This is a genomic window from Pseudomonas sp. 05N36 (assembly GCF_056397385.1).
This window is the reverse complement of sequence record NZ_JBFTNH010000010.1, coordinates 1-56475: the sequence shown is the minus strand read 5'-3', so window position 1 is coordinate 56475 and position 56475 is coordinate 1. Positions and strand designations below refer to the sequence as shown.

General features: G+C 60.7%; 51 protein-coding genes and 3 pseudogenes (1 of these 54 only partly in view). 22 read left to right on the top strand and 32 right to left on the bottom strand.

Going from position 1 to position 56475, the window contains the following annotated elements; genetic code table 11:
• Together AC1DIH_RS14560 and AC1DIH_RS14555 are read right to left on the bottom strand one after the other, a co-directional pair.
• Positions 1-586, bottom strand: partial view of a multidrug efflux RND transporter permease subunit gene (locus AC1DIH_RS14560; RefSeq protein WP_477772198.1) — the start only. Its footprint begins 2531 nt before the window's first position; 586 of the gene's 3117 nt are visible here — the first part of the coding sequence; the start codon lies at positions 584-586; its stop codon lies beyond the left edge, outside the window.
• Positions 587-602: 16 nt separating this feature from the next.
• On the bottom strand, positions 603-1760 hold the full coding sequence (locus AC1DIH_RS14555; protein ID WP_477772197.1) for an efflux RND transporter periplasmic adaptor subunit: 1158 nt from the start codon (positions 1758-1760) through the stop codon (positions 603-605).
• Positions 1761-2055: 295 nt separating this feature from the next.
• On the opposite strand from AC1DIH_RS14555, the gene AC1DIH_RS14550 reads away from it, so the two are divergent.
• Positions 2056-2757, top strand: a complete 702-nt coding sequence (locus tag AC1DIH_RS14550) for a response regulator (protein WP_071550451.1) — start codon at positions 2056-2058, stop codon at positions 2755-2757.
• A gap of 2 nt (positions 2758-2759) precedes the next feature.
• Positions 2760-4061 carry an ATP-binding protein gene (locus AC1DIH_RS14545; protein WP_477772196.1) on the top strand — a complete coding sequence of 434 codons (1302 nt, stop codon included), beginning with the start codon at positions 2760-2762 and terminating at the stop codon, positions 4059-4061.
• Positions 4062-4256: 195 nt separating this feature from the next.
• Here the strand turns inward: AC1DIH_RS14545 and AC1DIH_RS14540 are convergent.
• The 3 genes and pseudogenes from AC1DIH_RS14540 to AC1DIH_RS14530 all read right to left on the bottom strand — a co-directional run.
• A pseudogene (locus tag AC1DIH_RS14540) lies at positions 4257-4526 on the bottom strand (isochorismatase family protein); the annotation flags it as partial.
• A 1-nt stretch (position 4527) separates the two neighbouring features.
• The gene (locus AC1DIH_RS14535) at positions 4528-5922 is read right to left on the bottom strand and encodes a sensor histidine kinase (protein WP_477772195.1); all 1395 of its coding nucleotides are present in this window, start codon (positions 5920-5922) and stop codon (positions 4528-4530) included.
• On the bottom strand, positions 5900-6583 hold the full coding sequence (locus AC1DIH_RS14530) for a response regulator transcription factor (protein ID WP_477768979.1): 684 nt from the start codon (positions 6581-6583) through the stop codon (positions 5900-5902). Before AC1DIH_RS14530 ends, AC1DIH_RS14535 begins: the two co-directional genes overlap by 23 nt.
• 315 nt (positions 6584-6898) lie before the next feature.
• Between AC1DIH_RS14530 and hcnA the strand changes: the two genes are divergently transcribed.
• From hcnA to hcnC, 3 genes are read left to right on the top strand one after another with little or no spacing between them, the layout of a single operon-like run.
• A complete protein-coding gene (hcnA, locus tag AC1DIH_RS14525) occupies positions 6899-7213 on the top strand; it encodes a cyanide-forming glycine dehydrogenase subunit HcnA (RefSeq protein WP_477772194.1) in 315 nt (104 codons plus the stop codon).
• Positions 7210-8619, top strand: a complete 1410-nt coding sequence (gene hcnB / locus AC1DIH_RS14520) for a cyanide-forming glycine dehydrogenase subunit HcnB (protein ID WP_477772193.1) — start codon at positions 7210-7212, stop codon at positions 8617-8619. The genes hcnA and hcnB overlap by 4 nt, the downstream gene beginning before the upstream one ends.
• Positions 8612-9871 (top strand): cyanide-forming glycine dehydrogenase subunit HcnC, encoded by a 1260-nt coding sequence (gene hcnC / locus AC1DIH_RS14515; RefSeq protein ID WP_477772192.1) that lies wholly within the window; start codon positions 8612-8614, stop codon positions 9869-9871. The genes hcnB and hcnC overlap by 8 nt, the downstream gene beginning before the upstream one ends.
• Here hcnC and AC1DIH_RS14510 read toward each other — a convergent pair.
• On the bottom strand, positions 9849-10712 hold the full coding sequence (locus tag AC1DIH_RS14510) for an NAD-dependent protein deacetylase (protein ID WP_477772191.1): 864 nt from the start codon (positions 10710-10712) through the stop codon (positions 9849-9851). The two genes, hcnC and AC1DIH_RS14510, sit on opposite strands and share 23 nt — an antisense overlap.
• A gap of 166 nt (positions 10713-10878) precedes the next feature.
• Here AC1DIH_RS14510 and glsB point away from each other — a divergent pair, with 166 nt between their 5' ends.
• Positions 10879-11787, top strand: a complete 909-nt coding sequence (gene glsB / locus AC1DIH_RS14505; RefSeq protein ID WP_477772190.1) for a glutaminase B — start codon at positions 10879-10881, stop codon at positions 11785-11787.
• 176 nt (positions 11788-11963) lie between these two features.
• Here the strand turns inward: glsB and AC1DIH_RS14500 are convergent, their stop codons facing one another.
• The 7 genes from AC1DIH_RS14500 to AC1DIH_RS14470 all read right to left on the bottom strand — a co-directional run bounded on the left by AC1DIH_RS14500 (position 11964) and on the right by AC1DIH_RS14470 (position 21307).
• Complete coding sequence (locus tag AC1DIH_RS14500) at positions 11964-12329, bottom strand: DUF6124 family protein (RefSeq protein ID WP_477772189.1); 366 nt, start codon at positions 12327-12329, stop codon at positions 11964-11966.
• A gap of 662 nt (positions 12330-12991) precedes the next feature.
• On the bottom strand, positions 12992-14935 hold the full coding sequence (locus AC1DIH_RS14495; protein ID WP_477772188.1) for a DNA topoisomerase III: 1944 nt from the start codon (positions 14933-14935) through the stop codon (positions 12992-12994).
• 96 nt (positions 14936-15031) lie between these two features.
• The gene (locus AC1DIH_RS14490; RefSeq protein ID WP_477772187.1) at positions 15032-15385 is read right to left on the bottom strand and encodes a DUF2493 domain-containing protein; all 354 of its coding nucleotides are present in this window, start codon (positions 15383-15385) and stop codon (positions 15032-15034) included.
• Positions 15373-17067 carry a Na/Pi cotransporter family protein gene (locus tag AC1DIH_RS14485; protein ID WP_477772186.1) on the bottom strand — a complete coding sequence of 565 codons (1695 nt, stop codon included), beginning with the start codon at positions 17065-17067 and terminating at the stop codon, positions 15373-15375. The genes AC1DIH_RS14490 and AC1DIH_RS14485 overlap by 13 nt, the downstream gene beginning before the upstream one ends.
• 205 nt (positions 17068-17272) lie before the next feature.
• Complete coding sequence (mgtA, locus tag AC1DIH_RS14480; RefSeq protein ID WP_477772185.1) at positions 17273-19987, bottom strand: magnesium-translocating P-type ATPase; 2715 nt, start codon at positions 19985-19987, stop codon at positions 17273-17275.
• 285 nt (positions 19988-20272) lie between these two features.
• Positions 20273-20563 (bottom strand): hypothetical protein, encoded by a 291-nt coding sequence (locus tag AC1DIH_RS14475; protein ID WP_054597684.1) that lies wholly within the window; start codon positions 20561-20563, stop codon positions 20273-20275.
• A 390-nt stretch (positions 20564-20953) separates the two neighbouring features.
• A complete protein-coding gene (locus tag AC1DIH_RS14470; RefSeq protein ID WP_054598352.1) occupies positions 20954-21307 on the bottom strand; it encodes a hypothetical protein in 354 nt (117 codons plus the stop codon).
• Between the two features lie 280 nt (positions 21308-21587).
• Between AC1DIH_RS14470 and AC1DIH_RS14465 the strand changes: the two genes are divergently transcribed.
• A complete protein-coding gene (locus tag AC1DIH_RS14465; RefSeq protein WP_477772184.1) occupies positions 21588-23021 on the top strand; it encodes a serralysin family metalloprotease in 1434 nt (477 codons plus the stop codon).
• A gap of 82 nt (positions 23022-23103) precedes the next feature.
• On the opposite strand, the gene AC1DIH_RS14460 is transcribed toward AC1DIH_RS14465, so the two are convergent.
• Positions 23104-24726 carry an MFS transporter gene (locus tag AC1DIH_RS14460; protein WP_477772183.1) on the bottom strand — a complete coding sequence of 541 codons (1623 nt, stop codon included), beginning with the start codon at positions 24724-24726 and terminating at the stop codon, positions 23104-23106.
• A gap of 136 nt (positions 24727-24862) precedes the next feature.
• Positions 24863-26524: a GMC family oxidoreductase gene (locus AC1DIH_RS14455; RefSeq protein WP_477772182.1), complete on the bottom strand. Its 1662-nt coding sequence runs from the start codon at positions 26522-26524 to the stop codon at positions 24863-24865.
• A 134-nt stretch (positions 26525-26658) separates the two neighbouring features.
• Between AC1DIH_RS14455 and AC1DIH_RS14450 the strand changes: the two genes are divergently transcribed.
• Positions 26659-27558, top strand: coding sequence for a LysR family transcriptional regulator (locus tag AC1DIH_RS14450; protein WP_477772181.1), 900 nt, complete (start codon positions 26659-26661; stop codon positions 27556-27558).
• Positions 27559-27820: 262 nt separating this feature from the next.
• Here the strand turns inward: AC1DIH_RS14450 and AC1DIH_RS14445 are convergent, their stop codons facing one another.
• Complete coding sequence (locus tag AC1DIH_RS14445; protein WP_477772180.1) at positions 27821-28924, bottom strand: DNA alkylation repair protein; 1104 nt, start codon at positions 28922-28924, stop codon at positions 27821-27823.
• 79 nt (positions 28925-29003) lie between these two features.
• Positions 29004-30812 (bottom strand): monovalent cation:proton antiporter-2 (CPA2) family protein, encoded by a 1809-nt coding sequence (locus AC1DIH_RS14440; RefSeq protein WP_054597678.1) that lies wholly within the window; start codon positions 30810-30812, stop codon positions 29004-29006.
• 195 nt (positions 30813-31007) lie between these two features.
• Here AC1DIH_RS14440 and AC1DIH_RS14435 point away from each other — a divergent pair, with 195 nt between their 5' ends.
• Complete coding sequence (locus AC1DIH_RS14435) at positions 31008-31916, top strand: LysR family transcriptional regulator (RefSeq protein ID WP_477772179.1); 909 nt, start codon at positions 31008-31010, stop codon at positions 31914-31916.
• 23 nt (positions 31917-31939) lie between these two features.
• Here AC1DIH_RS14435 and AC1DIH_RS14430 read toward each other — a convergent pair whose 3' ends face one another.
• Positions 31940-32716, bottom strand: coding sequence for a substrate-binding domain-containing protein (locus AC1DIH_RS14430; protein ID WP_477772178.1), 777 nt, complete (start codon positions 32714-32716; stop codon positions 31940-31942).
• A gap of 22 nt (positions 32717-32738) precedes the next feature.
• Positions 32739-34043, bottom strand: coding sequence for a tricarballylate/proton symporter TcuC (tcuC, locus tag AC1DIH_RS14425; RefSeq protein WP_477772177.1), 1305 nt, complete (start codon positions 34041-34043; stop codon positions 32739-32741).
• A gap of 241 nt (positions 34044-34284) precedes the next feature.
• On the opposite strand from tcuC, the gene AC1DIH_RS14420 reads away from it, so the two are divergent.
• From AC1DIH_RS14420 to dmeF, 4 genes are all read left to right on the top strand, one after another.
• The gene (locus tag AC1DIH_RS14420) at positions 34285-34593 is read left to right on the top strand and encodes an RcnB family protein (RefSeq protein WP_477772176.1); all 309 of its coding nucleotides are present in this window, start codon (positions 34285-34287) and stop codon (positions 34591-34593) included.
• Between the two features lie 100 nt (positions 34594-34693).
• Positions 34694-35032 carry an FKBP-type peptidyl-prolyl cis-trans isomerase gene (locus tag AC1DIH_RS14415; RefSeq protein ID WP_477772175.1) on the top strand — a complete coding sequence of 113 codons (339 nt, stop codon included), beginning with the start codon at positions 34694-34696 and terminating at the stop codon, positions 35030-35032.
• Between the two features lie 251 nt (positions 35033-35283).
• Complete coding sequence (locus tag AC1DIH_RS14410; RefSeq protein WP_054598351.1) at positions 35284-35559, top strand: metal/formaldehyde-sensitive transcriptional repressor; 276 nt, start codon at positions 35284-35286, stop codon at positions 35557-35559.
• A 14-nt stretch (positions 35560-35573) separates the two neighbouring features.
• Positions 35574-36542, top strand: a complete 969-nt coding sequence (dmeF, locus tag AC1DIH_RS14405) for a CDF family Co(II)/Ni(II) efflux transporter DmeF (protein ID WP_477772174.1) — start codon at positions 35574-35576, stop codon at positions 36540-36542.
• Between the two features lie 33 nt (positions 36543-36575).
• Here the strand turns inward: dmeF and AC1DIH_RS14400 are convergent, their stop codons facing one another.
• The 3 genes and pseudogenes from AC1DIH_RS14400 to AC1DIH_RS14390 all read right to left on the bottom strand — a co-directional run bounded on the left by AC1DIH_RS14400 (position 36576) and on the right by AC1DIH_RS14390 (position 38359).
• Positions 36576-36911, bottom strand: a complete 336-nt coding sequence (locus AC1DIH_RS14400) for a hypothetical protein (RefSeq protein ID WP_477772173.1) — start codon at positions 36909-36911, stop codon at positions 36576-36578.
• 52 nt (positions 36912-36963) lie between these two features.
• Positions 36964-37098 (bottom strand): annotated as a pseudogene (locus tag AC1DIH_RS14395) (S-type pyocin domain-containing protein); the annotation flags it as partial.
• Positions 37099-37240: 142 nt separating this feature from the next.
• Positions 37241-38359 carry a cytochrome P450 gene (locus AC1DIH_RS14390; RefSeq protein ID WP_477772172.1) on the bottom strand — a complete coding sequence of 373 codons (1119 nt, stop codon included), beginning with the start codon at positions 38357-38359 and terminating at the stop codon, positions 37241-37243.
• Positions 38360-38440: 81 nt separating this feature from the next.
• Between AC1DIH_RS14390 and AC1DIH_RS14385 the strand changes: the two genes are divergently transcribed.
• Positions 38441-39211: an ArsR/SmtB family transcription factor gene (locus tag AC1DIH_RS14385; protein ID WP_477772171.1), complete on the top strand. Its 771-nt coding sequence runs from the start codon at positions 38441-38443 to the stop codon at positions 39209-39211.
• 11 nt (positions 39212-39222) lie between these two features.
• Here AC1DIH_RS14385 and AC1DIH_RS14380 read toward each other — a convergent pair whose 3' ends face one another.
• Positions 39223-39831 carry a LysE family translocator gene (locus AC1DIH_RS14380; protein ID WP_477772170.1) on the bottom strand — a complete coding sequence of 203 codons (609 nt, stop codon included), beginning with the start codon at positions 39829-39831 and terminating at the stop codon, positions 39223-39225.
• Positions 39832-39936: 105 nt separating this feature from the next.
• On the opposite strand from AC1DIH_RS14380, the gene AC1DIH_RS14375 reads away from it, so the two are divergent.
• Positions 39937-40830 (top strand): LysR substrate-binding domain-containing protein, encoded by an 894-nt coding sequence (locus AC1DIH_RS14375; RefSeq protein ID WP_477772169.1) that lies wholly within the window; start codon positions 39937-39939, stop codon positions 40828-40830.
• Positions 40831-40886: 56 nt separating this feature from the next.
• Here the strand turns inward: AC1DIH_RS14375 and AC1DIH_RS14370 are convergent, their stop codons facing one another.
• The 5 genes from AC1DIH_RS14370 to AC1DIH_RS14350 all read right to left on the bottom strand — a co-directional run bounded on the left by AC1DIH_RS14370 (position 40887) and on the right by AC1DIH_RS14350 (position 47188).
• The gene (locus tag AC1DIH_RS14370) at positions 40887-41906 is read right to left on the bottom strand and encodes a branched-chain amino acid aminotransferase (protein WP_477772168.1); all 1020 of its coding nucleotides are present in this window, start codon (positions 41904-41906) and stop codon (positions 40887-40889) included.
• Positions 41907-42222: 316 nt separating this feature from the next.
• Positions 42223-43608 (bottom strand): dihydrolipoyl dehydrogenase, encoded by a 1386-nt coding sequence (gene lpdA, locus AC1DIH_RS14365; RefSeq protein ID WP_477772167.1) that lies wholly within the window; start codon positions 43606-43608, stop codon positions 42223-42225.
• Between the two features lie 6 nt (positions 43609-43614).
• Positions 43615-44892 (bottom strand): dihydrolipoamide acetyltransferase family protein, encoded by a 1278-nt coding sequence (locus AC1DIH_RS14360; RefSeq protein WP_477772166.1) that lies wholly within the window; start codon positions 44890-44892, stop codon positions 43615-43617.
• Positions 44893-45951 carry an alpha-ketoacid dehydrogenase subunit beta gene (locus AC1DIH_RS14355; RefSeq protein ID WP_145021622.1) on the bottom strand — a complete coding sequence of 353 codons (1059 nt, stop codon included), beginning with the start codon at positions 45949-45951 and terminating at the stop codon, positions 44893-44895. It abuts the gene before it with no gap.
• A gap of 1 nt (position 45952) precedes the next feature.
• Positions 45953-47188 carry a 3-methyl-2-oxobutanoate dehydrogenase (2-methylpropanoyl-transferring) subunit alpha gene (locus tag AC1DIH_RS14350; protein ID WP_019690098.1) on the bottom strand — a complete coding sequence of 412 codons (1236 nt, stop codon included), beginning with the start codon at positions 47186-47188 and terminating at the stop codon, positions 45953-45955.
• 187 nt (positions 47189-47375) lie between these two features.
• Here AC1DIH_RS14350 and bkdR point away from each other — a divergent pair, with 187 nt between their 5' ends.
• A complete protein-coding gene (bkdR, locus tag AC1DIH_RS14345; protein ID WP_019690099.1) occupies positions 47376-47864 on the top strand; it encodes a Bkd operon transcriptional regulator BkdR in 489 nt (162 codons plus the stop codon).
• Between the two features lie 54 nt (positions 47865-47918).
• On the opposite strand, the gene AC1DIH_RS14340 is transcribed toward bkdR, so the two are convergent.
• Positions 47919-48782: an MBL fold metallo-hydrolase gene (locus AC1DIH_RS14340; protein ID WP_477772165.1), complete on the bottom strand. Its 864-nt coding sequence runs from the start codon at positions 48780-48782 to the stop codon at positions 47919-47921.
• Between the two features lie 103 nt (positions 48783-48885).
• Between AC1DIH_RS14340 and AC1DIH_RS14335 the strand changes: the two genes are divergently transcribed.
• The 5 genes from AC1DIH_RS14335 (at position 48886) to AC1DIH_RS14315 (ending at position 54211) form a co-directional block, all read left to right on the top strand.
• Complete coding sequence (locus AC1DIH_RS14335) at positions 48886-49221, top strand: ArsR/SmtB family transcription factor (RefSeq protein WP_054598349.1); 336 nt, start codon at positions 48886-48888, stop codon at positions 49219-49221.
• A 36-nt stretch (positions 49222-49257) separates the two neighbouring features.
• A complete protein-coding gene (locus tag AC1DIH_RS14330; RefSeq protein WP_477772164.1) occupies positions 49258-50502 on the top strand; it encodes an NAD(P)/FAD-dependent oxidoreductase in 1245 nt (414 codons plus the stop codon).
• Positions 50503-50511: 9 nt separating this feature from the next.
• Positions 50512-51312: a sulfite exporter TauE/SafE family protein gene (locus tag AC1DIH_RS14325; protein ID WP_477772163.1), complete on the top strand. Its 801-nt coding sequence runs from the start codon at positions 50512-50514 to the stop codon at positions 51310-51312.
• An 83-nt stretch (positions 51313-51395) separates the two neighbouring features.
• Entirely contained in the window at positions 51396-53063 is a 1668-nt protein-coding gene (locus AC1DIH_RS14320; RefSeq protein WP_477772162.1) for an MFS transporter, read from the top strand.
• Positions 53060-54211, top strand: coding sequence for an HlyD family secretion protein (locus AC1DIH_RS14315; protein WP_477772161.1), 1152 nt, complete (start codon positions 53060-53062; stop codon positions 54209-54211). The genes AC1DIH_RS14320 and AC1DIH_RS14315 overlap by 4 nt, the downstream gene beginning before the upstream one ends.
• A gap of 30 nt (positions 54212-54241) precedes the next feature.
• Here AC1DIH_RS14315 and copD read toward each other — a convergent pair whose 3' ends face one another.
• Entirely contained in the window at positions 54242-55120 is an 879-nt protein-coding gene (copD, locus tag AC1DIH_RS14310; protein ID WP_477772160.1) for a copper homeostasis membrane protein CopD, read from the bottom strand.
• A 3-nt stretch (positions 55121-55123) separates the two neighbouring features.
• The gene (gene copC, locus AC1DIH_RS14305) at positions 55124-55489 is read right to left on the bottom strand and encodes a copper homeostasis periplasmic binding protein CopC (protein ID WP_477772159.1); all 366 of its coding nucleotides are present in this window, start codon (positions 55487-55489) and stop codon (positions 55124-55126) included.
• 125 nt (positions 55490-55614) lie between these two features.
• Here copC and AC1DIH_RS14300 point away from each other — a divergent pair, with 125 nt between their 5' ends.
• On the top strand, positions 55615-56235 hold the full coding sequence (locus AC1DIH_RS14300) for a TetR/AcrR family transcriptional regulator (protein ID WP_054597654.1): 621 nt from the start codon (positions 55615-55617) through the stop codon (positions 56233-56235).
• Positions 56236-56339: 104 nt separating this feature from the next.
• On the opposite strand, the pseudogene AC1DIH_RS14295 reads toward AC1DIH_RS14300, so the two are convergent.
• Positions 56340-56475 (bottom strand): annotated as a pseudogene (locus AC1DIH_RS14295) (IS110 family transposase); the annotation flags it as partial.

The window sequence follows — 56475 nt, the reverse complement described above, 5'->3', positions numbered from 1 at the left end:
TGAAACCGATCAGCTTCTGCGGGTCGATCCAGATCCGCATGGCCCGTTCGGCGCCATACAGCTGAGCCTTGCCGACGCCGTCCAGACGCTTGATCTCGTTCATCACGTTGCGCGCCAGGTAATCGCTGAGCGCCACGTCATTGAGCTTGCCGTCGCTGGAGGTGAGGGTGATCAGCAGCAGGAAGCCGGCCGAGACTTTCTCGACCTGCAAACCTTGTTGGGTCACCGCTTGCGGCAGGCGCGACTCGATCACCTTGAGCCGGTTTTGCACATCAACCTGGGCCATTTCCGGATCGGTGCCGGGCTGGAAGGTGGCGGTGATGGTCGCGGTGCCAAGACTGCTCTGGGATTCGAAATACAGCAGATGGTCGGCGCCGTTGAGCTCGCCCTCGATCAGGCTGACCACGCTTTCGTCGATGGTTTGCGCTGAGGCGCCCGGGTACACCGCATAGATCTCGACCTTCGGCGGGGCAACGTTGGGGTACTGCGCGACGGGCAGCTGCGGGATAGCCAGCGCGCCGGCCAGCAAGATAAACAGTGCGACCACCCAGGCGAACACGGGGCGGTCGATGAAGAATTGCGGCATAAAGTCTGCGTCCTGCCTACTGCCCGGTGACCTGGGCAAGGGGAAGAGGGGTGTCGTCGATTTCTACTTTCTCGCCGGGACGGGCGTGCTGCAGGCCTTCGATGACAATGCGGTCGCCGGGCTTGAGGCCGCCGGTGACGATCCAGCGATCCTTCTGCACCTGACCGAGCTGCACCGGTTGCTGGCTGACACGGGCGTCGGCGTCGAGCAACAGCACCTGAGCGATGCCGGCGCTGTCACGCAGGATCGCCCGTTGCGGCACGCTGATGCCTTGCTGATTCACCGCTTGCTCCAGGCGCACGCGGATGAAACTGCCTGGCAGCAGGTCGAGGTCCGGGTTGGGGAATTCACTGCGCAGAATGATCTGGCCAGTGCCCGGGTCGACGCTGATGTCGGCGAACAGCAACTTGCCCGGCAACGGATAAAGGCTGCCATCGTCCTGAATCAGCGTGGCCTTGGCCTGGTCCTGGCCGACCTGCTGCAGTTGCCCGGCCCGGAAGGCCCGGCGCAATGCATTGAGTTCACGGGTCGACTGGGTCAGGTCGGCGTGGATCGGGTCCAGTTGCTGGATCAGCGCCAAGGGCGTACTTTCGTTCTGCCCGACCAGCGCGCCTTCGGTGACCAGCGCACGGCCAACCCGCCCGGAAATCGGGGCGGTGACGGTGGCGTAACCCAGGTTCAGTTTCGCCCGTTGCACAGCCGCCTGATTGGCCGCGACTTCGGCGGCGGTCTGCCGGGCAGCGGCGCGAGCGTTGTCGTAATCCTGGCCGCTGATGGCGTTGCCTTCGATCAACTGTGCGTAACGCTGTTCCTGCAAGCGTGCCTGAAAGGCATTGGCCTCGGCTTTGCGCAGCGCCGCCTGGGCGCTGTCCAGATCAGCCTTGAACGGTGCCGGATCGATGCGAAACAGCACATCGCCCTGTTTGACGTCGCTGCCTTCGCGGAAGGTCCGTTGCAGGACCACACCGGCCACCCGGGCGCGGACTTCGGCGATCCGCGGTGCGGCGACCCGCCCACTCAGCTCGCTGCTGATCGACAGCGGCCGGGCTTCGATGGTTTCGATCCGCACCGTGGCCAGCGGCGCTGTTTCTTCGGCAGTGGAGGACTTGTCGCACGCACTCAGCGTCATTGCCAAGGCAATCAGGCTGAGCTTCGCAAACAGGTTCTTTGACATGTAAATACCCCAATAATGACCCCCAGCATCCTACTGGGCGCAGGCGAGGGTAGCGGTGAAGCTTTGTAGGTGCTGTGTGAAATTGTGTAAGGGTTTTACTCAGGCACGCGTGAGGGCGTATATCCTTGGACGCTTGATATCTATTGCGACGGGTAGATTGCTATCGCGAGCAGGCTCGCTCCTACAGTAGGTCGGCGGTGTTCACAGAATCTGTGTCCACACCAGATCCCTTGTGGGAGCGAGCCTGCTCGCGATAGCGGTTTATCGGACGCCACCGTACTTTCTGGAAACACCCATGCCCAACATCCTCCTGGTCGAAGACGATTCCGCACTCTCTGAATTGATTGCCAGCTACCTTGAACGCAATGGCTATCAGGTCAGCGTGATCAGCCGTGGCGACCATGTGCGCGAACGGGCGCGGGTCGATCCGCCGGATCTGGTGATCCTCGACCTGATGCTGCCGGGCCTCGACGGTCTGCAGGTCTGTCGCTTGCTGCGCGCCGATTCGGCGACTCTGCCAATCCTGATGTTGACCGCCCGCGACGACAGTCACGACCAGGTGCTGGGCCTGGAGATGGGCGCCGACGATTACGTCACCAAGCCGTGCGAGCCACGGGTATTGCTGGCGCGGGTGCGTACCTTGCTGCGACGCAGCAGCCTGAACGAGCCGCAGACTGCCAGCGACCGAATCCTGATGGGCAACCTCTGCATCGATCTGTCGGAGCGCACCGTGACCTGGCGCGAGCAGTTGGTCGAACTGTCCAGCGGCGAATACAACTTGCTGGTGGTACTGGCTCGCCACGCCGGTGAAGTGCTCAGCCGCGACCAGATCCTGCAACGCCTGCGCGGCATCGAATTCAACGGCACCGACCGCTCGGTGGACGTGGCGATCTCCAAGCTGCGGCGCAAGTTCGACGACCATGCGGGTGAAGCGCGCAAGATCAAGACCGTATGGGGCAAGGGCTATCTGTTCAGCCGCTCCGAGTGGGAATGCTGAGCATGCTGCGCATTCTGATCCGCCTCTACCTGATCACCATCGTCACCTTCAGCGCGGCGATTTATTTCATCCCGGATCTGGTGATCAAGGCCTTTCATGACCGATTCGTGAACTACAACCTTGATCACTCCCGAGGCTTGCAGAAGCTGATCACTAAACAGTTTCACGGAGTACCGACCGAGCAATGGACCCATCTGGCCGCGCAGCTGGACCAGGACTTCAGCCCGTTACATGTGGCACTGGTGCGCAATGACGACGCGGATTTCACCCCCTACGAACGTGAGCGTCTGGAGCACGGTGAAAACGTCATCCGCATGGGCGACTGGGGCTGGCGCACGCTGGCGGTCTCGCCGCTGGATCAGCAACTGTCGGTGAAACTGGTGGTGCCGCCGGATCCGCTGGACGTGAATTTGTTGTACTGGAGCATCAACGTACTGATCGGCGGCGCGCTGCTGGCGTGCCTGTTGATCTGGCTGCGGCCGCACTGGCGCGATCTGGAACGCCTGAAAAATACCGCCGAGCGCTTTGGCAAGGGCCACTTGAGCGAGCGCACACAGATCCCGCCGAGTTCGAATATTGGCAGCCTGGCCAACGTTTTCGACACCATGGCCGGCGATATCGAAAACCTCCTGAACCAGCAACGTGATTTGCTCAACGCGGTGTCCCACGAACTGCGCACGCCGTTGACCCGACTGGATTTCGGTCTGGCACTGGCATTGTCCGACGACTTGCCAGCCGCCAGCCGCGAACGTTTGCAGGGCCTGGTTGCACACATTCGCGAACTGGACGAGCTGGTGCTGGAATTGCTCTCCTACAGCCGCCTGCAGAATCCGGCACGGGTGCCGGAGCAGGTGGACGTGTCGCTGGATGAGTTTATCGACAGCATTCTGGGCAGTGTCGATGAAGAACTGGAGTCGCCGGACATCGTCATCGACGTCTTGCTGCACGGCCAGCTCGAACGCTTCAGCCTCGACCCGCGCCTGACCGCCCGAGCGATCCAGAACCTGCTGCGCAACGCCATGCGCTACTGCGAAAAACGGATTCAGATCGGCGTGCAGGTCTGCCCGAAAGGCTGTGAAATCTGCGTCGACGATGACGGCATCGGCATTCCGGAAGACGAACGCGAGCGGATCTTCGAACCTTTCTATCGCCTGGACCGCAGCCGCGACCGCGCCACGGGCGGGTTTGGCCTGGGGCTGGCGATCAGCCGCCGGGCCCTGGAAGCCCAGGCCGGCACACTGACGGCCGAAACCTCACCGCTGGGCGGGGCGCGGTTCCGGTTGTGGTTGCCGACCCCGGTTTGATCTCTCTTGGCTTGAAGCCATAACGCGATCCGTAGCAGCTGCCGAGCCCGCGAGGCTGCGTTCAAGCGCGAAGCGGTCGTAAAATTATGCAACATGTTCCTTCAGGTAAACCGCATACGCAGGATTTGCGAGGACTTCGTCCTCGAACGCAGCCTCGCGGGCTCGACAGCTGCTACGGGGTTCGGCAGGTAACGATCAAAGTATGACCTCAGCAGCCGTGATCAACCCCACCCCAGCCCGGTCCATCCGTTCCATGGCCGAAGCCAGCGAGCCGTTCAGGTCGATCGCCCGGCAGGCGTCCAGCACCACCGAGGCATTGAGCCCGGCTGCGCGGGCGTCCAGCGCCGAGAACATCACGCAGAAATCCAGTGCAAGTCCAACCATGAACACCGTATCGATCCCGCGTTCCCTCAGGTACCCGGCCAAGCCGGTGGGGGTGGTGCGGTCTGCTTCCAGAAGCGCGGAATTAGTCGGCGGGCAGTAACCGCTGGCGGCAATCGAGTGTCAGGCGGGCGCCGCCGAGTTCGCTGCTGCCGACGTCCAGGGCGAATCCGTGCAGGTTCACGATGGCCGCGACAATCGATAAACCGAGGCCGAAGCCACCGTTCTTGGCGTTGTCGTCGACGCGATAGAACCGCTGGAACACCGCCGTGCGTTTGTCCGCCGGGATGCCGGGGCCGGAGTCGAGTACTTCAATGCGTGTGCTGCCGGCATTGTCGACTGCCCGCACAATCACTTGACCGCCCACCGGGGTGAACTTGATCGAGTTGCTCAGCAAGTTCGACAGGGCTTCAAACAACAACGCCCGGTCGCCGGTCAGCGCCGGCAAGGTCTGTGGTGTTTGCAGGCTTAAATTCAGTTGACCTTCTTCGGCCAGCGGCAGGTAAAAATCGTACAGCTCCTGCAGCAATGGCAACGGATCGAACACCACAAAGCCCGAACGCCGCTGTTGATCCTCCAGTTCGGAAATCCGCAGCAACCCGCGAAAGCGCGCCATCAGGGTGTCGGTCTCGGCAATCACCTGATCCAGTTGCAACGCCTCGGCAGAACCTTCGACGGCTTGCTGTTGAATGCGGTAAAGCTGCGCGCGTAGCCGGGTGAGCGGGGTGCGCAGGTCGTGGGCGATGTTGTCACAAACCCCCTTGACCTCGTTCACCAGGCGCTCGATGCGTTCGAGCATGGCGTTGACGATGGCTGCGAGCATGTCCAGCTCATCGCGGCGGCTGGACAGCGGCAAACGGTGGTTGAGGTTGCCGGCGACGATGGCTTCGGCGCTCGCCTGCAAGGCGCGAATCCGCCGCAACGGCCGACGACGCAACAAGTGCCAACCGGCGATGCCGGGGATGATGGTCAGCGAGACTCCCCAGAACAGCGCATGCAGGATGATCCGCGTGACCGCAAATAACGAACCGTTATCACGCACCAGGACCAGCCAGCGGCCATCCAGGGTGTGGGTCGCCACCGCGTCGCAACTGTCGGATGGCAGGCTGGCGTCATCCGGGTCGGCGCAGTCGCCCAGTGAATGGATCTTGCCGTCCAGCGGCAGGCCGGCGGGGATCCTGCGAATCAGCCCGTGCAGGGGACGATGCTGTTCGTCAAACAGCCCATAGGCATCGATACCGCGCTGGTCGAAGGTGATACTGGCGATCAGCGCCTCATCCAGCTGATCACCGTGGAAGCGTGAAAATAGGTGCTGGCGCTGCATCAGCGAATGTTTGGCAAGGTTCTCCAGGTAGCTGGAAACCTCGTAATACATCACCCCCATGAGCAGGCCGCTCCAGACCACAAACAGCGCACTGTAGAGCGCCAGCAAGCGGCTGCTGGAGGAGCGCCAGCCTTTAGACGGGTTCAGCAATGACATAACCCGAGCCTCGCACAGTCCGTATCAGCGGCAGTTGGCCCGGTAGGTCGATTTTTTTGCGCAGACGCCCGATGTGCACATCGATCAGGTTGGTGCCGGGGTCGAAGTGATAGCCCCAGACCTCTTCGAAAATCATCATCCGCGAGAGAATCTGTCCGGTATTGCGCAACAGAAACTCCAGCAGTTTGTATTCGGTCGGCAGCAGGCTCAGCAGCTGTCCGCCGCGACTGGCTTCGCGGCTGATCAGGTTGAGCTCAAGGTCAGCCACGCGCAGGGTCGTTGTGTAGTCCTTGACGGTGTTCTGGCGACGCAGCAGGACTTCGACCCGGGCGGCCATTTCGTCGGTGGCAAAGGGTTTGGTCAGGTAATCGTCACCGCCGGCGCGCAAGCCGCGAACACGTTCATCGACGTCGGAGAGGGCGCTGATCATCAGAATCGGCGTCGACACGCCCATGGTTCGCAAGGTGGTGACAATCGCCAGGCCGTCGAGCTCCGGCAGCATGCGGTCAAGGGTGATCAGGTCGTAGTCACCGCTGACCGCCCGCGCCAGGCCTTCTCGACCATTGGCGACCCAGTCCACCTGCAGGCCATGGCTGCTCAGTTCGGCAACGATCTCCCGTGCAGTGACGGCGTCGTCTTCAATGGTCAGGATTCGGGTCATGGGGCTTGCCTGAGAGTAAGTGAAATACACGGGCGACAGTGTGCCAAGAAATGCCGGCGAGGGTTCTGAAAAAACTTTCATGCAGGGTAGATCGCCTTCAGACAGACGCGACGTTCCATAGGTGTGACAGAAGTCGGCGCGGCGCAGTTCACTGGCCTGGATCAATGTTTCGCATTGGCATATCACGTAACGTAAAAAATCAAGGACCTTGTGGCACTGTCGTCTACATTGCCTTGGCGCAGCGAAGTTGCGTCGCTGCACGAGCGCAACAGGATGCTGATACCCCTCAATGACTTTTCACGGATGAAACATGCCATGCAACGCTTATACCGTACCTTTGATATCCAGCCGCTCATGCGGGCGGATATGACCATCGAACTCAATGGCCAGCCGGTCAGCGCCGCGATCGGCGAAACGGTGCTGACGGTCATTCAATCCCTCGGTGTGCGTCAGGTCGCACGTAACGATCACGATCAGATCAGCGGGGCCTATTGCGGTATGGGCGTGTGCCAATGCTGCCTGGTGAAAATCAACGGCCGACACAAACGTCGCGCCTGCCAGACGCTGGTGCAGCCGGGCATGCAGGTCGAAACGGCGGTCAACCGTATTGCCGAGCAGGAGGCACTATGAGCCTGCATCCAGTCATCGTCGGCGGTGGCCCGGCGGGTATGGCGGCGGCCATTGAACTGGCCAGACACGGCGTGCACTGCACCTTGCTCGAGGAAGCTTCGCGGCTGGGCGGCGTGGTGTATCGCGGGCCGTTGCGCGACGGCGTACAGCTGGACTATCTGGGGCCGCGTTACGCCGAGTCCCTGGCCAAACTGCATGGCGACTTTCAGGACCGTTGTGCGCTGATCGATGTGTGTCTGAACACGCGGGTTGTCGGTGCAGAAGGGACTCGGGCGTTGGTCATGCTGGACGCTGACGAACGCGTGCAGGAAATCACCTACCCGCAGTTGTTGCTCGCCGCCGGATGCCATGAGCGCAGCGTACCGTTCCCCGGCTGGACGTTGCCGGGAGTGATACTGCTGGGCGGTCTGCAACTGCAAATCAAGAGTGGCGTGGTCAAGCCGCAAAGCCCGGTGGTGATCGCCGGTACCGGTCCGTTGTTGCCGTTGGTTGCCTGTCAATTGCATGCCAGCGGGGTGAAGGTCGCCGGTGTGTTCGAGGCCTGCGCATTTGGCAAGATCGCCAAGGAAAGCCTGGCCCTGCTGAACAAACCGCAGCTGTTCCTCGACGGGCTGAGCATGCTCGCCTATCTGAAACTGCACCGAATTGCGATGCGCTACGGTTGGGGCGTGGTCGAGGCGCAAGGCGAGGGCGAGTTACGCAGCGTGACGGTCGCACCGTATTCCAGCAACTGGCAGCCAGACCTGAGTCGCGCCGAACAGGTGCCGGCGCAGACCCTTGCGGTGGGTTATGGCTTTATTCCGCGTACCCAGCTCAGTCAGCAAATGGGCCTGGAGCATGGCTTCAGCGATGACGGTTATCTGCGCGCCACGGCCAATATCTGGCAGCAAAGCAGCGAACCGCACGTTCACCTGGCCGGTGATATGGGCGGGATTCGCGGTGGAGAAGCAGCGATGCTCAGCGGTCGAATCGCCGCTTTGTCGATCCTTGTGCAGCGCAATGTGCTGAGCAGCGAAAAGGCGCTGCAGTTGCGTGAGCGTTATCTGGCGAAGCTCAAGTCCATCGTGCGTTTTCGCGCGGCGGTGGATCGCTACACCGAACGCGGTGCCGGACAGATCGCATTGCCGGCTGCCGACACGGTGATCTGCCGTTGTGAAAACGCCACCCGGGGCGACATCGATCGTGCGCTGTCCCAGGGCGTTCAAGACATGGCCAGCCTGAAAATGCGCACGCGGGTGAGCATGGGCGATTGTCAGGGGCGGATGTGTGTCGGTTATTGCAGCGACCGCTTGCGTGAAGCCACCGGGCGTCAGGATGTGGGCTGGTTGCGACCGCGTTTTCCCATCGAGCCGATTCCTTTTTCGGCTTTCCAGAACCTCGGCACGGATGCGTTGAATCATGAATAAGTTCTACGATGTGGTCATTGCCGGTGGCGGTGTGATCGGGGCTTCTTGCGCCTATCAACTGTCGAAACGCAAAAACCTGAAAGTCGCACTGATCGACGCCAAGCGCCCCGGCAACGCGACCCGTGCGTCGGCCGGTGGCCTCTGGGCGATTGGCGAGTCGGTGGGGCTCGGCTGCGGGGTGATCTTCTTTCGCATGATGTCGGCCAACCGCAAGCGCGAAGCCCAGGGCGCGGCGGTGGCGGTCGACTCCAGCACGCCGCACATCCTGCCGGATTCGTTCTTTGACTTTGCCCTGCAATCGAATGCGATGTACCCGGACCTGCACCGCGAGTTGCAGGAAAAGCACGGCATGGATTTCAAGTTCGAAAAAACCGGGTTGAAGTTCGTGATCTACGACGATGAGGACCGCTTGTACGCCGAGCACATCGTCGCCTGCATTCCACATCTTGCCGATCAAGTGCGCTGGCTCGACCAGACCGCGCTGCGCGAGGCCGAACCGAGCGTCAGCCATGAAGCGCGCGGGGCGCTGGAGTTTCTCTGCGACCATCAGGTCAGCCCGTTCCGCCTGGCGGACGCCTACACCGAAGGCGCCCGGCAGAATGGCGTCGACCTGTACTTCAACACCAACGTCACTGAGGTGTTGCGCCAGGGTTCGCGGGTGGTCGGGGTGCAGACTGCCGAGGCCGGCAAGTTCCGTTGCGACACCTTGATCAACGCTGCCGGTGCCTGGGCCGCGGAGCTCAGCCAGCAAGCCACCGGCATCCGTATTCCGGTGAGTCCGGTCAAGGGCCAGATCTTGCTGACCGAGCGCATGCCGAAGATCTTGCGCGGTTGCCTGACCACCAGTGATTGCTACCTGGCGCAGAAGGACAACGGCGAGATCCTGATCGGCAGCACCACCGAAGACAAAGGCTTCGACGTGACCACCACCTACCCGGAAATTTATGGGTTGGTGCAAGGCGCGATCCGCTGCATTCCAGAGCTTGAACACATCAATCTCAAGCGCTGCTGGGCAGGGTTGCGGCCGGGCTCACCGGATGAGCTGCCGATTCTCGGGCCGATGAAAGGGGTACAGGGCTATCTGAATGCCTGCGGGCATTTCCGCACCGGCATCCTGACTTCGGCGATCACCGGCGTGTTGCTCGACAAACTGGTGAACAACGAAGCGTTGCCGCTGGACATCACACCGTTCCTGGCGGATCGGTTTGAGGTGAAACAAACGGTCGAGGTCAAACAGGCAGAAATGGCCTGAATTGGCTCAGGCGTTCTGCGAGCAGCGGCAATAGCTGTTCGCAGGACGCCTCGATTTTCATGTCCAGCAATTCATCGGCGCGAGTCTTGCCCAGGTTGATAGCGATCAGCGGTTTGCCGCGGTCGGCGATCACCCGACACAGGCGAAATGCCGAAAATGCCATCAACGATGACCCCACCACCAGCAAACCCGCTGCCTGCTCGGCAGCGGCCATGGCCTTGGCGGCGGTGGCGTGCGCGACGTTTTCACCGAAAAACACCACGTCCGGTTTCATTCGCTCACCCTCGCAGTTTGGGCAACGGGGGACTTGAAAGTGCGACTCGAAGGCCGGGTCGAGCAGGGTGTCACCATCGGGTGCCTGAACCGCATCGACACCCGCCAGATAGGGGTTTTGCGCTTCCATGAGGCGCTGGATCGAGTCCCGGTCACTGCGTTGGCCGCAATCCAGGCACAACACCCGGTGCAAGCTGCCATGCAACTCGATCACGTCCGGGCTGCCGGCCTGATCGTGCAAGGTGTCGACATTCTGGGTGATCAGCCCGGCAATCTGCTGCTGCGCTTGCAACGTGGCCAAGGCTGCGTGGGCAGTATTCGGCCGCGCTTGCCGAACTCGTGGCCAACCGAGCATCGCCCGTGCCCAGTAACGCTGGCGTGACTCGGGTGCTTTCAGGAACTCCTGATACATCATCGGCTGCCGACCGCGCCGCACCCCATCGGTGTCGCGGTAATCGGGAATGCCCGACGCCGTGCTGATACCGGCGCCCGTGAGCACCAGCAACGGCTGCTCGGCCATCAGGCTCTGAAGGTGGTCAAGCTGTTCGCGGATGGGGCTGTCGAACATGGTCAGCGCTCCGGTTGCCGGGTTTCACAACACGATGCAGGATAGTTGTTATCCGGTCTACTGCGTGGGGTTGGCAGTTGAGCGAAAAACTGTGCTCTGACGTGCGTTTGTGGCGTCTAGCGTCTGTGTCCCCGCGGTGGTACGGGGCGTAAATTCGGAAGCCGGCATGCAAGCGTTGTTGAACGAGATTCTTGACACGGTTCGCCCCCTGATCGGACAGGGCAAGGTGGCTAATTACATTCCTGCGCTGGGCAGTGTGCCGGCCGATCAGTTGGGCATTGCGGTGTATGGCAATGACGGCGAGCTGTATTGCGCCGGCGATGCCCACACGCTGTTTTCGGTGCAGAGTATTTCCAAGGTATTCAGCCTGGTGCAGGCCATCGAGCATTCCGGTGAAGCGATCTGGGAGCGACTCGGTCACGAGCCTTCCGGCCAGCCGTTCAACTCGCTGGTGCAGCTGGAGTTCGAACGCGGTCGACCGCGCAATCCGTTCATCAATGCCGGGGCGCTGGTGATCTGCGACATCAACCAGTCGAGCTTTGCCGCACCCGCGCTGTCGATGCGCGATTTTGTGCGGCGGTTGTCCGGCAATCCGCAAGTGATGGTCGACAGCAAAGTCGCCGAATCGGAGTACCAGCACCGTGCGCGCAACGCGGCGATGGCCTACCTGATGCAATCCTTCGGCAACTTTCATAATGATGTGGAAGCCGTGCTGCGCAGCTACTTCAGCCATTGTGCGCTGCGCATGAGCTGTGTCGATCTGGCCCGGGCCTTCTGTTTCCTGGCCAATGACGGGTTTTGCAAGCACAGCGGCGAACAGATCCTCACGGCGCGCCAGACCAAACAGGTCAACTCGATCATGGCCACCAGCGGTCTGTATGACGAAGCCGGTAACTTTGCCTATCGCGTCGGTCTACCGGGCAAGAGTGGTGTAGGCGGCGGCATCGTGGCCGTGGTGCCGGGGCGTTTTACCGTGTGCGTCTGGTCACCGGAACTGAACCCGGCAGGCAACTCACTGGCCGGCATGGCAGCGCTGGAGTTGCTTAGCCAGCGCATTGGCTGGTCGGTGTTCTAGTGATCGAGCTTGGCCCAATGCCGGTCAGTTAAGTGAACACAAAGTTCGAAACAGCAAGGATCGAATGTGGGAGCGAGCCTGCTCGCGATAGCGGTGTGACATCAACCATTGATGCTGAATGTAAAACCGTCATCGCGAGCAGGCTCGCTCCCACAAGATCCCCACGGCGTTGGGCGCTATTCCGGTGGATCGAGGTGGTCGAGTGCGCGATTTACGGCGAGTTCGGCCAGTGAAATCATCTGTTGAATCGCCAGCGCGGTGTTGCGCTTGGGGCCTTCGAGGTCGAACGCCAGATCGCTGGCCATGACATTGGCCGAGGCGAGGGTTTCGCAGGCGTGGGCCAGCAGGGTTTCAGAGTCGACGTCGGGGGCGATGACGAAAATGCAGCCGGGGCGTCGGTCGGTTAACAATGCCTTGGTTTCAGGCAACACCAGGTAATGGTCGAGCGCACGGTGTGCGGCGGCGTGGAGTTCTTTTGAATCGAGGGAGGCGTAGGGGGAAACCGGATCGGTTTCGGGAGGGTTCGGCGTAGGTTTGAACATTGGGGGTCATCCATAAGTAGGGCTGCCCCATTGCGCTACTAAACGAAAGGGTGGCAGCTGTGCGCAAGTTAGTAGACCGGGTAACCCACCAAAACCGGCGCGCCCGAGGGCGCCATGCGCACAGCTACCATCAAGTGCAGGGAAGCCCTGACTGGATGACGCTCATGCAACCGTTGGAAAGTTAACGCGGGCTACTAAACCCGATCACTGATGGGCAGTGACACGGAAACAATAGAGGCGAGGACCAAAGCGCACAAGCCGGCGGATTCTGGCGTAGGTGTAGGCTGTGACGCAAGGCGTTGTAGCCTCTGATGGGCACTGCGTAGGCAAGCTTAAACACCCGTCGTAGCAGCTGCCGAGCCCGCGAGGCTGCGTTAGAGGCGGGCCGCGTTCGGACGCAGTCCTCGCCAAACCGGTGTACGCGGTTTACCTGACGGAACGTGTTGCATGATTTTACGACTGCTGCGCCCGAGCGCGGACCGAGCCGAACGCAGCCTCGCAGGCTCGACAGCTGCTACGGGCGTGCCCCTGTAATTGGGTGTTCGTTTTTTTGCGTTTTCAAAAGAAATGTGCGGACAGCCGATAGCGACCGCCCGCCGTCGTAGGAGCATGGCTTGCCAGCGATGGGGCTTGTGAGATCGCCATCGCCGGCAAGCCGTGCTCTACAGGGCCGGTTTTGCTTTACGTTTGGTGGCAGGTGCGGTTTTGCGCTGGGTGGTCTTGCGTTTTTTCTTCCACGGCGCTGCGCCTTTGCCGGCCGGGCTTGCCGGGCCGCTGATGGTGAGGCGCAGGCCGGTGCAGCGGCCGACTTGTTTGCTCATCCAGGCGGCTTGTTTGGCGACGAATTCCTCAAGGCTCATTTCGCTGCTTTGCACCATGTCCAGGGCTTGTTCCCAGATGGCGGTGGTGCCGGGGTCGGCGATGGCCCGGGGCACGGCGTCGATCAGGCTGAAGGCTGGCGATGTGGCGGCCAGGGCCTTGCCGTTCTTGATCAGATAGCCTCGATCCAGCAACCCCTGAATGATCCCGGCGCGGGTCGCCTCGGTGCCGATGCCGGTGGTGTCCTTGAGCTTTTGCTTGAGCAGCGGATCTTCCACCAGTTTGGCGACATTCTTCATCGCCTTGATCAGGTCACCTTCGGTAAACGGCTTGGGTGGCTGGGTCCAGAGGTCCTTTAGCGTTACGTTGTCGACGGCGTAGTCGCACCCCTGAGCCAGTGCCGGCAGCGTCTGCGGCGCCGGTGCTTCCCGTCCTTTCGCCGGCGCCAACGCTTCGGGCAGTGCGCGCTTCCAGCCTGGCTCGACAATCAGTTTGCCCACTGCACGCAAGGCTTGCCCGGCGCAGTCGAAGTCAGCCTGGGTGCGGTCATATTCGTGATTGGGCAGGAACTGCGCCAGGTACCGCGCCCGGATCAAGGTGTAGACCGCCCGGTGCTTGCCGGTCAGGCGTTCGAGGTTTTTCGCCGCCGCCGTGGGGATGATCCCGTGGTGGGCGCTGACCTTGGCGTCGTTCCAGGCTCGCGACCGGCGTTGTGGCTCAAGGTGCTTGAGCAACTCGCCAAGGCCCGGGTCGGCCCGCCCAAGGGCGGCGAGAATGCCCGGTGCTTCGCTGTGCTGACTCAGCGGCAAGTAGCCGCAGTCACTGCGCGGGTAGGTGATGACTTTGTGGGTTTCGTACAACGCCTGGGCCACATCCAGGGTTTCCTGGGCGCCGAGGCCGAGTTTTTTCGAGCAGATTTCTTGCAACGTGCCAAGGTCGAACGGCAGCGGGGCGGCTTCGCGGACCCGCTCGGTGCGCAGCTTGACCAGCCGCGCGCTGGCGGCGTTGCGCATGGCCGTGGCCGCGTCCTGGGCCAGCGCCTGATTCAGGCAGCGGTCCTGCTCGTCGCAGACGTCTGACGCCGCACGCCATTGGGCGGTGAACGGGATGTTGTCATGCAGCAGTTGTACGTCGATGGCCCAATACGGCACGGGCACGAAGTCGGCAATGCTGCGGTCGCGATCGACCACCAGACGCAAGGTCGGGGTTTGCACCCGGCCCACCGGCAGCACGCCTTGATAGCCGGACTGACGCCCGAGCAGGGTGAACAGGCGGCTCATGTTCATGCCGATCAGCCAGTCGGCACGCGAGCGCCCGAGTGCCGAGTGATAGAGGCTGAAGGTTTCGGCGCCGGGTTTGAGTGCCGCCAGGGCCTTGCGAATCGACGCATCGTCCAGCGCCGACAGCCACAGGCGCTTGATCGGCCCGCGATAGCGGCAATGCTCCACCAACTCACGGGCAATCATCTCGCCCTCACGGTCGGCGTCGGTGGCGATCACCAGTTCATCCGCTTCGCCGAGTAGCCGTTTGACGGCTTTGAACTGGCTGGCGGTCTTGGGTTTGACCAACATCTTCCATTTTTCGGGAATGATCGGCAGGTCTTCCAGGACCCAGCGTTTATAACGGGCGTCGTAGGCATCCGGGGGCGCGGTTTCCAGCAGGTGGCCGATGCACCAGGTCACTGTGACGCCCGTTCCCAGCCAGCAGCCGTCGCCGCGCCGGCTGGCACCGAGCACGGCCGCAATGTCTTTGGCCTGGGAAGGCTTTTCACAGAGAAACAGCTGCATAACCACCATCAGTCATCAGGGTTTGAAGGTGCACAGCATGCGGGGTACAGCGGCGTGGATCAACCTTTATCTGTATGGATGTACAGTTAAGGCAGGTTAAACCCTTTCGTTCATCTGCAACGTTTGAATGCCGGCCGCCCTGGCCTGCGCGATCAGCTCTTCAGTGTCCTCCCCACCGGGTAGCGCAATGACGATGTCGGGTCGGCTGTCTTGCAGCATGAAGCCGTTGCGCAGGCGCTCCGCCAGCTTGCCGTGCAGTTGCCAGTTGGCGGGGTAGCGCACGATGTTCGCGCCCAGTTCCCGGGCCCAGTTTTCGATGTCTCCGCCCAGAAACTGATTGCCGCCGTGGATCAGCACGCGCACTTCGTGCAGGCACTGGAAGGCTTCCAGCACTCGGCGGCAGGTACGGGTGTCGGCGTAATAGCGCCCGGCACAGATCAGGACGCGCATGGCAGTTCATCCTTGTCGTCAGAGCGTTGCGGATGAACATCTGCCAGGCAACTGCTCTCGATATCGCGTTCCCCGGCGCGTTCGAGTACGGGATAGGCCAGCGCCGCGATGTGGTGATGCACGCGTCGGTAGTCGCGCAGCAGCCGTTGAAAAATATCACCGGACTCGGCCCAGGCGCTTTTGTCTTCGCGCAGGGCACGAAAGTGTGCCCGGCTGGCCGCAGCTTCGAGCCTTCTGACCGATTCCTTGCGGTTGACCAGATAGTGGGCGGTTGCAAGGTCTTCGCGAAGAAACACGGTAATCGCCAGGCTCAGGCTTTCCAGCAGTTCGTTGTGCAGCGGATAGAGCGTGCCCAGTTCGAAGGCCGAGAAGTTTTCACCGCGCCGCAGTCGGCGCGCCGCCAACTGCGCAAGGCTGGTGGACAGGATGTCGGCGGCGTGCTCCAGGTTGATCGCGAACATCAGGATTTCCTGCGAGCGATCGGCGTCGCTGTCACTGATGCCTTCCTGGCCGATGTCCGCCAGATAGGCACGAATCGCTGCGCTCAGCAGATCGAGGGACTGGTCGATCTGCCGTACCTCATCGGCGTTGCGCTGGTCCGAGGTCTGGAACAGTTGCAGCACGCGGTTGAGCATGATCGAAAGCATGTCGGCCAGCCGCAGGGCTTCACGCGCCGCGTTGGACAGGCCGATGTTCGCCACCGCAAGGCCGGACTCATCCAGATAGAGCGGCATACCGGGATCGACGTCCCGTGCAGGTGACGGCAGCAGGTGCGTCAGCAGTTTCGCCAGCGGTTCTGTCAGGCCGATGAACACCAGCGCCAGTATCAGGTTGAAGCAGGTGTGCAGGCTAACCACCAGTAGCGCGGGTGTCAGGCTTGCAATCGGGCTGCTCTGGGCCAGCATCGGCACGAACGGCAAGCACACCAGCGCTCCGATGACCCGCACCAGCAGGTTGCCGACCGGCAAACGCCGGGCCACGGCGGAGCTGGCGTTGAGCACTGAGGGCAGGGCGCCACCGATGTTTACGCCGAGTACCAGCGCCATACTGGTCACGGGCGAGAGCAGACCGGTGCCGGCGAGCGAGGCGATCAGCAACACCACGGCGACACTGGAATGGCAGATCCAGGTCAGCAGCATTGCCACCAGCAAGGCAATGATCATGTCGCCATCGAGGCTGTGCATGAGTGCATGGAAGATCGGCGTGCCTTCGACCTCTCCCAGTGTCGACCCGAGCATGCGCAGCGCCAGCAGCATCAAGCCCAGGCCGATCAGCGCGCAACCGACGCTCTCGTAGCGTGAGTCATCGCGCAGGCGGAAGACGATGAACCCGGCCAGCAGGACGACAGGGGTGACGATCGAAATATCGAAACTGAGCAGCTGCACCACCAGCGTCGAGCCGATATTGGCCCCGAGCATCACCGCCAGTGCCGGCGCAAGGCCCAGGGCTCCGGCGGCAGTGAAGGAAGTCGCCATCAGGCTGACGGCGGTGCTGCTTTGTAAAATGCCGGTGATCCCGACGCCCGACAGCACGGCCATCCAGCGGTTGTTGAGGTTTTTTTCCAGCCATTGACGCAGCGGCGTGCCGAAGCCGCGCAACAGCGCCGAAGAAATCATATGGGTGCCCCAGAGCATCAGTGCGATGGAGCCGGCGAGGTTGATCAATAGAGTAGTTCCCGACATGAGGACTCTCCCTTTGCTGTTTCATTTATTGATGGCCCGAAAGCCGGATCGCGGCGTAAAGATGCGGCGAACACAAAAACTGTGGGAGCGAGCCGGCTCCGGGCGGCGATCCGACGATGGCGGACTGACAGGCAGCACAAGTGTTGAATGTGCAACCGCTATCGCGAGCAAGCTCGCTCCCACAGGGATTGCGGTGTTCAGTGCATCAGAACCACTGCTTGAAGCGGCGGATGTAGAAGGTCTTCATCAACTGGGCGAACACGCAGTAGCTGAGCAGAGTGCCCACCAGCCATGGGAAGTACTGCCATGGCAACGGTTGCAGACCAACCAGGGTGCCGAGTGGCGAGAACGGGATGTAGATGCCCAGCACCATCACCAGCCCGGTCATCAGGATCACCGGCAAGGCCGCGGTGCTCTGGAAGAACGGGATCTTCTGGGTGCGCAGCATGTGCACCACCAGCGTCTGCGACAGCAAGCCTTCGATGAACCAGCCGGACTGGAACAGCGTCTGCATTTCAACACTGTTGGCCGAGAACACGTACCACATCAGGGCAAAGGTGGTGATGTCGAAGATCGACGAGGTCGGCCCGATCCACAGCATGAAGCGCCCGATGTTCTTGGCGTCCCACTTGCGTGGTTTGCGCAGGTATTCCTTGTCCATCTTGTCCCACGGCAGCGCCAGCTGTGAGATGTCGTACATCAGGTTTTGCAGCAGCAGGTGGATCGCTAGCATCGGCAGGAAAGGGATGAAGGCACTGGCCACCAACACCGAAAAGACGTTGCCGAAGTTCGAACTGGCAGTCATGTTCAGGTACTTCATGATGTTGCCGAAGGTCTCGCGACCTTTGATCACACCTTCTTCGAGCACCATCAGGCTCTTTTCCAGCAGGATGATATCGGCCGATTCCTTGGCAATATCGGTGCCGCTGTCGACCGAAATGCCGACGTCGGCGTCGCGCAGGGCAGGGGCGTCGTTGATGCCGTCGCCGAGGAAGCCGACGGTGTGACCGTTCGATTGTAGCGCCTTCAGTACCCGGGATTTCTGCAGTGGCGTGAGCTTGGCAAACACCGTGCGTTCTTCAACCCGCAGTTTGAGTGTCGACTCGTCCATCTTCTCGATGTCTTGGCCGAGCAGCGGCGTGCCGGGTTCCAGGCCGACTTCGCGGCAGATCTTGCAGGTCACCACGGCGTTGTCGCCGGTCAGCACCTTGACGGTCACGCCCATGTCCCGCAGCGCGGCAATCGCCGGGCCAGCGGTTTCCTTCGGCGGATCAAGGAAGGTCAGGAAGCCGCGAATCACCAGCTCGCGTTCATCGCTGGTCTTGTACTGGTTTTTGCTCTGGGCTTTCGGGATCTCGCGAGTCGCCACTACCAGCACCCGGAAACCGTCTTCGTTGTACTCGTTGGCCATCGCCAGCAGCGCTTTGCGACGCAGCTCATCCAACGCAATTACCACACCGTTCTCGTGGATGTGGCTGGAAATGTTCAGCATCTCCTCGACCGCGCCTTTGCAGACCAGCAGATGATCGTCGCGGCTGTCCTTGACGATGATCGACAGGCGCCGACGAATGAAGTCGAACGGCAGCTCATCGATCTTGCTGTAGGCGAACGGAATCTTGAACGTCGGGTTGCGCTCGGCGAATTGCACCACCGCCTGGTCCATCAGGTTGCGCAGACCGCTCTGGTGATGACTGTTGAGCCAGGCCAGTTCAAGGATCGACTCGTCGCGCCGGCCATTGATGTCGACGTGGTGCTCGAGGATGATTTTGTCCTGGGTCAAAGTGCCGGTCTTGTCGGTGCACAGCACGTCCATGGCCCCGAAGTTCTGGATCGCGTTGAGACGCTTGACCACGACTTTACGTTTGGCCATGGCAGATGCGCCCTTGGCGAGGTTGGCGTTGACGATCATCGGCAACATTTCCGGGGTCAGGCCTACTGCCACCGCGAGGGCAAACATGAAGGCTTCGGTCCAGTCGCCCTTGGTGAAACCGTTGATCAGTAGTACGACCGGCACCATGACCAGCATGAAGCGTATCAACAGCCAACTGACGCTGTTCACCCCACGGTCGAAAGCAGTTTGTACGCGTGAGCCGACAATGGCTTTGGCCAGCGAGCCGAAGTAGGTGCGTGAGCCGGTCGCGACCACCACGGCTCTGGCGGTGCCGCTGACCACGTTGGTGCCCATGAAGCAGATGTTCGGCAGGTCCAGCAGGTTTGACTGGTCGGCGGCTGTCGCTGAGGCGGACTTTTGTGCGACGTTGCCCAGGGTGTCGTATTTCTCCACCGGCAAGGCTTCACCGGTCAGCACCGCCTGGCTGATGAACAGGTCGCGGGATTCGATCAGGCGAATGTCAGCCGGGATCATGTCACCGGCCGACAGCTGAATGATGTCGCCGGCCACCAGTTCGCGCATTGGTACTTCGCGCAGTTTGGGCTTCATGCCCATTTGCTCGCGACGCAGCACAGTGGCGGTGGTACGGACCATGGCCTTGAGGGCTTCGGCGGACTTGGCTGAACGGTGTTCTTGCCAGAAGCGCATCAGGCCGCTCGTCAGCACCATCACCAGCACGATGAGCACGCCAGTAAGGTCGGTTTCCTCGCCATCTCGAAGGGGCAGCCAGAAGTCGGTGACGAAGCTGATGGCAGTCAGCGTCATCAGGATGTAGATGAAGGGGTTGTTGAATGCATGCAGTAACTGCAACAGCGCATGAGGCGGCTTGTCATGGGCCACTTCGTTGAAGCCTTCGCGTTGCAGGCGGCCTTCGGCATCGAGCTCGGTCAGGCCGTCGGCGGAAGTCTTGACGTTGGCGAGGGTGACCGCGAGGCCGTTTTGCGCCTCACGGGCGGCGCGCATCGACAGCTTGGTGTCGTCGTTCGTGGCGCCTCGGGCGTGTTTTTTCGGATCTTTTACAAGGGTCATTGGGTGTGCTCCTGCCGCAGTCTTGCGGCACGACACACTGCAAACTCAACTAATTAAAGGCGAGCGAATGTAGGTCGAGTCGCAAGTAAGCGATCGATTGAAATTGTTGTGTTTTTTAGTATTTAACGTTCGCTGCACACCCAATGAAAAACGGTATGCAGCGAACCTACTACTGGCCTCGTCCATAACGAACCCCGTGAAGTCTGTGTTTTAAATTGGCAATAGAAAGTTGCCGAATTCCTTATTAAGGAAAACGCTGGTTAAACCCTTGGAAGTACTTTCAGATCAACTGAAAGTGCGTGCCCCGAGGTGCAGGCCGAGCCATACGCTGGCCTGCTGCAGGAGGTGCGCAAAGCACCAACTCGGTGGTTCCTGGCTTTCGTCGAGGCTCCAGCGTTGCTGGAGTTGGCCGGTCGACGGGCAGACGCGCCAAGTGGCACGCAGCTGAGCCTGAGTGCGCGAAGAAGGGGAGGAAAACGGCGAGTGAGCCGCCACAGGGCGCTCACGGCAAGGCTTTACGCGCATCGTCGAGGCGAAGGCGCGTACACCTGGCATTACAGTAGATTTGAAGTTCATAACATGCCTCGCAACCGGACTGACGCCGGAGAGGCAAGTTACGATGGAGCGTCAAGCCCTAGCGCAGCTCACCCGACCGAGGAGTCGAGTCCCGTCATTTTCTGGGTTAAGTGCCCAGCTCTGCGAATTCGCATCAGCCAGACAGCGTCTAGATACTGTGTCCATTGGATTCTTTTGTGAGTTGAAAAAAGGCCTGAGTTACCGGCCCGGGCAATGTACTCAGGCAGGCCGCTGACGTCAACCTTAAATCCATGTTGTTAAGGAATTAGACAGATAAAGACAGTGCAGAAGGGACTATCAGAATAATTGCAGTCGATAGTGATCGATATTAAGGCGCGAAGTGCTCATGACATTCAGTCGTCATGAGCACAAGGGATTACGCTGTAACGCTTAATGATGCATGTGTCGGGAAATATCCCGGTAAGTATCGCTGTCCGTTGCCGCCAACAGCTTGCGACCATCCTTGAGCGTGGCGATGAACGTGATCTCGGTCTCCTTGCCCGCCATCAGGTAGCCGGCGATTGCCCCGATGGGGCCGAGCAGCATGGCGCCGGCGATGCTGTAGCCAATCGCATCCTTGTTGGTCACGCTGTCCTCGGTTGCCACTTCCAGGGTTTTGAATGCCGAGGGCCGCACTTTGATTTCCTGGTTAGGGTTGAAAAGGGTTTTCAACTGCAACGCCCCTTCACGGTACTCGCTATCGCCTTGTTGAAAATCTCCCGCCAAAACGGTGACATTGACCATGTTGAACTCCCCTTGTTCGAACATTGCTGAACCTGATATCTCGCGCTTGCAGGGGGGAGACGTCAATCAGCTGACGATGAAGGGGCGTACCGTCAGTCCGGTCAGTAAAGAGGCATGACGCTTGGTCCTTGAGCGGACCGCTATCTAAAAATTCAATAGGCCCGCCGCTTCAAACTGTGTCAGTTTCGTTACGCCTTCAACAGGGCGAGTGATAGGACGATCTCGCGAAGGGGTCGCCGTGGTCTATCGGAACCGACTATTTGAAACAAGGACGTAAGTGATGTCACAGGCCAAAGCAAAAGCGCTCATTTCTTCAGGGCAGGTCAGTTCGGCCTACAGTCAGGTCGATGCCTTCAGCCATTTGTATGATCGCGGTGGCGCTGAGTTGATTAACGGCAAACCGTCGTTCACCGCGGATCAGGCGGCTGATCAGATTCTGCGTAAAAACCTGTCCTGGCACGACACGGACGGCAATGGCAAAGTCGAACTGAGCTACAGCTTCATGACTTCGGCGCCGGCTAACTACAACACCAAGCTGGGCCATTTCAGCGAGTTCAGCGATCTGCAGAAAGCCCAGGCGAAACTCTCTCTGCAAACCTGGTCGGACGTGGCCAATGTCACTTTCAAGGAAGGGGCAACAGGCGGTGACGGACACCTGAGCTTCGGTAACTACGATGTCAGCACCGGTGGCGCGGCGTTCGCCTACTTGCCGTCGGGCGGTAGCTACGACGGTCAGTCCTGGTACCTGATCAACGATCAGTACCGGGTCAACGAGACGCCGGGCACCAACAACTACGGGCGTCAGACCCTGACCCACGAAATCGGTCACAGCCTGGGCCTGTCCCATCCGGGTGTCTATAACGCGGGTAGCGGCAACCCGACCTATAACGACGTGACCTACGCTCAGGACACGCGCGGCTACAGCCTGATGAGCTACTGGAGCGAGAGCAACACCGGTCAGGATTTCAGCAAGGATGGCAGCGGCGCGTACGCTTCTGCGCCGTTGATGGACGACATTGTCGCGGTGCAAAAACTCTAYGGTGCCAACCTCGAGACCCGTGCCGATGATACCGTCTACGGTTTCAACTCCAACACCGGGCGCGATTTCTACAGCGCCACCTCGTCGGCTTCCAAAGTGGTGTTCTCGGTGTGGGACGGTGGCGGCAATGACACCCTGGACTTCTCGGGCTTCAGCCAGAACCAGAAGATCAACCTCAACCAAGGCTCGTTCTCTGACGTTGGCGGCCTGGTCGGCAACGTGTCCATCGCCCACGGCGTAACCCTGGAAAACGCTATCGGTGGTTCGGGCAATGACCTGCTGATCGGCAACGCGGTGGCCAACCTGCTCGAAGGCGGTGCCGGCAACGACATCCTCTACGGCGGCGGTGGCGGCGATACTTTGTGGGGCGGGGCAGGGGCGGACACCTTCGTGTTCGGCGCGGCATCCGATTCGACCATGACCGCGCCGGACTGGATCATGGATTTCACCAGCGGTGAGGACAAGATCGACCTGTCGGGCATCGCGCAGTTCGCGTCCGGCGCCGCCACGCTGAACTTCGTCAGTGGTTTCACCGGCCATGCCGGCGATGCGATCCTGACGTACTTCGCACAGACCAACCAGACCAGTTTGTATATCGATCTCACCGGCCACGGTGCGGTGGATTTTGCCGTGGGAACGGTCGGTCAGGCGGCAACCACGGACATTGTCGCCTAAACTCTGCTGACAGGAACCGCCGATGCGGTTCTGTGCAGTGAAAGTCCGCCCAGGGCCAACATGGGCGGACTTTTTTATGCCGTCAGTTTTTCTGCAGGTCCACGTCCTTGGTTTCGCGCAAGCAGAGCATACCTACCACAAGGCTCACCCCGGTGATCAGGATCGGGTACCACAGCCCGTAGAAAATATCCCCGGTGTAGACCACCAGCGCGAACGACACGGTCGGCAGGAAACCACCAAACCAGCCGTTGCCGATGTGATACGGCAGGGACATCGAGGTGTAGCGGATGCGCGTCGGGAACAGTTCGACCATCAGCGCCGCCAGCGGTCCGTAGCACATCGCCGAAATGATGATCAGCGCGACGATCAGCACGACGATCATCGGTTTGTTGATCTGCTGGGTATCTGCCTGTTGCGGGTAGCCGGCCAGGGTTACGGCACCGCGCAGGGCGGCTTCGTCGTAACCGTCGATTTTTACATCGCCAACGCTGACCTGCACGGTGCTGCCGGCAGGGGCGGCTTTGCTGCTGTAAGGCAGACCTTGTTTGACCAGGAAGGTTTTGACCTTGTCGCAGGGGCTGTCAAACCGCGCCTTGCCGACCGGGTCGAACTGGAAGGTGCAGGTGGCCGGGTCGGCCAGCACGCTGATCGGCGCTTGTTGACTGGCGCGGTCGATGGCCGGGTTGGCGTAATGGGCCAGGGTTTTGAAGATCGGGAAGTACAGTACGGTGGCCAGCAACAGGCCAATCATCAGGATCGGTTTGCGCCCGACCCGGTCCGACAGCCAGCCGAAGAAAATGAAGAACGGTGCACCGATCACCACGCTGACAATCAGCAAGGTGTTGGCCAGGGCCGGGTCCATTTTCAGGAACTGGGTGAGGAAGAACAGCACATAGAACTGTGCCGCATAGAAGGTCACCGCTTGCCCGGCGTTGATGCTGAACAATGCAATCAGCACGACTTTGAGGTTTTCCCAGTTACCGAAGGATTCGCGGATCGGTGCTTTGCAGGACTTGCCTTCTTCTTTCATTTTCAAGAAGGCCGGCGACTCGTGCAGGCTCAGGCGAATCCAGGTCGAAATGCCCAGCAGTACGATCGACAGCAGGAACGGAATGCGCCAGCCCCAGACTTCGAACTGATCACCGGTGAAGTAACGGCAGCCAAGCACCACCAGCAGCGAGAGCAGCAAACCGAGGGTCGCGGTGGACTGAATCCAGCTGGTGTGGAAACCGCGTTTGCCGACCGGCGCGTGTTCTGCCACGTAGGTCGCGGCACCGCCGTACTCGCCGCCGAGTGCCAGGCCCTGGAGCATGCGCAGCACCACCAGAATGATCGGCGCGGCAATGCCGATGCTGGCGTAGGTCGGCAGCAGGCCGACGGAGAAGGTTGCCAGGCCCATCAGGATGATCGTGGCGAGGAAGGTGTATTTGCGCCCGATCATGTCCCCCAGTCGACCGAACACCAGAGCGCCGAACGGCCGCACGATGAAACCGGCAGCAAAGGCCATCAGCGCGAAGATGAAGGCGGTGGTGTCGTTGACCCCGGCGAAAAACTGTTTGCTGATCACCGCCGCGAGGGCGCCGTAGAGGAAGAAGTCATACCATTCGAACACCGTCCCGAGGGACGAGGCGAAGATGACTTTCTGGGTTTCCTTGCTGGTGCCGGCGCTGAGCGTTGCGGCGATGGCTTGAGCCTGTTCTGACATGTCGGTATCCCTCACAGTGTTTATTTATTGTTGTTCCACTGTCAGCACCGGCCGTATGGGCTGGTGCTGCTCCTGCTGGTATTGCGCGGCCTTTGTGGGAGCGAGCCTGCTCGCGAAGGCGTTGTGTCAGTCACCATCAGAGGTGGCTGACAGGCCTCTTCGCGAGCAGGCTCGCTCCCACAGGGTGGGTGTTTATAGGGGTGCTGAGAATCAGCTGCGCCGCTTTTTCGGCGATCATCAGTGTCGGTGAGCAGGTATTGCCCGAGGTGATGTGCGGCATGATCGATGCATCGGCGATGCGCAATCCGGGGATGCCGTGGACCCGCAGTTGGGCATCGACCACGGCATCGGCATCGTTGCCCATGCGGCAGGTGCCGACCGGGTGGAAAATCGTCGTGCCGATACGCGCGGCGGCTTCGTGCAGTTGTTCTTCGCTTTGCAAGGCTGTGCCCGGCAGGTATTCGACCGGGTTGAACGGTTGCAAGGCCGGTGCGGCTACGATGCGCCGGGTCAGGCGAATGGCCTCGGCGGCCACGCGCAGGTCTTCGGGATGGCTCAGGTAATTGGGTTGAATCAGCGGCGGCTGTTGCGGGTCGGCCGAGCGAATCTCGACGCGGCCACGGCTTTGCGGGCGCAGGTCGCAGACCGAGGCGGTAAACGCCGGGAACGCATGCAAGGGTTCGCCAAAGCGTTCGAGCGAGAGCGGTTGGACGTGGTATTCGAGGTTCGCCGAGGTTTGTTCCGGTCCGGAGCGGGCGAAGGCGCCGAGTTGACTGGGGGCCATCGACAGCGGGCCACTGCGGTCGTACAGATAGCGCAAGCCCATGCCGATTTTGCCCCACAGGCTGCCGGCGATCTGGTTCAGGGTCCGGGCGTTTTCCAGCTTATAGATCAGCCGCAGCTGCAAGTGATCCTGCAGGTTGCCCCCCACGCCATTGAGCTCATGGGCGACGCCGATGCCCAGGCGCTTGAGCAGACTGCCCGGGCCAATGCCGGAACGTTGCAGGATGCTCGGCGAACCGACTGAACCGGCGCTGAGGATGATCTCCCGACGGGCCGCAAAGGTTTTTACCTGACCTTGCCAGCGGGCGCTGACCCTGGATGCCCGGCCGTTTTCCAGCAGCACGCGGTCGACGTCGACACCGGTCAGGACGGTAAGGTTTGGTCGGTGGCGAACCGGTTTGAGAAAGGCCTTGGCAGCATTCCAGCGTACCCCGGCTTTCTGATTCACCTGGAAGTAACCGCAGCCTTCGTTGTCGCCCTGGTTGAAGTCATCGACGCTGGCGATGCCGCTTTGTTCGGCGGCGCTGCGGAAGGCGTCGAGAATCGGCCACGACAGCCGCTGGCGCTCGACGCGCCATTCCCCGGCGGCGCCGTGAAACGCCGAGTCACCGGCAAAATGGTTTTCGCTCTGTTTGAACAGCGGCAGTACGTCGTTCCAGTTCCAGCCGGGGTTGCCCTCGGCGGCCCAACGGTCGTAATCGCCGGCCTGGCCGCGCATATAGATCATGCCGTTGATCGATGAGCTACCACCCAGCACCTTGCCGCGCGGGTAGCTCAGGCTGCGGCCTTGCAGGCCGGTTTGCGCTTCGGTCTTGAAGCACCAGTCGGTGCGCGGGTTGCCGATGCAAAACAGGTAACCGACCGGAATGTGAATCCACGGGTAGTTATCGCGCCCGCCGGCTTCAAGCAGCAACACCCGGTGCTGCGGGTTGGCGGAGAGCCGATTGGCCAGCAGGCAGCCGGCCGGTCCGGCGCCGACCACGATGTAATCGTATGCATCAACGGCAGGTTGCATCCATGACCTCGCAGCGTGTTGTTCTTATTGGGATCCATCCTAGTTGTTAGTTTTCGGCAAAAGAATGTTAGTTTTTGCTCAGCTGCTGTGCGTTTTTAAACAGTGATCAACTCCCACGCATGCAAGGAAGGCTGATGTTCGACTGGAATGACTTGCGGTTTTTTCTCGAATTGCAACGCAGCGGCCGCTTGCTGACCGCCGCCCGGCGCTTGAAAACCACCCACGCCACGGTGGCGCGACACATCGAGGCGATTGAAACGAGCCTCGGCACCGCGCTGTTTGTCCAGCAAGCCCAGGGTTACCAACTGACCCCGGCTGGCGAAGCGCTGCTCAAACATGCTGAAGCCATGGAGAACGTGGCCTTGCTGGCGCAGGAGGAAATCACCCAGTCCAGTGCGCCGCTGGGCAAGATTCGGGTCGGGGTGACCGAAGGCTTGGGGATCATGTTTCTCGCCAGCCGCATGCAGGGTTTGTTTGATCGCTATCCGGGGCTGGAAGTGGAGTTGGTGGCGGTGCCGCGTTTCGTCAGTATCCTCAATCGCGAAGCCGAGATCAGTATTCATCTGGAGCGCCCGGCGGCTGACATGCTGGTCACTCGCAAGCTCACGGATTACCGTTTGGCGCTTTATGCCAGCCAGGCTTACCTCGACCGTTCGCCGCCGTTGCGCAGTCGGGAAGACCTGGCGCGGCATGCGTGGATCGGTTACGTCGATGATCTGTTGTTCAGTCAGGAGTTGATGTTCCTCAACAGTTTTTGCCGCAGCCCTCAGGTGGTGTTTCACAGCACCAGCGTAATCGCCCAGCAACAGGCGGCGCGTTCGGGATTGGGGATTGCGGTGTTGCCGTGTTACATGGCCAGCAACGATCCGGAGCTGGTGCCATTGCTGCCGGCCGAAAGCATTCAGCGCAGTTATTGGATCAGTACCCGGCGTGAGTTGCACAAGTCGGTGCGGTTGCGGGTGTTGTGGGATTATGTGGTGGGGTTGTGTGATCGCGAGCAGGCGCTGCTGCTTGGGCCCACCTCTCAAGCGTAGGCTGCGATCTTTTTGATCCTGACAGCCGACCAACCTCTGTGGGAGCGAGCCTGCTCGCGATAGCGCCCTGACAGCCGACCAACCTCTTGCGGATGTACACCAATCAAAACTGTGGGAGCGAGCCTGCTCGCGATAGCGCCCTGACAGCCGACCAATCACTCACAGATGTACGCCAATCAAAACTGCGGAAGCGCGGCTTGCTGGCGATAGCGTTTTTACAAATGCCATCGCTGGCAAGGGTCAGGCGCGCACCTGCTCTGGGTTACGGGGTAATTTCAAACGCGGTGCTTCCCAGTCGCTCGCCATTGACCATGATGTGTACCGCATGCGTGCCCGCGTAATGTTTGCGGGTGGTCAGCTCGCGAATCTTCTGGGTGCGGCTGAGGGTTTGGCGGGCGTGGGCGGGCAGGGTGAGGCCCTTGAGTTTGAAGACTTTCGCTGAGGTAGCGCCTGAGGCTTTGACGTAGTCGATGGCGTAATCGACCACCAGTTGCTGGTGGTCACTGGCGGTTGAATGAAGGTCGAACGAGAGCTTTATAGTTTCGCCGAGACTGATCACTGCCGGTTCAACCTTGAGGTTATGGATCTGGACCTCGGGTTTGCCGCCAGCGCCGATGATTGCCAGTGCCCGTTGGTTGCCCTGTTTGATCAGGCTGCGCAGGGCGTGTTTGGCGATCCACGCGGTGCGCGGGTCTTCCAGCGACCAGCCTTCGATCAGGCTCAGCACCCACTCGGGGTGGTCCTTGGTGATGTCGTTGAGGTGGTTGGCCACCGACTTGCGCACGTAAAGGCTGCTGTCGGCCTTGAGGTTGTCGAGGATTGCTGCTGCCAGCGTCGGGTCGGCTTGCACCGATTCGAGGCGAAACGACCACGGCAGGCGCGGGCGACTACCTTCGCTGGCCAGGCGGCGGACGTGTTCGTTGTCGTCCAGCGACCAGTCGTGCATCAGTGCCAGTGAGCGTTCGAAGTCGCTACGCAAGAAATGCCGGATCGCGAACTCCGAGGAACCGAACGTGGTGAAGTACTTGAGCGCGTCCATCGACAGCTCGAACGCGTGGGCACCATAAGTGGCGACGTACTGAGGCAGGAACATGCTGACGAAGCCGCTGTTCAAGCGTGGTGCGAGCGGGCGCAGGATTTCCAGTGTCTGCTCATAGCTCAGCGGCAGCACCGCGTGCAGGCATTCACCGACCCGTGCCATGCGCTGCATCACCGACAACTCGGCCAAACCTTCATTGGCCAGTTTCAGGAACGCCCTGGCGTTGAACGCCGGGTACACCGCGTGCATTTCGCTGGCGATGTGTTGCAAGCGCTCGGCGTTGAAGATTTCCTTCAGGGCGGGGGAGGATTGGTCGGTGCTACTCATCGTGGATTCCTTTCAACATTTCAGAGCAAAAGATCGCGGCCTGCGGCAGCTCCCACGGGGAACGCGATCTTTTTTGGCTTCAAGGTTTGACCGTCTCTTCCTCAATCCGATCCGCCTCGAACAACCGCGCCAGTTCGGCTCGGGCTTCCTGGGCGCTTTGCATGACTTTCGCGGCATCGTCGTAGATCGCGTGCTGGGCTTCGAGCACTTGTTCGTCGTGATGCTTGAAACGCTCGATGCGGGCGTCGGCCTGGGTCTGGCTCAGGCCCAGACCGATCAGGGTCCGGCGACTCATTTCCAGGCTTGAATAATAGGTTTCGCGGATCGCCTCGGCGCCGAGGTCGACCAGGCGGTGCACATGCTGACGGTTACGCGCACGGGCGATGATTTTCATGTGCGGGTAGAGTTTGCGCACCAGTTCGGCGGTCTTGATGTTGGTGTCCGGGTCATCGGTGGCAATCACAAAGTATTCCGCCTGCCCGACCTTGGCCGCGTGGAGTATTTCCGGGCGCATCGGGTCGCCATAGAACACCGGCACACCGCCAAAGCTGCGCGACAGCTCGATGGTTTCCACCGAGGTGTCGAGGGCGACGAACTGGATTTTTTGCGCCCGTAGAATCCGCGCGACGATCTGGCCCATCCGGCCCAAGCCGGCGATGACTACGCGAGGGGCGTCGGTGTCGATTTCGCGCAAGTGCGGCGGCACGGCGACGGGCTGGACTTTCGATTTCACCAGTCGGCCGCACATCAGCAGCAACAGCGGGGTCACGGCCATCGACAGGGTGATGGTCAGCACCTGAAGGTCGTACATCCGAGGGTCGAACAGGCCTTGGTCGCGGCCGATCTTGAACACCACGAACGCGAACTCACCACCCGCCGCCAGCACGATGCCCAGACGCAACGCACTCAGCCGATTCAAACCTCCGGCCAGTCGCCCGACGACAAACAGCATCGGCAGCTTGAGCATGATCAGCAGCAGGGTCAGGCCCAGCACCGTTGCCGGGGCGCTGAACAGCAGGCTGATGTTGGCGCCCATGCCGACGCTGATGAAAAATAGCCCCAACAGCAGGCCCTTGAACGGTTCGATTTGCGCTTCCAGTTCATGGCGGTATTCCGAGTCCGCCAGCAGCAGGCCGGCGAGGAAAGCGCCGAGGGCCATCGACACGCCGACCAGGTCCATCAGCCACGCGGTGCCGATTACCACCAGCAGCGCAGTGGCGGTCGAGACTTCCGGCAGGCCGGTTTTGGCGACCACACGAAACACCGGCCGCAACAGGTAACGCCCGCCAATCACCACCACCGCGATGCTGCCCAGCACCCGCAGGACATGGTTCAACTCTTCAGCGGCGGTCGAGGTGTGATCACCGCCGGCGAGCAGCGGCACCATGGCGATCAGCGGGATCGCGGCGATGTCCTGAAACAGTAGAATCGCAAACGCCAGCCGCCCGTGCGGGCTGGTCAGTTCCTTGCGTTCAGCCAGGCTTTGCAGACCGAACGCGGTGGACGACAACGCCAATCCCAGGCCGAGCACGATCGCGCTGTTGAGCGCCTGGCCGAACACGTAGAACGCCAGCACGCCGATCACTGAACCGGTCAGCAGCACTTGCGCCAGACCGACGCCAAACACCGCTTTGCGCATCACCCACAGCCGTCGTGGCGACAGCTCAAGGCCGATGATGAACAGTAGCAACACCACGCCAAGCTCGGAAATATGGCTGACGCTTTGCGGGTTGCCGATCAACCCCAGCACCGACGGCCCGATGATGACGCCGGCCAGCAGATAGCCCAACACCGCGCCCAGTTGCAGGCGTTTGGCCAAAGGCACGGTGAGCACCGCCGCGAACAGAAAGACGACAGCGGCTTGCAACAGGTTGCCTTCATGGGGCATGGCTTACTCCTGGGAAAACGTCGAACAACAAAAATTGCAGACAATCATGGGGTGCAAAGGCGACAAGGATAAAGGCTGGGCCGGCGTCAGTCAGTCATGAGTGCCGGCTATTGCGGATTTTCGCGTTACATTTTGCATCAATTTGTTACATTCATAGGATAAGCTGATCAATTCGTTTGCCGCTGAGTGCGCTTCATGGCCATCAACTTCGACCTGAATGACTTGCAGGCTTTTCGCGCCGTGGTCGAGCAGGGCAGCTTTCGCAAGGCCGCCGACGCGGTGCGCATCTCCCAGCCGGCGCTGAGTCGACGGATTGAAAAGCTCGAAGACGCACTGGGCGTCAAACTGTTCGAGCGCACCACTCGCCGCGTTAGCCTGACCCAGGCGGGGCGTGCGTTTGCGCCGAGTGTCGACCGGTTGCTGGATGACCTGGATGTGGCGCTGCTGGGGATCAGCGACGTGGCGTCGACCCGTTTGGGTTATGTCACCGTGGCTTGCGTGCCGTCGGCGGCTTACTACTTCATGCCGCGGGTGGTCGCCCAATACCATCAGCGATTTCCACGAATCAAGGTCAAGGTGCTCGACTCCAGCGCCCATGACGTGCTGAGTGCGGTGGTCAATGGCGAGGCGGATTTCGGCTTGAGTTTCATGGGCACGCTGGAGGCTGACGTCGAGTTCGAACCGTTGGTGCAGGAACGTTATGTGGTCGCTTGCCGGCGTGATCACGCCTTGGCCAACCGCGCAAGCGTGAGCTGGAGCGAGCTGTACCAGCAGGATTACATCTCCCTCGACAAGACGTCGGGCAATCGCTTCCTGCTGGATCAGGCGTTGAGCGGGATTGTTCCGGTGCGTCAGAGCATCTGCGAAACCCGACATGTCACCACCATGATCGGCCTGGTTGAAGCCGGGCTGGGGATCGCTGCGGTGCCGTTGATGGCGATGCCCGGCAGTGACCACCCGATTCTGACTCACGTACCGCTGACTGATCCGCAAGTGATGCGCAGCGTCGGCCTGCTCAAGCGTCGGGGGCGGACGCTGACGCCTGCGGCGTTGGAGCTGGAGCGGCTGATTATTGAAATGAAGGTCAAGCCGGCCTCAGCATAGATTGGCTGGGGCCGGCGCCAGGCTTAACGGCTGACCGAGTCCAGGCCGGTCGCCACGACCTCTGGCTGGGCGGCCGGGGAGGCGAGGTAGTCGAGCAAGGCCTTGGCTTGCGCCGGATGTTGCGCACCCACCGGAATGCCAGCGGCGAAGCGTGTCACCGACTGCACCGATTCCGGAAGCTTGCCGACGTAGGTTACGCCGGGTACCGGGAGCAATTCACTGACCTGTTGAAAGCCCAATTGGTAGTCGCCCGTGGCAACCACCGAAGCCACCGGAATTTTCGGCACCATGGTCGATTTGGCTTTGAGCTGCGGTTCGATCCCCAGGCGCTTGAACAGCTGATCCTGGATGTACACGCCGCTGGCGCTGTCGGAATAGGCCACGGATTTGGCATTGAGCAATGTCGCCTTCAGCGCCTCGACCGAGCTGATATCCGGCTTCGCCACACCCTCGCGCACCACCAGGCCAATCCTCGAATCGGCCAGTTCAACCCGTGACCCGGGCAAGACCTTGCCTTGCTTGATCAGCTCATCCAGAGCGTAGCCGACCATGATCACCACATCGGCGTGCTCGCCACGGGCCAGCCGGTTGGGGATCGCTTCCGGCGCCTTGCCCATCGACGGGCCGAGCGCCGTATCGAGCGTGTTGCCGGTGGCGGCGGCGAACTTCGGACCGAGCACTTTGTAGGCGGCTGTGAAGCCACCGGAGGTCATCACGTGCAGCTCTTCAGCCTGGGCAACGCTGTTCAGGCCCAGGGCGCCGATCAGGGTCAGCGCCGCAAGGTTCAGTAATTTTTTCATCGATACCTCTCTGTCAGGGGGCTTATTGCAAGGCGGCTTGTAAACGACCGGTCGAGCGCCGGTACAGATACAGCGTTGCGCACAACGCACACAGCGCGGCGAAACTCATCCAGTAACCGGGGGCGGCCTTGTCGCCGGAGTATTGAATCAGGAAGGTCGAAATCGCCGGGGTGAAGCCGCCGAACACTGCAGTCGCCAGGCTGTAGGCCAGGGAGAAACCAGCCACGCGAACTTCCACCGGCATGATTTCGGTCAGCGCTGCAACCATGGCGCCGTTGTACAAACCGTAGATGAACGACAGCCACAGCAGCACCAGCAGCATGTTGATGAAGCTCGGCGCCTGGACCAGATACGACAATGCCGGGTAGGCCGTGGCCAAGGTCAACAGGGTCATCGCCACCAGCACCGGACGCCGACCGATGCGGTCCGACAGTGCGCCACCCAGTGGCAGCCAGCAGAAGTTCGAAACGCCGACCAGCAAGGTCACCAGCAGCGCATCGGAAGTGCTCAGGTGCAGCACGGTTTTGCCGAAGGTCGGCGCGTACACGGTGATCAGGTAAAACGCGGTGGTGGTCAGCGCCACCATCAGCATCCCGGCGATCACGATCTGCCAGTTTTGCAGCAAAGTGCCGAACACCTGACGCATGTTTGGGCGGTGACGGCGGGCGGTGAACTCTGCGGTTTCTTCAAGGTTGCGCCGCAGCAGGAAGATGAACGGCACGATCATGCAACCAACGAAAAACGGAATGCGCCAGCCCCAATCGGCAATCACCGTCGCCGGCATCCATTGGTTCAGCGCATAGCCCAGCGCGGCGGCAATGACGATCGCCACTTGCTGGCTGGCCGACTGCCAACTGGTGAAAAAGCCCTTGCGGCCTGGCGTGGCGATTTCCGCCAGGTACACCGACACGCCGCCCAGTTCCGCACCGGCGGAGAAGCCTTGAAGCAGGCGACCGATCAACACCAGCGCCGGGGCAAACAGGCCGATGGTCTCGTAGCCGGGCACCAGCACAATCAGAATCGTGCCGCTGGCCATGATCGACAGGGTGACGATCAAGCCTTTGCGGCGGCCGACATCATCGATGTACGCACCGAGAATCACCGCGCCCAACGGACGCATCAAGAACCCCGCGCCAAACACCGCGAAGGTCATCATCAGCGAGGCGAATTCGCTGCTGGCAGGGAAGAACGCCGCCGCAATATAGGTGGCGTAGAAACCGAAGAGGAAGAAGTCGAACTGTTCCAGGAAGTTGCCCGAGGTGACCCGGAAAATTGCACTGGCCTTGCTGCGAGCGGATGTCGCTGGCGGATGGGTTGTAGCCTGCATGTTGTGTCTCCCGCGCTTTTATGACATGCGCAACGTGGCGCATGGATCTTATTAAGGCCGGATACTGGGGCAGGTCGATCGATATGATAAGTGCATATTTAACATCCATTGATGCGTATGGATTATCACTGCGATGGGATCAACCGCTGAATTATCGCTACAGTGAAGTGTTAGCGTTTCGAATGACCGGACGCAATCGCGGTCCCAGAGCGGGTGTCATCAATTCACTGGAGGAATACCGATGCTGCGTCAAAGAAATCTGGCTGCCATGGCGGTGCTTGTGAGTCTTGCGGTTGTCTGCCCGACGGTCCTGGCCGCCGATACCCTGCAAACCATCGTCCAGTCGGCGCCAATCAATGCCCGCAACCTGCACGTCGGCGACCAGGCACCGGATGTCTACACCCGCAGCGAAAAAGCCCTGGTCGACTGGAAAAGACGCGGCTTGAACACCCCGCAAAGCCAGAGCCAGTGGGTGCAAATCAACGACAAATACATGCTGGTGCATACCGGCAGCGGGCAGATTCTGGCGGTCATGCCGATTGAGCGTTGAGCGGGTGCCTGCATCTGCGTCTTCAACGGGATTGCCCTGCAGCGCGAAATCTGAGAAAACGCGGGCCGTGTTTAGGGTCATCGCGAACGAGAGAGCAGTAATGAACGAAGAATTGCAGGTCATCGACCTTGAACCGGGCGATGGCAAAGCCGCCGTCAAAGGCGCCTTGATTACCACCCAGTACCGCGGTTTTCTGGAGGACGGTACGCCGTTCGACTCTTCCTGGGAGCGCGGCAAACCCTTTCAATGCGTGATCGGCACCGGCCGAGTGATCAAGGGCTGGGATCAGGGCTTGATGGGCATGAAGGTCGGCGGCAAGCGCAAGTTGCTGGTACCGGCGCACCTGGCGTATGGCGAGCGTTCGATGGGCGCCATCCCGCCCAACTCCAACCTGGTTTTCGAGATTGAATTACTCGAAGTGCTGACCCGCGACGACTGACCGCTGTTATGCCTGCGCATCATGCGCGACCCACAGCATCTCACGCGTTTTTTCTGCCGGCGTACGATTCGGGCGATCACCTGCGCCCGGGGGATGACGGGAATCAGGCGATGGCCGAGGCGGTTGATCTGAGCGCCTTGTTCTAACGCTGTATCGCGACGTATCCCATGACCATTGGGTGAATACAGGGTTGCCAATATCGACGTGATCGACGACTATCCTTTTCGCAGATAGGTATAGGGGGTATGGGTATGTCGCACATTCACGAACACAAGGACGATCTGCTGAAGCGGGTTCGTCGGATTGCCGGCCAGGTTCAAGCCGTCGAGCGCGCATTGGAGTCGGAGGCCGACTGCGCCAAGACCCTGCATTTGGTCGCGGCGATCCGTGGCGCGGTCAACGGTCTGATGGACCAGTTCATCGAAGCCCACGCCCGCGAACACGTAGCCAGCCCCGAGCTCAGTGATCAAGAACGCGCCGAAGGCCTTGAAGAGTTGCTGCAAGCCATTCGTCGTTACTCAAATTGAAGGTCATGCAACCCATGAGTAGTTCACCTCAGGTCTCACGTTATTCCCACGATCACATGTTCCTGGGTGCCACCCACGATGAGAATGCCAGGCGCACGCTGTGGGTCGTTGCGCTGACGTTCGTCATGATGGTTAGCGAGATTGCCGCCGGTTACATCACCGGGTCCATGGCGCTGTTGGCGGATGGTTTCCATATGGCCACCCACGTTGGTGCGCTGGGCATTACTGCAATCGCCTACGGGTTTGCCAGACGAAACGCCGGCAATGCGCGCTACAGTTTTGGTACGGGCAAAGTCGGGGACCTGGCGGGCTTCGCCTMGGCCATGGTGCTGGGGCTGGTCTCGATCGTCATTGCTGTAGAGTCCGTCATGCGGTTGTTTCAACCGACTACCGTGGCCTTCACTGAAGCGACACTGATCGCCGTGCTGGGCCTGGCTGTGAACATCGTCAGCGCACTTTTACTGGCCGGCAACTCTGCGCATCATGACCACGGTCACGGTCACGGTCACGGTCACGGTCACGGTCACGGTCACGGTCACGATCACGGTCACGATCATGGCCATCATCACGACAACAATCTGCGTTCGGCTTATGTCCATGTGCTGGCCGATGCGATGACCTCCGTGCTGGCAATCGCTGCGTTGTTGGCCGGTCGCTATCTGGGTTGGGTCTGGCTGGACCCGGTGATGGGTATCGTCGGCGCAATCGTCATCTCCAATTGGGCCTATGGCTTGATGCGAGACAGCGCCGCAGTGCTGCTGGACACGACCGATGAACACGTCGCCGCCGAAGTTCGTGAGCTGCTTGAGTCGACCGGCGATGTCAGTATCACCGACCTGCATGTCTGGCGCGTAGGCCCGCAAGCCCGGGCTGCGATTGTCAGCGTCGTGACCTCGGCAGCCGTCACGGCCGATGCCATCCGCGAACGGTTGGCCCCGGTCCATGAACTGTCACATTTGACGGTTGAATATCGCAACGCTTGAGGACGCCGCTACGGGTATTTACCTGGCAGTACGTCAGGTAAATAGCTCGATGTCTTCAAGTGTGTCCGAGATGACAGGTTCAAGAGAGGGGAATCGCGCCTTCGCACGCTCAAAGGCCGCGAGTACCTTCTCTAGCTCCAATTGACCGTGTCGGCGTGCCACATGACCAAGGGCTGTGATGGCCGCTGATGCAACATTTTCACTCTCACTGTTCAGATAGTGCAGGCAAGTGTTCTGAGCCCACGCTCCATCTGGCTCGTTAAGACCGATGGAGATCAGGGCGGCGATGACATCCGTTTCCTTTCCTTCAGCAAGAAGAGTGTTCGCTTTGTCATGGTTCATCGATGGATCTTGATAGAGCAGGCTCACTTTTTAACTCCCTGAATGTTGCCTTTGTTGTCGACCGTTCCGGCTTTGATCAGAGCATGTCCTCATATGCCTGCTGCCGAGACTCACGCTCTGCAAGCTCGGTTGGCGTCATGTATCTAGAGGTGTGGTGATGACCGTCACCCGACGGTGGGTTCCAGACTTTTGGTATGTCCTTGTTACGAGCCATGCGCGTCCTTGTTTCGCCTGTTAAGTGCGACGAGACGCTATCTCAAGCAGAGGGTCATTGCTGTAGGACGGGTCTGAAAACGCTGACGATGTCCCGCATAAGGCAACGCTTCGAAAATCACCGCCTACCGTGACTAAACCTCCTACCGCTCGCGAAACACCGGAATACGCCCGTTCAGTGACGGGCGGTACTCCCAGGCAAGCTGATCGAGCAAACCGTGGTGCGTCAGGAGTTCGCTGAGTGTGGCGCTGGCGATGCTTAGGGCCAGTGTCTGGCCGGGGCATTGATGACGGCCGGTGCCGAAGGTGAAGCTGCGGCGGGTCGGGCGGTCGAGGATCAAGGCGTCCGGGTTGTCATTGAGCTGTGGGTCGCGGTTGGCCGAGGCCAGCAGCACCAGGATGACATCGCCGGGTTTGAGACTCACGCCGTCGATTTCACAAGGCGCGCTGACGAAACGACGGGTGTTCTGCACCGAAGGGTCATGGCGCTGGACTTCCGCCAACAGATCTTTGACCCGTGCCGGGTCGCGCTGCATTTCAGCCTTGAGCTGCGGATTGCGGATCAATGCCAGCACCGCGTTGCCGATCACCCCGGCGGTGGCCTCATAGGTCTGGGAAAGCAGGCCAATCAGGTTGGCGCGCAGGGTGTCGGGGTTTGCCAGGCGTTGGCGAATCCCTTCAAGTAGCGGGCTTTGGCGATCCTGCGCGCTGAGGCGTTCTACGAAGTAACCGTTCAACTGTTCCGCCGCCGCATGGGCCGTGTCCAGCTGGGCCGGGTTGCTCAGGGGCGACAGGCACGCGACAAAATCAGCTGTCAGTTTACTGAGGGTTCGACCTTCGGCTGGCGTAAAGCCGAGCAACGCAGCGACCACGCACACCGGGCCCATGAACATGGCCTTGTGCAGTCCGTCAGCAGAAGGGCTGATCAACCGGGCGCGCACCAGTGCGCTGACCTCATCGGTGTCGATCACTTCAAGTCCCGGCTGCATGGCCGACCTCGGGCAGCGCTGGCGTTCGCCATCGTTCATTCGCATCAATTGACCAAACACTTTGCCAGCCGCGCTGTGTGCAATAGCGTTAGGCACCGGTTCGTGGGCCGGCCGGACCTTGCAGTCGGGATGAGCCAGCACGGCGGTAACGGCCTGGGCGCTGCTGGCCACCCACAGACTGAGTCCTTGATGAAATGAAAGTCCGCCGTCGGCTCGCAGGCTGGCGTAATAAGGGTAGGGATCGGTATGTGTCGCGGCGATGATCGGGTCCATGAAGCGCTGCCTTATTCGTCGGTGGAAAGTGTTGCTACTATCTCCAGTCGGGCAGGGCGACGATTCGTCAGGGAGCGAAATATGAACGTAGAGCAGCACGACATCGGCGTCTCGCAAGTGGCGGCAGCCATTGCCGAGCCGGCCCGAACGAAAATCCTTTGTTCGCTGATGGACGGTCACGCGCGCACCAGTACTGAACTGGCCGTGATCGCCGACGTCAGCGCCTCTACCGCCAGTGCCCACTTGGCGAAACTCAAGGAACTTGCCTTGGTGCGGCTACATGTTCAGGGCCGTCATCGTTATTACAGCCTGGCGGACCAACGGGTCGCCCAGGCCCTGGAAGCGCTGATGGTGATCGGCCAAAACGCCGTGCCAACCTTTACTCCCCGAACCCCGGATCGCCTGCAATTTGCTCGCACTTGCTACGACCATATGGCCGGCACCTTGGCCGTGCTGCTGCATGACCGGATGCTGGAAGCGGGTTGGTTGGCAGTGTCGGAGCAGGGTGATCAGCAGCACACGCTGAGTGAAACCGGTGAGCGGTTTTTCGAAGGGCTGGGCATCGACGTGAAGTCCTTGAGCAGTCTGCGTCGACGTTTTGCCTGCCCTTGTCTCGACTGGAGCATGCGTCGCCCGCATCTCGGCGGCTCACTGGGCGCGGCGTTGCTGCAAACGGCGATCAAGCGCAAATGGCTGACACAGGATCTGGACAGTCGAGCGCTGACGTTGACGGTGACCGGGCGTAAAGAGATCGCAGCCAGATTCGCGATTGAACTGCCGGCGCTGACGAAGGTGAACCTGCGGGGTGCCACTGAGTCAGGCAGTCGCGCGGTTGTCAGTCCTTCGCCATAACGGCGTATTCGCTATCGGCTGGCCGAGGCCATCAGCACGCCGAAGCTGGCGAACGTAACGCCTGACACCTTCGCCGCCAGCCAGGAACCTTTTTGACTCGACAGCCAGCCTTTGGCCGCGTTGGCGAGCAGGGCATAGCTACCGTGGATCGGGATCACCAGCACGCTGTAAGAGCTGACCAGGGTAAAAAACTGGCTGTAGTAGTGCGTCGAGGTGTCGATGAACTGCGGGAACACTGCGAGAAAGAAGAACACCGCTTTTGGGTTCAACAGCTGCAGCGATGCTGCTTCGACGAAGCGATACCCAGGCCCCGACGAGTTCACTTCACGCTCAGGGATGAAACGATCAGTGCGCCAGCTTTTGTAACCCAGGTACAAGAGGTACGCGGCACCGGCATACTTCAGCACGGTGAACGCGCTCGCGGAGGTCGCGAGTATCAGGCCCACGCTGGTCGCACTGATCCCGGCGACGACAAACGCCCCCAGGGCGATGCCCAGGATACCCGGCAGCGCGCCGGTCCAGCCATGGCGCAGGGAGTTGGTCAGCGTGAGCACCACACCCGGCCCGGGACTCAGAATGGTCAGGGTGGCGAACAGTAAAAACAATCCGTAGCTATTCATCTCTCACTCCATCAGGTGGCATCGGCTGCATGCCCGCAGATTGGCGTGACGATGAAGGCGTGACAAACGCTTTAATTGCACGGCATATGTGACTCAATTAGACGCATGATTAATCAACTCCCTCCCTTGAATGCGGTTCGCGCTTTTGCGTCCGCCGCTCGTCATCAGAGCTTCAGCCTCGCGGCCGAGGAACTGCATGTCAGCCACAGTGCCGTCAGCCGTCACATCAAACGGCTTGAGGAACATCTGGGCGTGCTGCTGTTCGAACGGCGCATCCGGCAATCGCTGCTGACCCCGGCGGGACAGAGCTTCTATGAACAGGTCAGCGCGGGTCTGTCACAGATTGCCAACGCCGCCGCGGCACTTAAGCAACACGCTTCGTTGCGTACCGTGAAGATCAACGTCCGTCCGACCTTTGCCCAGCGCTGGCTGACGCCCAGGCTGGCGGATTTCATGGCGCTGCATCCGGAGATCAAACCCGAGGTGGTCACGTCCACGCTGGCGCCCGATCACGCACGAGACGGGTTCGACGTCGTTATTCGACGGGGTCGCGACGGCTGGGCGCCGGACATTCACGCTCAGGTACTGTTTGAAGACGAATTGCTGCTGGTCGCGGCGCCTGCGCTGATCAAGCGTCTGCCGCTCGACGACTTGAACGCCCTCAGCCGACATACTTTGCTGACCGCCAAGACCCGCCGTGAGGACTGGCACAACTGGGCCCTGCTGTTCGGCGAAACGCAGTCAGCGACTCAGATGACGCTGCAGTTCGATCACATGCAGCCGGTGCTTCAGGCTGCCGTGGAGGGACAGGGCATAGCGTTGTGTCCGGCCTCGTTGCTGGGCGATGACCTGTCGAGCGGCCGGCTGATTTGCCCATTGCCCGAACTGCGCATGCCGTTGCCGCGTTACTACTACGGTGTTGCGCCGGATGTGACAGAGCAGACCCAGGTGTTTCTGGAATGGCTGTTTGCCCGGCTCGACGTAGATGCCAACCAATAAAAAGCCCACCCACCGCGTAAGCGATGGGTGGGCTTTTATGTGTTGCAAGCGCTGGATCAGACCTTGACGATCCAGCCCTCTGGCGCTTCGATGTCGCCGGTCTGCACACCGGTCAGCTCTTTGTAGAGCTTCTGGGTGACCGGGCCGACTTCGGTTTCGCTGTGGAACACGTGCAGTTTGCCGTTGTACTCGATGCCGCCGATCGGCGTGATCACCGCAGCAGTACCGCAGGCGCCGGCTTCCTTGAAGTCGCTGATCTTGTCGATGAACACATCACCTTCAATGACTTCCATACCCAGACGCGATTTTGCCAGCTCGATCAACGACAGACGGGTGATACCCGGCAATACCGAAGGGGATTTCGGCGTGACGAATTTGTTGTCCTGGGTGATACCAAAGAAGTTGGCCGAGCCGACTTCTTCGATCTTCGTGTGGGTCATCGGGTCCAGGTAGATGCAGTCGGCGAAGTGCGCCTTCTTGGCCTGGGAGCCAGGCATCAGGCTGGCGGCGTAGTTGCCACCGACCTTGGCGGCGCCGGTGCCTTGTGGCGCGGCGCGGTCGTAGCTGGAGATCAGGAAATTGTGCGGGGTCAGGCCGCCTTTGAAATAGGCGCCGACCGGGATGCAGAAGATCGAGAAGATGAACTCGGGAGCGGTACGCACGCCGATGTTGTCACCCACGCCGATCACGAACGGACGCAGGTACAGCGCGCCGCCAGTGCCGTACGGCGGAATGAAACGCTCGTTGGCACGCACCACGGCCTTGCAGGCCTCGACGAATTGTTCGGTGTCCACCTGTGGCATCAGCAGGCGAGCGCAGCTGCGTTGCATGCGTGCGGCGTTCTGGTCCGGGCGGAACAGGTTGATCGAACCATCCTTGCAGCGGTAGGCCTTCAGGCCTTCGAAGCATTGCTGGCCATAGTGAAGGGCAGTGGAACCTTCGCTGATGTGCAGCACGTTATCTTCGGTCAGGGTGCCTTTGTCCCAGGCGCCATCGCGCCAGTGCGACAAATAGCGCTTGTCTGTCTTGATGTAGTCAAAACCCAGCTTGTCCCAATTGATGCTTTCGTTACCCATGACACCCTCTATCACTTAACAATCGCCTGAATGGTTCAAGGCTTCTGACGTTTTTCTGGATGGGGACAACAATACTTCATTCCGGGCCTAAATCGCAGCCCGGACTATCGGGTGATTGGCAGATTTCTTAGCCTGCTCATGAAACTTGCCGCCGATCCCTCATTATTCGAAACCCTGTGGCGAGGGAGCTTGCTCCCGTTCCAGTGCGCAGCACTGGTAAAACCGGACACTGCGGTGTATCAGGCAGATCGCAGTGACGCGATTGGGGCCGCTTCGCAGCCCAGCGGGAGCAAGCTCCCTCGCCACAGTTGAGCGGTTACAAATGCAACGCGTGCCCCAATGCGCGCAACGCCGCTTCCTGCACCGCTTCACCCAATGTCGGGTGGGCGTGGATGGTGCCCGCGATGTCTTCCAGGCGTGCGCCCATTTCCAGGGACTGGCCGAATGCCGTCGACAACTCGGACACCCCGACACCCACCGCCTGCCAGCCGACAATCAGATGATTGTCACGTCGCGCGACCACCCGTACGAAACCGCTTTTCGATTCCAGGGTCATCGCCCGGCCATTGGCAGCGAACGGGAAGCTCGACACGATGCAATCCAGGCCTGCGGCCTTGGCTTCGTCCGGGGTCTTGCCGACCACCACCAGCTCCGGGTCGGTAAAGCACACGGCAGCGATGGCGGTGGGGTTGAACTCGCGGTGTTTGCCCGAGATCAGCTCCGCGACCATTTCACCCTGCGCCATGGCGCGGTGGGCGAGCATCGGCTCGCCACTCAGGTCACCGATGGCCCAGACGTTGCGCATGCTGGTCGCGCAGCGGTTGTCGATCTTGATCGCCGAGCCGTTCATGTCCAGGTTCAACGCTTCAAGGTTCCAGCCTTGGGTGTTGGGCTTGCGTCCAACCGCCACCAGCACCTGATCGGTGGCCAGGTTCAGGGTTTCACCATTCGGGTCGCGCACTTGCAAGGTATTGGCTTGTAAATCAAAGCCTTCGACGCTGTGCTTCAAGTAAAGCTTCACGCCAAGTTGCTTGAGCGCTTCGTTGACCGGCTGGGTCAGTTCGGCATCGTAGGCTGGCAGAATCCGATCCTGCGCCTCGACCACGCTCACTTCAGCACCGAGCTTGCGGTAGGCAATGCCCAGCTCAAGCCCGATGTAGCCGCCACCCACCACGATCAGCCGTTTCGGTACGCTTTTCGGTGCCAGGGCTTCGGTGGAAGAGATGATCGGCCCGCCAATCGGCAGCATCGGCAAGTTGACGCTTTTCGAACCGGTGGCCAGCAGCAGGTGCTCGCACTGGATCCGGGTGTCGCCGACTTCGACGGTTTTGCCGTCGATAACCTTGGCCCAGCCTTGAATGACCTGGACCTTGTGCTTTTTCAGCAGCGTCGCAACGCCGGTGGTCAGGCGATCAACGATGCCGTCCTTCCACTCGACGCTTTTACCGATGTCCAGGGTCGGCGCCGAGACGTTGATCCCGAGGGCCGAATGCTGGCTGTGGTGCTGAGTCTGATGGAACTGCTCGGCCACATGGATCAGCGCTTTCGACGGAATGCAGCCGATGTTCAGGCAGGTGCCGCCGAGCGCCTGGCCTTCGACCAGAATGGTGCTGATGCCCAGCTGACCGGCGCGGATCGCCGCCACATAACCGCCAGGGCCGCCGCCGATAATCAGCAGCGTGGTGTTCAGAGTCTGTTGCATGCCTTGCTACTCCACAAACAGGGTTGCGGGTTGTTCGAGCAAGCCACGAATGGCCTGGATGAATTGCGCCGCGTCCATGCCATCGACCACCCGGTGATCGAAGGAACTGGAGAGGTTCATCATCTTGCGAATCACGATCTGGCCTTTGATCACCATCGGCCGTTCGACGATCTTGTTGACGCCGACGATCGCCACTTCCGGCAGGTTCAGCACCGGGGTGCTGACGATACCGCCCAAGGCGCCGAGGCTGGTCAGGGTGATGGTCGAGCCGGACAGTTCATCGCGGCTGGCTTTGCCATTGCGCGCAGCCGTGGCCAGGCGGGAGATTTCTGCGGCACTGTCCCACAGGCTGCGAGCCTCGGCGTGACGGACCACCGGCACCATCAAACCGATGTCGCTTTGGGTCGCGACGCCAACATGCACCGCCCCGAGACGGGTGATGACCTGGGCTTCGTCGTCGTAACGGGCGTTGATCTGCGGGAAGTCGCGCAGGGCGACGACCATGGCGCGAACCAGGAACGGCAGCAACGTCAGCTTGCCGCGAGTCGCGCCGTGCTTTTCATTCAGATGGGCCCGCAGTTCTTCCACCGCCGTCACGTCGATTTCTTCGACGTAGCTGAAGTGTGCAGCACGCTGAGTCGCATCCTGCATGCGCTGGGCGATCTTGCGACGCATGCCGATTACCGGGATCTGCTGTTCGTCGTTGCGTTCGGCGTAAGCAGCCACAGTGCTCGATGCGTTCGACTGACCTTGCGCCAGATAGGCCTCGAGGTCTTCGTGCAGAATTCGTCCGGCAGGGCCGGTGCCACGGACCAGACGCAGCTGAATACCGAGGTCCAGCGCATGTTTACGCACGGCCGGGGAGGCCAGCGGACGTTCATCGGCTTCGCGAGCGATCATCGGGCCTTGCGGCGCGATTGGGCGAGCCGGGACGGCGGGTTTACTTTCAATCGCGGCTTCGACTTTCGGTGCGGCAACTGGCGCAGGCTTTGGTGCTTGTGCAACCGGCGCTGGCTGAGACGACGCTTTGACGTTGCCTTCACCTTCCACTTCGATGCTGATCAGAATGCTGCCGACCGCCATGACTTCGCCCGGCTCACCGCCGAGGGAGATCACCTTGCCATGCACCGGGGAAGGAATGTCGACCATCGCCTTGTCGGTCATCACATCGGCCAGCACCTGATCTTCGACAACCATGTCGCCGACCTTGACGTGCCACACCGACAGCTCAACTTCTGCAATGCCTTCGCCAATGTCCGGCATTTTAATAACGTGCGTGCCCATTCAGACCTCCATGACCCGTTTCAACGCCGCGCCCACACGGGACGGCCCTGGGAAATACGCCCACTCTTGCGCATGCGGGTAGGGGGTGTCCCAACCGGTCACACGCTCGATTGGCGCTTCCAGGTGGTGGAAGCAATGTTCCTGAACCAGCGCGACCAGTTCGGCGCCAAAGCCGCAGGTGCGGGTGGCTTCGTGGACGACCACGCAACGGCCGGTTTTCTTCACCGATTTGACGATGGTCTCAAGGTCCAGCGGCCACAGGCTGCGCAGGTCGATGACTTCGGCGTCGATGCCGGTTTCTTCAGCGGCCACTTGCGAGACATACACGGTGGTGCCGTAAGTCAGGATGGTCACGTCCTTGCCCGGACGGGTGATGGCGGCAACGTCCAGCGGAACGGTGTAGTAGCCGTCCGGCACTTGTGCGGCCGGGTGTTTCGACCACGGGGTTACCGGGCGGTCGTGATGGCCGTCGAACGGGCCGTTGTACAGGCGTTTTGGCTCAAGGAAGATCACCGGGTCATCGTTCTCGATGGAGGCGATCAACAGGCCTTTGGCGTCGTAAGGGTTGGACGGCATCACCGTGCGCAAACCGCAGACCTGGGTGAACATCGCCTCGATGCTCTGGCTGTGGGTCTGGCCGCCGTAGATGCCGCCGCCGCAAGGCATGCGCAAGGTCATCGGGGCGGTGAACTCGCCGGCCGAGCGATAGCGCAGGCGTGCCGCTTCGGAAATGATCTGGTCCGACGCCGGGTAGACGTAATCGGCGAACTGGATCTCGGCCACTGGCCGTAATCCGTAGGCGCCCATGCCGACCGCAACGCCGACGATGCCGCTTTCGGAGATCGGCGCATCGAATACCCGCGAGGTGCCGTATTTGCTTTGCAGGCCTTCGGTGCAACGGAATACGCCGCCGAAGTAACCCACGTCCTGGCCGAACACCACGACGTTGTCGTCGCGCTCAAGCATCACGTCCATGGCCGAGCGCAGGGCCTGGATCATGGTCATGGTGGTTGTGGTCATGGCGGTTTCCAACTGAATATTATTGTTGTGATCGTTCATGTCAGATCCCCAACTCTTGACGCTGGCGCTTCAAGTGCTCCGGCATCTCTTTATAGACGTCTTCGAACATGGTCGCAGCGCTCGGAATCTGGCCACCGGCCAAGGTGCCGTACTGTTCGGCTTCTTTTTGCGCGGCGATGATTTCGGCTTCCAGTTCAGCGCTGACACTGACGTGCTCCTCTTCGGACCACTGGCCGATGCGGATCAGATGCTGCTTGAGGCGCGCAATCGGATCGCCCAGCGGGAAGTGGCTCCAGTCGTCGGCAGGGCGGTATTTGGAAGGATCATCGGACGTCGAGTGCGGGCCGGCGCGGTAGGTGACCCATTCGATCATGGTCGGGCCGAGGTTGCGGCGGGCGCGTTCGGCGGCCCAGGCAGAGGCGGCGTACACTGCGACAAAATCGTTGCCATCGACCCGCAGGGAGGCGATGCCGCAGCCGACGCCGCGACCGGCGAAGGTGGTGGCTTCACCACCGGCAATCGCCTGGAACGTCGAGATCGCCCACTGGTTGTTGACCACGTTGAGGATCACTGGCGCACGGTAAACGTGAGCGAAGGTGAGGGCAGTGTGGAAGTCGGATTCGGCGGTGGCGCCGTCGCCGATCCAGGCCGAGGCGATCTTGGTATCACCCTTGATCGCCGACGCCATGCCCCAGCCCACGCCTTGCACGAACTGGGTGGCGAGGTTGCCGGAGATGGTGAAGAAGCCGGCGTCTTTAACGGAGTACATGATCGGCAACTGACGGCCCTTGAGCGGATCGCGCTCGTTGGACAACAGTTGGCAGATCAGGTCCACCAGCGGCACTTCGCGAGCCATCAGAATGCTTTGCTGACGGTAGGTGGGGAAGCACATATCGTCGATGTTCAGGGCCAGGGCCTGGGCGCTGCCGATGGCTTCTTCGCCAAGGCTCTGCATGTAGAACGACATCTTTTTCTGACGTTGGGCGACCACCATGCGGTTGTCGAAAATCCGCGTCTTGAGCATGGCGCGCATGCCTTTACGCAGAATCTCCACAGGCACGCCTTCGGCCCATGGACCGAGGGCATTGCCCTGATCGTCGAGCACGCGAATCAGGCCCTTGGCCAAGTCAGCGGTGTCGGCAGGTTCTACGTCGATTGGGGGTTTGCGCACCGTACCGGCATCGGTCAGGCGCAGGTAGGAGAAGTCGGTTTTGCAGCCGGGGCGGCCCGAGGGTTCGGGAACGTGCAGGCGCAGGGGTTCGTACGCTTGGTTCATGGCTTTCTACGCTCGATCTTGTGAATTTCTTGTAGTGAGCTGACCGTCATCCTTCGGGTGGAAGAAATCTTGTCCTACAACAATCATAGGCCGGGGCAAGAAGAATATTTATCTCTGTTTCGTTGCGCTTAAGGTCATTTGAGGATAAAAAATCTGCATAAACATAAAAAACAGGTTGTTTTGTCTCATGCGCAAACTGGACCGTACCGACATCGGCATTCTCAACAGCCTTCAGGAGAACGCCCGCATCACCAACGCCGACCTCGCACGCTCGGTGAATCTGTCACCGACACCGTGCTTCAATCGGGTCAAGGCCATGGAAGAATTAGGGCTGATTCGCGAGCAAGTCACGCTGCTGGATGCCGACCTGCTGGGGCTGCACGTCAACGTGTTCATTCACGTCAGCCTGGAGAAACAGGTGGAAGAGGCACTGGCGCAATTCGAGGCAGCCATTGCCAACCGTCCGGAGGTGATGGAGTGTTACCTGATGGCCGGCGACCCGGACTATCTGATCCGCGTACTGGTGCCGACCATTCAGTCGCTGGAACGCTTCATGATGGACTTCCTGACCAAGGTCCCGGGCGTCGCCAACATCCGCTCAAGTTTTGCGCTCAAGCAGGTGCGCTACAAAACCGCATTGCCATTGCCGGCCAATGGCTTGACCCTGGCCAATTAAGATCACCCATCCCCACCCCGTAGCAGCTGCCGAGATAATGTGTGGGGTCTGGGGTCAGAACTGGTTGATGGGGATCTTCAGGTAGACCACGCCGTTGTCTTCCGCCGGCGGCAGGTTGCCGGCCCGCACATTCACCTGAATCGCCGGCAGTATCAGCGTCGGCATGCACAAGCCCGCATCGCGCCGGGTGCGCATGTCGACGAACGCCGTTTCGTCGATGCCGTCATGCACATGGATATTGCTTTTGCGTTGCTCGCCGACGGTGGTCATGCACTGGGAAGTGCGGCCGGCTGGCGGGTAGTCGTGGCAGACATAGAGACGGGTGTCGGCGGGGAAGGCCAGCAACCTGTGTATCGAGGCGAATAGCTGATTGGCGTTGCCGCCAGGGAAGTCGCAGCGTGCGGTGCCGACGTCGGGCATGAACAGCGTGTCGCCCACCAGAATCAGTTCATCGTCGATCAGGTAGGCCATGTCTGCCGGAGTGTGGCCGGGAACGTGCAGCGCCTTGGCCTTGAGGTTGCCGATGGCAAATTCCTCGTCCGGCGCAAACAGATGGTCGAACTGCGAACCGTCGCTGCGAAACGCCGGCTCAAGGTTGAACAGGTTCTTGAAGACGTCCTGCACCTGGCTGATGGCCTGGCCGATGGCGATCTTGCCGCCCAACTCGCGGCGCAGGTAAGGCGCGGCAGACAGATGATCGGCGTGGGCGTGGGTTTCCAGCAGCCATTGGGTTTGCAACTGGTGCTCGCGGACGAAAGCAATCACCCGGTCAGCCTGGGTGGTGGCGGTTCGACCGGACGCCGGGTGGTAATCGAGCACTGAGTCGATAATGGCGCAGGGGCCGCCGTCGTGTTCATAGATCACATAGGTGTAGGTCTTTGATGCGTCGTCAAGGAAGGCTTGGATCAACGCTGGCATGGCGGCGGGTCCTGGCTGGGTGGCAGAAAGACACAAAGGCTTGCAACACTTTATGTTTAAACATAATGTCCGCAGCTTAAGTGACGACTAAGGTTTTCTGCAAATGCAATCCAGTCTAAGCGAAGGTGAAGTGGCGCAATTGCGCGCCTCGGCCTCCAAGGCCTGCGCGCTGCTCAAGGCATTGGCCAATGAGGACCGCCTGCTGATCCTCTGCCAGTTGACCCAGGGCGAGCGCAACGTCGGCGAATTGGAAACCATGACCGGCGTGCGTCAGCCGACGTTGTCCCAGCAGTTGGGCATTCTGCGCGATGAAGGCCTGGTGGGCACCCGACGTGAAGGCAAGTACATTTTCTACGGCCTGGCCAGCCACGAAGTGATTCAGGTGATGAAAACACTCTCGGGCCTGTATTGCGGCGCGGTGCTAAAAAGCTGGGCGTGAGCCTTTTCGGGCAGCCCCTTGTAGAGGCAATAACTTATGAAGGACCAACACTGGGGCCAGACCATCAGTGCCGACATCGTGGTGATAGGCGGCGGTACTGCCGGTATTGGCCTTGCCGCCAGCCTGCTCAAGCGCGATCCGCGCTCGAACATCACCGTCATCGAACCCAGCGCCCAGCACTATTACCAGCCGGCCTGGACGTTGGTCGGCGGTGGCGCCCATGAGCTCAAGAACACCGTACGGCCAATGGCTGCGGTGATGCCGCGACAGGCTCAATGGGTGCAGGCTGCGGTCAACAACGTCGACCCCGAAAACCGTCTGCTGACGCTTGATGACGGGCGCAGCGTCTCCTATCAGAACCTGATTGTCTGCCCTGGCCTACGACTCGCCTGGGAGAAAATCGAAGGCCTGCAAGAAGCCCTTGGGCAGCACGGTGTGACGTCCAACTACAGCTACCGGCATGCGGCCTACACCTGGCAACTGGTCAAAGGTCTGCGCGGCGGCAAGGCAATCTTTACCCAGCCAGCGGTCCCGATCAAATGCGCCGGGGCGCCGCAAAAGGCGTTGTACCTGTCGTGTGATCACTGGCTTCGACACGGTGTGCTGAAGAACCTTGACGTCGAGTTCAACCTGGCCGGGGCCGCGTTGTTCGGCGTGGCGACTTTCGTCCCGCCGTTGATGAAGTACATCGAGAAATACCGTGCCCGGCTGGCATTCAACTCCAACCTGGTGAAGGTCGACGGGCCGGCGCAAACCGCCTGGTTCGAGGTCAAGGACGCCGCCGGAACGGTCACGCTGCAAGCGAAAAAATTCGATCTGCTGCACGTGGTGCCACCGCAGGTGTCGCCGGATTTCATCCGTCAGAGTTTGCTTGCCGATGCCGCAGGCTGGTGCGAAGTGGACGTCCACAGTCTGCAGCATGTGCGTTATCCGGACGTGTTCGCCCTCGGCGATGTTTGCTCTACCAGCAACGCCAAGACCGCCGCCGCAGTGCGCAAGCAAATCGTCGTGATTGCGGAGAACGTGCTGGCCTTGCGCAAACAGCAACCCTTGCCACTGAAATACGACGGTTATGGCTCCTGCCCGCTGACGGTGGAGAAGGGCAAGGTGATACTCGCCGAGTTCGGCTATGCCGGTAAGCTGCTGCCGACTTTTCCCCTCGAGCCGACTGTGGCGCGGCGTTCGGCATGGTTTCTCAAGGCGACGCTGCTGCCGTGGTTTTACTGGAACGGCATGCTCAAGGGGCATGAGTGGCTGACTCGTGTGTCCAAGGTCGATTGAGAAAACCCTATGCTGCTGGCGACATTGTTTGGTGTGGTGATGGGCCTGATCCTGGGGTTGACCGGGGCCGGCGGGGGCATTCTTGCAGTCCCGGCCCTGGTGCTCGGGCTCGGCTGGAGCATGACCCAGGCAGCGCCGGTGGCGTTGTTTGCGGTGGGCAGTGCGGCGGCGGTCGGTGCCATCGACGGCTTGCGCCATGGGTTGGTGCGCTACCGTGCGGCGTTGTTGATCGCATTGCTGGGGGCGGTGTTCTCGCCGGTGGGCATCTACTTCGCCCATCAGTTGCCGGAAAAAGTCCTGATGATCCTGTTCAGTCTGCTGATGATCATGATCGCCTGGCGGATGCTGCGGCGAGAAAAGCCGCAAGCGGGGCCGAGCGATCACGGCCACGCCAACTGGGGTCAGAAGAACTGCATGCTCGATCAACAGACCGGGCGCTTTTCCTGGACCGCCAAATGCACCGCAACCCTGGCTGCATTGGGGGCGGTGACCGGTGTGGTTTCAGGCTTGCTCGGGGTCGGTGGCGGTTTCCTGATCGTGCCGGCCTTCAAGCAACTGACCGACGTACAAATGCGCGGCATCATCGCCACCTCGTTGATGGTGATCAGTCTGATCTCGGCAACCGGAGTGATCGGCGCCTTTCATGCCGGGGTGACCATCGATGCCCAGGGCGCGGCCTTTATCACCGCCAGCATTGCCGGGATGGTCGTGGGGCGGCGACTGTGCGCCCGGGTTCCGGCCCGGGCACTTCAAGTGGGGTTTGCCAGCGTGTGCCTGATGGTGGCCGGCTACATGCTGCTCAAGGCTTGAAATCGGTGGTTGCAGTGTAGCGAACTGGCAAGAAATCTCAGGCTCAGGTTTACTGCCTGCTATACCGATGACAAGGCCACGCAATGGATCACTACGCCCCGCGCAACTGGCAGCCCCACGAACGGCCAAGCTTGCCCGGTTCCCCTTCGACCCCTTTGCACCCTACGCCAAAGCGCTTGGCTTATGCATTGGTCGGATTGCTGGTGGCATTGACCGGTGGTTTGGGCAACGCGTTGGTGGTTGCCAACCTGCCTTACCTGCAAGGCGCGCTGGGCGCGACGACCGCCGAGATGGCCTGGCTGCCGGCGGCTTACGTGATGACCAACGTCTCGATGAACCTGCTGCTGGTGAAGTTTCGTCAGCAGTTCGGCCTGCGGGCGTTCACCGAAGTGTTCCTGGTGCTGTATGCGCTGGTGACCTTCGGCCATTTGTTCGTCAACGACCTGAGTTCGGCAATTGCGGTGCGCGCTGCCCACGGCATGGTCGGCGCGGCACTGAGTTCGCTGGGCCTGTATTACATGGTTCAGGCTTTCCCGGCGAAGTGGCGCATGAAAGCGCTGGTGCTGGGCCTGGGGACCTCGCAACTGGCGTTGCCACTGGCCCGGCTGTTTTCCGAAGACCTGTTGCAGATCGCCGAATGGCGCGGGCTCTATCTGTTTGAACTGGGCATGGCGCTGACCTCACTGGGCTGTGTGTTCATGCTCAAGTTGCCACCGGGTGACCGCTTCAAAACGTTCGAAAAACTCGATTTCCTGACCTTCGCCTTGCTGGCGGGTGGAGTGGCGCTGCTCTGTGCGGTGTTGTCGTTGGGCCGTATCGATTGGTGGCTTGAAGCACCGTGGATTGGCGTCGCCTCGGCCGGCTCGATCGTGTTGATCATGGCCGGCCTGGCCATCGAACATAACCGCAGCAACCCGATGCTGATGACCCGCTGGTTGGGCAGCGGGGTGATGATTCGCCTGGCATTGGCGGTGATCCTCATCCGTATGGTGCTCACCGAGCAATCCACCGGGGCCGTGGGTTTGCTGCAAACCCTGAACCTGGGCAGCCAGCAGATGCACAGCCTTTACGTGGTGATGCTGGTGGGCAGCGTCGCTGGTCTTGCCACCAGCGCCCTGACGATCAATCCCTCGCACCTTTTGATGCCGTTGATCATTTCCCTGGTGCTGATGGCCACAGGTTCCGTGATGGACAGTTTCTCGACCAACCTGACACGCCCGGAGAACATGTACCTCAGCCAGTTTCTGCTGGCCTTTGGCGGGACGTTTTTCCTCGGCCCGACGATGGTGCTCGGCACCCGCAACGTGTTAACCAATCCGCGCAATCTGGTGAGTTTTTCCGTGCTGTTCGGGATCTGTCAGAACCTCGGCGGCTTGATTGGTGCGGCGCTGTTGGGGACGTTCCAGATCGCCCGGGAAAAATTCCATTCCAGCCATATCGTCGAGCGCCTGACCCTGATCGACCCGCAAGTGGCCAGCCGTGTGCAAGGCAGCAGCGCGAGTTATGTGTCGAGTATCGCCGACCCGTCGGCCCGCACCACCCAGGGCATTCGTAGCCTGGCAGCGGCTGCGACCCGGGAGGCGAATGTCATGGCCTACAACGACGTGTTCATGCTGATCGCGGTGATTGCGATGCTGACCATGCTCTGGATCTTCATTCGCAGCCTGTGGCTGCTGAGCACGACCAAGGCTGTCGCTCCTGCGCCGGCCAGTCCGACTTCCGTTCCTTCCAGCGGTGCCTCTTCTTCATGACCGACCCGATCACCACAACCACCAATGCCATCGCCTCGACTCCCGAGGGCGTGGCACCGCCTAAAACTTCCGGTACCGAGCCGCGTTCGTTGCCGGTGCGGATCATTTCGTCGCTGGGCTTTGCCGCGATAGCCATCGTCGGGGTGCTGATCGTGCTGTATGCCTGGCAGTTACCGCCATTCGGCAGCGCCATCGAAAGCACTGAAAATGCGCTGGTTCGTGGCCAGGTGACGATCATCGGCCCGCAACTCAGCGGCTACGTGTTTGAGGTGCCGGTGCAGGACTTCCAGTTCGTCAAGACCGGCGACCTGTTGGTGCGGCTGGATGACCGGATCTACAAGCAGCGTCTGGATCAGTCGCTGGCGCAACTGGCGGTGCAGAAAGCCGCGCTGGCGAATGCGGTGCAGCAACGCAACAGCGCCGAGGCGACCATCAAGCTGCGTCAGGCGGCGCTCACCAACAGCCAGGCCCAGGCGCAAAAAAGTGCGGCGGACTTGCGGCGAAACGAAGCGTTGATCAGCGACGGCTCGGTCTCCAAGCGCGAGTTGGACGTGACCCGTGCCGCTAATGCGCAAACCATCGCTGCGGTGGCACAGGCCCAGGCGAGTCTGGAAATTGCCCGGCAGGACCTGCAAACGGTGATCGTCAATCGCGGTTCGCTGGAGGCGGCGGTGGCCAGTGCCGAAGCGGCGGTTGAGCTGGCGCGGATCGATCTGTCCAACACCCGCGTGGTCGCCCCGCAGGACGGCCAGCTCGGGCAGATCGGCGTGCGTCTCGGCGCCTACGTCAACTCCGGTGCGCAGTTGATGGCACTGGTGCCGAGTCAGTTGTGGGTGATCGCCAACATGAAAGAAACCCAGATGAACAACATCCACATCGGCCAGCCGGTTACCTTCACGGTCGATGCCCTGAACCACCAGAAATTTCACGGTCGGGTGCAGCGCATTTCACCGGCCACCGGTTCCGAGTTCAGTCTGTTGCAGGCCGACAACGCCACCGGCAACTTCATCAAAATCGCCCAACGCGTGCCGGTGCGCATCACCGTCGACGCGGACCAGGCGCAAAGCGAACGCCTGCGGCCCGGCATGTCGGTGGTGGTGAGTATCGATACGTCCGGGCAAGGCAATGCCGTCGCTGGCAATCCGTAGGTGCCGATGATCGTTCCCATGCGGGAGCGATCAGTTACCGGCCACCATCGGCGGTAATGTACCCAACAGGGAAACTGCCGCCACGGCCGCTATCCCCAGCAACCACTCCAGCATCACGCTGGTGCGCAGCGCCGAGAGGCGTTGCTCGCAGTGCTTGATTTTCAAGCGATTGAACAGCGCCAGGCCAAGCATGGCGCTGACCAACAGCGCCTTGATCAACAGAATCAACGCGAACCCGGACAGCAGCGGTGTCGGCCAGAAGGCCCCGGTCAACACCCGGACGTTGATCAGGCCGGTCACCAGCAAACCCGCCACCAGCCCATAACCGATCCCGCTGAAGCGTTGCAGTATCGGCTCGACAGCGTGGGTCGTCGGTCGCAGCAGAATCATCATCAGCAGCATGAGTCCGCCCAGCCAGGCACCGACGCAGGTCAGGTGAATCACTTGATTGAGGATCAGCAACTGGCCACTCAGGCCGTCGAGCATGGCGCCGTGTCCGACCGGGGCCAGGGTCATCAGCAGCAGGCTGCTCAGGAGCATACGCAGCGCAAACGAGTTGCTCAGCGGGCTCAGCAGGCAGACCACCAGCAGCCCGTTGAACAGCAAATGCCAACGCCAGACCTGCCCGAAGAAGGTGTTGCTCAACACCAGTTGCACGGTTGGCCAATCAAACGCCGCCGACAGCGAGCCGGCCATGCTGGCGGTGATCAACAGCAGCCAGCAAACCCCGGTGAACAAGGCGAACCCGGCGAGCAGCCGACTCAGCCCGGCGAGGCGTTGATCGAGTGTCGCGAGCGCTTGGGTCAGCGGTTCATGGCGCAACAGCAGGGGCCTGAACAGACAGGCCCCAAACAGCATCAGCACGACGGTGAAATGCAGGAAGCGGCACAGGACCAGCACGCTCGACATCGATTACTGACTCACCTTGAAGCTGTAGTTGCCAGCGCTTTTATGGGTGTCGACCGACACTGCATGCCATTCGACTTTGTAGTTACCGGCGCTCAGAGGGGCGGCGGGGATGACGACCAGGGTCTTTTTATCGGCGCTTTCGGTGGCGATGCTTTTCACGGCAACGGCTACGCCATCCTTGCTGATATCGACTTTGGTGAAACTGGCTTCAACGCCTTCGGAGAACACCAGACGCAATTCGGCAGGTGCGGCAACGCTGCTGTCGGCGGCCGGCGTCGAGCTTTTCAGGTGAGCGTGAGCAAACACCGAGGAGGCGGCGAACAGCGAGCCGAGGAGGGCAGTCACAGTCAGGGCTTTTTTCAGCAACATTAGTCAGCACCTATCAGGCAGATTGGAAGATGCGACAGTTTACCTATGCCTCGCACCCTGTACGACGTTTCGTTTCGCAGGTGGCGAATGCTAGTCTTGACCCATGCCGCTGTCAGGGAGCCCTTATGGGCAATCACAAGATCGAGATCCGTCGCAGTAACGTCGAGAAAATCCTCCTGGCCGCCGAGAAGGTCTTCGCCGAGAAAGGTTTTGGCAGCACCGCGATGGCCGACATCGCTAAAGAAGTGCAACTGCCGCGCTCCAATCTGCACTACTACTTCAGCACCAAGGCTGAGCTGTACAGCGCGGTGCTGTTCGATTTGCTGGAAGTCTGGAAACAGGACGCGCTGTGCTTCGAGATGTTCGATGACCCGCGGGTGGTGCTCAGCAGTTACATCCGCGCCAAGATGAACCATTCCCGCAGCCGGCCTTACGGCTCGAAAGTCTGGGCCAATGAAATCATCCACGGTGCGCCGACATTGGGTGAGGCGCTGGACGCCAGCCTGTACGACTGGGCCAAGATGAAGGAAGCGAAAATTCGCCAATGGGTGGAGGACAAACGCATCCTGCCGGTGGAGCCTTCAAGCCTGCTGTACATGATCTGGGCCTCGACCCAGCATTACGCCGACTTCGATCACCAGATCAACATCCTCAACGACCATCAACCGCTGTCGGACATGCAATTCGAGCGCGCGGTGCAGACCGTGACCAGCGTGATTTTGCGGGGGATCGGGTTGGAGCCGTGAGATTTGTTGTGTGGCTGATGGCCTCTTCGCGAGCAAGCCCGCTCCCACATTGGACCGCGTTGTACACACATATCATGTACACGGCTGATTTAATGTGGGAGATTCTATGTTGCAGGACAACCCTGCAGCGGTCGATTCGGTCGGTATTCGCTCTGGTTTTTCATCAGGGCGAACGCCACCCGGGCGAGTTTGCGGGCAAGGATTACCAGGGCCTGAGTCTTCTTGAAACCTCTGGCCAGG

Excerpts from the sequence above, each read along its gene's own strand:
- AC1DIH_RS14555 (WP_477772197.1), bottom strand. The coding sequence starts at position 1,760 with ATGTCAAAGAACCTGTTTGCGAAGCTCAGCCTGATTGCCTTGGCAATG.
- AC1DIH_RS14550 (WP_071550451.1), top strand. The coding sequence starts at position 2,056 with ATGCCCAACATCCTCCTGGTCGAAGACGATTCCGCACTCTCTGAATTG.
- AC1DIH_RS14545 (WP_477772196.1), top strand. The coding sequence starts at position 2,760 with ATGCTGCGCATTCTGATCCGCCTCTACCTGATCACCATCGTCACCTTC.
- AC1DIH_RS14535 (WP_477772195.1), bottom strand. The coding sequence starts at position 5,922 with ATGTCATTGCTGAACCCGTCTAAAGGCTGGCGCTCCTCCAGCAGCCGC.
- AC1DIH_RS14530 (WP_477768979.1), bottom strand. The coding sequence starts at position 6,583 with ATGACCCGAATCCTGACCATTGAAGACGACGCCGTCACTGCACGGGAG.
- hcnA (WP_477772194.1), top strand. The coding sequence starts at position 6,899 with ATGCAACGCTTATACCGTACCTTTGATATCCAGCCGCTCATGCGGGCG.
- hcnB (WP_477772193.1), top strand. The coding sequence starts at position 7,210 with ATGAGCCTGCATCCAGTCATCGTCGGCGGTGGCCCGGCGGGTATGGCG.
- hcnC (WP_477772192.1), top strand. The coding sequence starts at position 8,612 with ATGAATAAGTTCTACGATGTGGTCATTGCCGGTGGCGGTGTGATCGGG.
- AC1DIH_RS14510 (WP_477772191.1), bottom strand. The coding sequence starts at position 10,712 with ATGTTCGACAGCCCCATCCGCGAACAGCTTGACCACCTTCAGAGCCTG.
- glsB (WP_477772190.1), top strand. The coding sequence starts at position 10,879 with ATGCAAGCGTTGTTGAACGAGATTCTTGACACGGTTCGCCCCCTGATC.
- AC1DIH_RS14500 (WP_477772189.1), bottom strand. The coding sequence starts at position 12,329 with ATGTTCAAACCTACGCCGAACCCTCCCGAAACCGATCCGGTTTCCCCC.
- AC1DIH_RS14495 (WP_477772188.1), bottom strand. The coding sequence starts at position 14,935 with ATGCAGCTGTTTCTCTGTGAAAAGCCTTCCCAGGCCAAAGACATTGCG.
- AC1DIH_RS14490 (WP_477772187.1), bottom strand. The coding sequence starts at position 15,385 with ATGCGCGTCCTGATCTGTGCCGGGCGCTATTACGCCGACACCCGTACC.
- AC1DIH_RS14485 (WP_477772186.1), bottom strand. The coding sequence starts at position 17,067 with ATGTCGGGAACTACTCTATTGATCAACCTCGCCGGCTCCATCGCACTG.
- mgtA (WP_477772185.1), bottom strand. The coding sequence starts at position 19,987 with ATGACCCTTGTAAAAGATCCGAAAAAACACGCCCGAGGCGCCACGAAC.
- AC1DIH_RS14475 (WP_054597684.1), bottom strand. The coding sequence starts at position 20,563 with ATGAACTTCAAATCTACTGTAATGCCAGGTGTACGCGCCTTCGCCTCG.
- AC1DIH_RS14470 (WP_054598352.1), bottom strand. The coding sequence starts at position 21,307 with ATGGTCAATGTCACCGTTTTGGCGGGAGATTTTCAACAAGGCGATAGC.
- AC1DIH_RS14460 (WP_477772183.1), bottom strand. The coding sequence starts at position 24,726 with ATGTCAGAACAGGCTCAAGCCATCGCCGCAACGCTCAGCGCCGGCACC.
- AC1DIH_RS14455 (WP_477772182.1), bottom strand. The coding sequence starts at position 26,524 with ATGCAACCTGCCGTTGATGCATACGATTACATCGTGGTCGGCGCCGGA.
- AC1DIH_RS14450 (WP_477772181.1), top strand. The coding sequence starts at position 26,659 with ATGTTCGACTGGAATGACTTGCGGTTTTTTCTCGAATTGCAACGCAGC.
- AC1DIH_RS14445 (WP_477772180.1), bottom strand. The coding sequence starts at position 28,924 with ATGAGTAGCACCGACCAATCCTCCCCCGCCCTGAAGGAAATCTTCAAC.
- AC1DIH_RS14440 (WP_054597678.1), bottom strand. The coding sequence starts at position 30,812 with ATGCCCCATGAAGGCAACCTGTTGCAAGCCGCTGTCGTCTTTCTGTTC.
- AC1DIH_RS14435 (WP_477772179.1), top strand. The coding sequence starts at position 31,008 with ATGGCCATCAACTTCGACCTGAATGACTTGCAGGCTTTTCGCGCCGTG.
- AC1DIH_RS14430 (WP_477772178.1), bottom strand. The coding sequence starts at position 32,716 with ATGAAAAAATTACTGAACCTTGCGGCGCTGACCCTGATCGGCGCCCTG.
- tcuC (WP_477772177.1), bottom strand. The coding sequence starts at position 34,043 with ATGCAGGCTACAACCCATCCGCCAGCGACATCCGCTCGCAGCAAGGCC.
- AC1DIH_RS14420 (WP_477772176.1), top strand. The coding sequence starts at position 34,285 with ATGCTGCGTCAAAGAAATCTGGCTGCCATGGCGGTGCTTGTGAGTCTT.
- AC1DIH_RS14415 (WP_477772175.1), top strand. The coding sequence starts at position 34,694 with ATGAACGAAGAATTGCAGGTCATCGACCTTGAACCGGGCGATGGCAAA.
- AC1DIH_RS14410 (WP_054598351.1), top strand. The coding sequence starts at position 35,284 with ATGTCGCACATTCACGAACACAAGGACGATCTGCTGAAGCGGGTTCGT.
- AC1DIH_RS14390 (WP_477772172.1), bottom strand. The coding sequence starts at position 38,359 with ATGGACCCGATCATCGCCGCGACACATACCGATCCCTACCCTTATTAC.
- AC1DIH_RS14385 (WP_477772171.1), top strand. The coding sequence starts at position 38,441 with ATGAACGTAGAGCAGCACGACATCGGCGTCTCGCAAGTGGCGGCAGCC.
- AC1DIH_RS14380 (WP_477772170.1), bottom strand. The coding sequence starts at position 39,831 with ATGAATAGCTACGGATTGTTTTTACTGTTCGCCACCCTGACCATTCTG.
- AC1DIH_RS14375 (WP_477772169.1), top strand. The coding sequence starts at position 39,937 with ATGATTAATCAACTCCCTCCCTTGAATGCGGTTCGCGCTTTTGCGTCC.
- AC1DIH_RS14370 (WP_477772168.1), bottom strand. The coding sequence starts at position 41,906 with ATGGGTAACGAAAGCATCAATTGGGACAAGCTGGGTTTTGACTACATC.
- lpdA (WP_477772167.1), bottom strand. The coding sequence starts at position 43,608 with ATGCAACAGACTCTGAACACCACGCTGCTGATTATCGGCGGCGGCCCT.
- AC1DIH_RS14360 (WP_477772166.1), bottom strand. The coding sequence starts at position 44,892 with ATGGGCACGCACGTTATTAAAATGCCGGACATTGGCGAAGGCATTGCA.
- AC1DIH_RS14355 (WP_145021622.1), bottom strand. The coding sequence starts at position 45,951 with ATGAACGATCACAACAATAATATTCAGTTGGAAACCGCCATGACCACA.
- AC1DIH_RS14350 (WP_019690098.1), bottom strand. The coding sequence starts at position 47,188 with ATGAACCAAGCGTACGAACCCCTGCGCCTGCACGTTCCCGAACCCTCG.
- bkdR (WP_019690099.1), top strand. The coding sequence starts at position 47,376 with ATGCGCAAACTGGACCGTACCGACATCGGCATTCTCAACAGCCTTCAG.
- AC1DIH_RS14340 (WP_477772165.1), bottom strand. The coding sequence starts at position 48,782 with ATGCCAGCGTTGATCCAAGCCTTCCTTGACGACGCATCAAAGACCTAC.
- AC1DIH_RS14335 (WP_054598349.1), top strand. The coding sequence starts at position 48,886 with ATGCAATCCAGTCTAAGCGAAGGTGAAGTGGCGCAATTGCGCGCCTCG.
- AC1DIH_RS14330 (WP_477772164.1), top strand. The coding sequence starts at position 49,258 with ATGAAGGACCAACACTGGGGCCAGACCATCAGTGCCGACATCGTGGTG.
- AC1DIH_RS14325 (WP_477772163.1), top strand. The coding sequence starts at position 50,512 with ATGCTGCTGGCGACATTGTTTGGTGTGGTGATGGGCCTGATCCTGGGG.
- AC1DIH_RS14320 (WP_477772162.1), top strand. The coding sequence starts at position 51,396 with ATGGATCACTACGCCCCGCGCAACTGGCAGCCCCACGAACGGCCAAGC.
- AC1DIH_RS14315 (WP_477772161.1), top strand. The coding sequence starts at position 53,060 with ATGACCGACCCGATCACCACAACCACCAATGCCATCGCCTCGACTCCC.
- copD (WP_477772160.1), bottom strand. The coding sequence starts at position 55,120 with ATGTCGAGCGTGCTGGTCCTGTGCCGCTTCCTGCATTTCACCGTCGTG.
- copC (WP_477772159.1), bottom strand. The coding sequence starts at position 55,489 with ATGTTGCTGAAAAAAGCCCTGACTGTGACTGCCCTCCTCGGCTCGCTG.
- AC1DIH_RS14300 (WP_054597654.1), top strand. The coding sequence starts at position 55,615 with ATGGGCAATCACAAGATCGAGATCCGTCGCAGTAACGTCGAGAAAATC.